We start from the raw sequence: 56,637 nt of genomic DNA, 5'->3' as shown, positions 1-56,637 counted from the left end.
GCGTCGCCTGCATTACATCGGTGCTTCTCTTTACACAGATGCCGCTTAGCATGATGGTGCAGTCGATGTTCACGGCGATGAACAGTTTCGTCATGGTGGCGGTGCCGCTCTTCATCCTCACAGGTACACTGATGGACGAGAGCGGTGTTGCGGATCGCATCTATAATTTCGCCAATGCCTGCGTCGGTTGGATCTTTGGCGGACTTGGTCATGTCGCCATTATGACCGGTCTGATCTTTGCGGGCATGTCCGGCTCGAGCGTTGCCGAGATCGCGAGCATCGGGCGGATGAGCATCAACTCCCTGTCAAAGAAGGGCTACCCGCGCGACTACGCCGTTGCGATCAACCTGACCTCATCCATGCTCGCGACGGTCATCCCCCCGAGTATCCTCATGATCATCGCAGCGTCCGTTGCGAATATCTCCATCGGGCAGGCGCTGATGGCGGGGCTTGTTCCCGGCATTTTCATGGGCGTGATCTTCATGCTCTACAACTACTATTTCTGCAAGAAGCACAACATCGGCGACCGTGCACCGTTCAGCCTGAAGGTGCTCGGGAGCACCTTCCTCTCCGCGCTGCCGGCGCTGCTGATCCCGATCATCCTCCTCGGCGGCATGATGACAGGGCTCTATACACCGACCGAGGCGGCAGGCATCGCCGCGACATATACGATCATCATCTCCATGTTCGTCTATCGGAGTTTGAAATGGTCGCAGCTCCCCGGCATCATCGCGCGGACGGCACGCTCGACTGGTACGATTCTGTTCGTTGCCATCACCGCAAAACCGGCGGCCATGCTCTTCGAGCTGGACGGTCTGCCTGCAAAGATTGCGGGAGGACTCGCGGCGCTCTCGAGCGATCCCGTTATCGTCATGCTGATCATCTTTGCTTTCCTCATCATGGTCGGCATGTTCATGGACGCGACGGCGGCGATCTATATCCTCGTTCCGATTCTCCTGCCGGCGGTCATCAGCGTCGGTGTCGACCCGTTGTTCTTTGTCGTCATCCTCGTTATTGCACTCGCATTCGGACTGATTACACCGCCCGTCGGCGTCTGTCTGTATGCGGCGGCGGAGGTGTCAGGACTGCCAATCGAAAAGATTGTTACGGCGTCCATACCGTGGCTTGTCATCAGCGTTGTCATGATCGTTGCCTTCATCGTATTTGAGGATGCGGTCATGCTACCGGTGCAGTGGATGTTCCACTAGGGACGGCTTTGATTTCCCAAATGACGTTTTGACATCTCCTTTGCCCCGTGATAGAATTTTCTCACAGGGACAAGGACGTACATTAAAAAGGAGGAAATACGATGAAGATTGTTGTACTCGATGGATATACGGAGAATCCGGGGGATATCAGCTGGGCGCCGCTGGAGGCGCTTGGCGCGGTGACGGTTTATGACCGCACGGCATACGAGGAGTCGCCGCTGATCGCGGAGCGCATCGGCGATGCGGAGGTCATCGTTATCAACAAGACCCCGATCTCGAAGGCGACAATGGACAAGTGTCCGAATCTGAAGGCAATTGCGGTCCTTGCGACGGGCTACAATGTTGTGGACTACGAATACGCGCGCACGAAGAATATCCCTGTCATGAATGTGCCTGTGTATGGCACGGACAATGTCAGTCAGTTCGCGATCGGGCTTCTGCTTGAGGCGTGCTCGCACATCGGTGATCATGACCGCTCTGTCCATGCGGGTGAATGGGCATCGAATCCCGACTGGTGCTATTGGCACCATCCGATGATCGAGGTCAGCGGAAAGACGGCGGGGATCATCGGACTTGGGCGTATTGGAGTCAATACAGCGAAGGTGCTGCGTGCACTCAATGTACGCGTGATCGCGAGTGATGCACACGAGTCGGACGCAGGGCGTGCAGTTGCCGAATACGTCAGTCTCGATGAACTCCTCGCACAGTCGGACTTTATCTTTCTCCACTGCCCACTCTTCCCTGCGACGGAGGGGATCATCAACGCGGCGAATATCGCGAAGATGAAGGATGGTGTCATTCTCATCAACAACAGCCGCGGTCCTCTCGTGGTGGAGGCGGATCTCGCCGCGGCGCTCGCGAGCGGCAAGGTTGCGTGTGCTGCGCTCGATGTGGTATCGACCGAGCCGATCAAGGCGGACAACCCGCTCCTCCATGCGCCGAACTGCATCATTACACCGCATATCTCATGGGCGACGAAGGAGGCGCGTGAGCGCATCATGAAGACGACGGCGGATAATGTGAGGTCGTTTATCGAGGGGAAGCCCGAGAACGTTGTGAACTGAGAGTGTTCTGATTATAAAAGCCTGTTTGGAGGAATGTGCTCCAAACAGGCTTTTCGATAATACGTTTGACTTTTCGTGTGGGCGTTCACTATATTGGATGTGGAACGTCCTTGGGCGGGAGAGATCTCGCGGCGGCTTCTTTCCCCCGAAAGGGGGTGCGTGAGTATGACCGAATTTGACGCGATTGTATTGCTTGTCGTGGCAACCGGGTATTTACTTGCAATAACCCAAAAGAAATAACCGCCCAGCTTTGACCGGTCGAGCGGTTATTCTCTATGAATATAACACTTGACTCTGGAAAGATGCCGCTAGGGACGTTCTTTCTATGTCTATTATAACAGGTGACATACAGATTGACAAGAGGAAAAGACGCCTCTTGAATCGTGTGGTATAATAGGAAGAAAGAAGAAAAGGAGCGATGATTATGAATCTGCGCAGCGATGCGGATGGCATCATACAGGAATCATTGGCGGCGATTTTGCCGGATGCGGCGGTGGAGAAGGCGCTGCGCGGGCATACATTCGGCACGGGGCGCATTGTGCTGGTCGCGGTCGGCAAGGCGGCGTGGCAGATGGCGCGTGCGGCATCGGATGAGCTCGGCAGCCGCATTGACCGCGGCATTGTCATTACAAAGTATGGACATATAAAGGGTGATATACCGAATATTTCCTGCCGTGAGGCGGGACATCCCGTGCCGGACGCGAATTCGTTTGCGGCGACGCAGGAGGCACTGGATCTGACGACAGATCTTGCGGCGGAGGATACGGTGCTCTTTCTCCTCTCGGGCGGCGGGAGTGCGCTCTTTGAAAAGCCGCTGATCCCGCCCGCGGAACTGACGGATCTGACGGAGCAGCTGCTCGCCTCGGGGGCGGACATCGTCGCGGTGAATACGCTGCGCAAGCGGATGAGTGCCGTGAAGGGCGGGCGGTTTGCAGAGCACTGTGCGCCCGCACAGGTCTTTACGATTGTGCTGAGCGATATTCTCGGCGATCCGCTCGATATGATCGCATCGGGACCCGCGTATCCCGATACATCGACAGCGAAGGATGCACACGCTGTCATGAAAAAGTATAGCATTCGCTTATCCCCTGCCGCGACAAAGCTGCTTGATGCAGCGCTGCCGGCGGAACTGCCGAATGTGACGACACACATCACGGGCAGCGTGCGTGAGCTGTGTGCGGCGGCGGCCGAGGCGGCACAGAGGCGCGGCTATACGCCCGTCCTCCTGACCGATCAGCTTGACTGTGAGGCACGCGAGGCGGGGCGCTTCCTCGCGGCGATTGCGCGCACGCACGCCCACGCGGGCTCGTTTGCCTATATCGCGGGCGGTGAGACGGTGGTGCAGCTGAAGGGCAGAGGGCGCGGCGGACGCAACCAGGAGATCGCACTCGCGGCGGCGGACGGCATTGCCGGCATCCCGAATGTTGCCGTGTTCAGTGTCGGCAGTGACGGGACGGACGGCCCGACGGATGCGGCGGGCGGCTACGTGGACGGCGGCACGGCGGCGGCACTCGCACAGGAGCGGCGGAGTGCGGCGGAGGCGCTCGCGGAGAACGATGCCTATCCCGCACTGAACGACGTGGGCGGGCTGATTGTGACGGGGCCGACAGGGACGAATGTGAACGATGTGTCGGTGCTGCTGATTCGCGGCTGAGAGCAGGAAAGAGGGCAGTATGACGGCGTTTGAGGAGATCCTTACGGCGCGCGCGGCAGAGGCGGGCATCCCGCTGACTGCGGAGCAGGTCGGGCAGTTTTCAGTCTACAATGAAATGCTCCTTGACTGGAACACGCGCATGAATCTCACGGCGCTCACCGCACCTGAGGATGTCGCGGTCAAGCATATCATCGACAGCCTGACGGCGTACGATGCCGCGCTGTTCGACGGGGCGCGGACGCTGATCGATGTGGGGACGGGCGCGGGGCTCCCCGGTATCCCGCTTGCGGTCTATGCGCCGCATCTCACGGTGACGCTCCTCGACTCACTCAACAAGCGCGTACGTTTCCTCATGGAGGTGACGGCGGCGATGGGACTCCCAAATGTGCGATGCATCCACGCACGTGCGGAGGAGGCGGCACGCACGGCGGAGCACCGTGCGGCGTACGATATCGCCGTGAGCCGCGCCGTGGCACGCCTGCCCGTTCTCCTTGAGTATGCACTGCCCTTCGTGCGCATCGGCGGAACCCTGCTCGCGCTCAAGGGACGCGCCTATGCCGCGGAGCAAAAGGAGGCGCGGCGCGCGGCGGAGGTGCTCGGCGGCGGCCGCATCACGGCGCGCCCCGTGCGTCTGCCGGGGCTCGACGATGTGCGTGCGATGCTCACGGTGACCAAGGAGCGGCAGACCCCTGCCGCCTATCCGCGCGGCGGGGGAGCGCCGACACGTCGGCCGATCGTTTAGCAAAGAGGGCCTCTGCTTTGGGCGGACGGAATCAAAAAAACCCATGTTTCAGTAAAGGATTTACACGGTCTGTGTCGAAATTAATTAGGACAGCATAATGTGTGTTTCTTATACCGTTTTTGCGTATGACACAGTGGGGGCGCGCAATACGGCATATATTTTGATAGAGACGGGAAGGGCGGAACGGTAGGATGACGAACTATTGGAAGGGAATTGCGATCGGGACGCTGATCATGTTCGCGGCCGGCGGCAGTGTGAGTACGGCAGCGGCGTCCGATACGGAAGCCGAGGCCGCATTGATGCAGGGGGCAGGCAGTACGGAACAGCCTGCGGATCAGGCGGCGCAGAGCACTGCGGCGGATGCGAAGGCAGAGGCAAAGGCTGCGCGCGATGCAGAGAAGGCGCAGGCACGGGCGGCAAAGAAAGCCGCCCGTGCGGCGAAAAAGGCAGAGCAGAAGCGTGAGAAGAAGGCACGCTACAAGACCCTCTTTGTGGACAACGGCTTTACCTATTATCTGGATTCGAAGAATTCGCGCTGGGTTCTGCGCCCGAACAGCGGAAGGGAGCGCATGATCGAGGCATGGGTGCGTCTTGTGGAGAACACGACGGGCAGCACGGTTTCCGAGGATGGCAAGGTACGCCCGAACAAGTACTTTTTGGAGCATTACTACATCAGCCCCGAGCGGCGCGAGATTATGTTCATCTCCGAACTTGAGGTGACGGGACGCCCGGAGAACGCTGTTAAGGAGCGCCCCTATGATGCCGCAAACTGGGAGCAGCTGGTTCCGGGATCAATCGAGGATGATCTCTTCGATGCAGTCGTTGCAAAGATGAAACAGGCGCCTGGCGAGCGCTCAGGCGTACTGAGCGGAACCAGCGGGATGAGCCTGCGCGACATGATTGAAGAGTTTGCACGCATCTCGCTCTAAGAGGAGCATGAAGAGAGTAGGGGAGATATTGCTGGGACACTACGGTGAACGGGATTGCTGTCAGGTGACCGGACTTCTCAATATGATGCAGTTCATGCGCCATGCATCGGTTCATCTTCAGGATCCGATGACGGAGCCGCTCACGTTTATTTATTTTGATGTTGAGAATTTTAAAAGCTTTAATCAACGCTATAGCTTTCAGCAGGGCAATCGATTCCTGCGCTACATGGCAGATCTCCTGCGTGAGTCATTCACAGGGGACCTCATCGCGCGGTTTAATGATGATCATTTCGTTGTCGCCACGGTGATCGAAAATCCTGGCGGACAGATCCAGTTCATCCATGACCGCATTCATGTCTATGATCCGCAGCTGCCGATGGAGGTAAAGGCGGGCATCTACAGTCCCAGCGAGGACGTAATGGATATTGCGCTCATTATCGATCGCGCGAAGATTGCCTGCAACAGCATCAAGAGCACCTATGATCTTGTGTGGGCGATATTCGATCCGGCGATGGAGGATGAGCTCAACTTCCGCAACCATATTATTCGATCGTTTCAGGAGGCTCGGGACGCGGGGTACATCGAGGTGTTCTATCAGCCCGAGATCCGCACGATGACGCGCGAGATCTGCGGGCTTGAGGCCCTTGCCCGATGGCGTGACCCCGTCTATGGAATGATCTCCCCCGGGGTGTTTGTCCCCGTGCTGGAGGATGCCCATCTCTCCCCCCAGCTTGATCTCTATATCATCGAGCTGGTCTGCCGCCATATCGTACAGATGCGCAGCGATATGCCGGACTGGAATCTTCTGCGCGTCTCAGTGAATCTTTCCCGGGCGGACTTTCGCCTGATGGACATGGTACAGGCGGTCGAGGATGTCCGCCTGCGCTATGACGTGCCCCGTCAGATGCTCAACATCGAGGTCACGGAGGGAGCACTGAATCATGATGAAGCATTCCTGCAGGGGGAGATTGCGCGGTTTCGTACAGCAGGCTACGAAGTCTGGATGGACGACTTCGGCAGCGGGTACTCCTCGCTGAACAACGTCAAGGATTATGTTTTTGATGTGCTGAAAATTGACATGAATTTCCTGCGTTCGTTCGATACCAATCCGAAGTCTGCCGTCGTCATCCGCTCCATCGTCAACATGGCAAAGGAGCTTGGGATGCACACACTCGCCGAGGGAGTCGAGACGGAGGAACAATTCGCCTTTCTCCAGGAGATCGGCTGCGAAAAGGTGCAGGGGTATCTGTTCAGTCCTCCGATTCCGCTCACAGACGCCATTGCTTACTGCTATGGCCCTGCGGCAAAGGCAAAGACGGAACCGTTTCGCCTCGGCAGCTACTATGCGAAGATCGGCGCGATCAATGTCCTTTCGAATACGCCGCTTGAGCGCCGCGGATCGCCTGAGATCGGTGATGCACTTGCCATTGCCATTCTCGAGGAGTGTGACGGCTCGTTCAAGTACCTTTATCAAAACCACATGTTTCGCCTTTTCCTCAAGAGCATTGAGCTCGACGAAGAAAGTGTACATACACCGCACTATGAGCGTCGGCTCCACCAACATCAGCGCATGATCGCATGCATGATGGAGGAGGCGGATCACACGGGGCGTGAGGTGTATACGGACTTCATCACGCGAGACTCGTTCAACAGTGTGCGTTTGCGCCTCATTGCACGCGACGAGGATGATATGCGTGCCGTCTTCCTCATGGCGACGGTGAACATCTCGCGCTTCAGCCCTGAGGCCGGATCGATGCAGGAGGCCATGAACCAGATTGTCGAGCTCTATGACCGCGTCGATCTCTATGATCTCCACAAACATCGCCTGACGCAGCTCTACTGCTCGGCCTCCGAGCCGAGCTTCCTCAACAGCTTCGAGCCGTATGAGACACTGGTGCAGAGATATGCCGCCGCGATGATCCTCCCGGAGGAACGAAAACTGTTTGAGCAGTTCTGCAGCGAGCCGCACTTTACTGCCATTCTTGGCGGGGCAGAGAGCAGTGCCGATCATACTATTCTTCTGCATAAGCGAATGCCCGATGGAACGCGCGTCCTGCGCCTGCATCATCTCATCCCGTTCCGCCTGGAGGAACATGCATATGTCATCTGTTGCATCCAGACAATTGATGAGAACGTCATCGGTGCAGCACTTTCTGCTCTCACAGAGACTGCAGCGGAGTAAAATATTTTCGTGAGAGCCGCACCGGCGGGAAAATAGAATAAAATATCCGACACCGCAGAGCAATCTGCGGCTTTTTTCTGCCATCGCATGGATGGTGCTTTTGCGCTGTGGGCAGCAAGCGGATATACTCCTTTTAACAAAACGTATGTTTGAAGGAGGAATATCACATGAAATCGAAAGAAAAAAGACGAGACGTTCCGCTGCTCACAAAGGCGGAGGAGGATGCTGTCATCGCACGAGCAGTACGCGGTGAGGCGGCGGCAATGGCGGAGATGACGGCTCGTTACCGCGGGCTGATCACGGCAGAGTCTCATGCGTCGTATCTGCGCGGCAGTGCTCTCGCGGCGGAGGCGGAGAATGTCGCCATCCTCGCCTTCATCGAGGCACTGCACGACTATGATGCAGCGTACGGTCCGCCGTTTGCGGGATTCGTCAAGGCACGCGTCCACCACGCACTCATCGCAGAGTTTCGGCGGGAGCTGCGGCGGCGGGCGCGCACCTGTGCGCCGCAGGAAGATGCTGCAGGGCATGAGGCGTGGGCGGCATGCGGCACCGTCTGTCCGACTGAGCGGGCAGATGAGCGGCTTCTTGCCGAGGACATCCTCACGCGCGCGATGCACCGCCTCACGGAGCGGGAGAAGGAGGTACTCGACCTCCACTACTTTCGCGACCTCACCCTGCGCCGCATTGCAGTGCTCCTCGGCACGAGCGCGGGGGCGCTCTCCAAGAGCAAGGCAAATCTCCTGCGAAAACTGCGCGCCTGTGCGGCACTTCCTCTTGCAACAGCACATAAAATATGATATTCTTAAAAAAGCATGTGAGTTTGTAAAGGGGATGTCATATATGGCACAGACCAGCATCAGTATCCGCATGGATGCTGAGCTCAAAAAGAGCTTTGAGCAGTTCTGCGGTGCGGTCGGGATGAATATGTCCACGGCGATCAATATGTTCGCCATCGCCTGCGTGCGAACGCAGAAAATACCGTTCGAAATCTCCGCACAGCGTGCCCTTCCGGGAGAGCCCCTTGAGCTTTTCACGGATACCTCATGGGGCGGCGACGAGGAGTAAGGACATCGTCATGTAAAAAGTGCCGGTCAAGAGTTTCTTGACCGGCACTTTTGTGCTGCCGCAGGTATTTACGGCAGAAAAACAATAAATAACAATAAATAAGGATAAAATATAAATAATTGGTAACAATTAAGAAAAATATTTCATACCATGAACTCCGTTTCGTTCATGGCGATTCATCAGCCATGCCTTCAACCGTGCAGGATTGTCGTTGAGCACCATCTCTGCGGGGAAACCAATCTCCCTGAGGATGCCGTGCGTATAGTCATGCTCCCCCACATCTGCATCGATGTGCGCGTCACTGCCGAGGAGAATGTGCGCGCCGTGGCGGCGGCAGGCGGCGAGCAAACCGCGCGCGAGGCGGCTGCTCCCGGGGCGGCTGCCATGTGGGTCGTGCGAGGAATTGTTCATCTCGATGAGAACATGCTCCTCCGCAGCGGCGCGTGCCACTGCATCAGCATCGATGGGATAGGCGGGGTTGTCGGGATGTCCGATGATCGTAACGTAGGGATTTTTCATTGCGCCTAAGAGTGCCGCTGTATTTTCCTCGACGCTGCCGGGAGCGATCACGAGATCGTGCAGACTTGCGATGGCGTAGTGGAGTTTTTTCAGCACATTTTCGGGCAGATCAACGCGTCCCGTCCCGTCCATGATGTTCAGCTCAGCACCCATGAGAATTTCGACGCCGTAGGAGGCGTGACCGATCACCTTGAAGTTGTGGAAGTAGATTTCGTGGAATGTCCCCGGCATGGCGGGTGCGTGGTCAGAGATGCCGAGGAGGGCGAGCCCCTTTTCCTTTGCCGCCGCTGCCATCTCGCGGATGGTGCTGTATGCATGCATACTCGCGACGGTGTGGGTATGCAGGTCGATGATGTCTGTCATGGGCGTCCTTTCTGAGGTGAGATGCTGCTTGTTTATGGTGTTTGTCATTATAGCGTTATTGCCTGATGAAAACAAGTAAAACGCCCCGGCAAATGTCTGCAGGGGCGTCCTTGCGTTGGCTTCAGAAGGTAAATTTCTGCGTCGTATTCTGCAGGTCGGTGGCGAGGACGGCGAGTGCCTGTGAGGCAGCGGCAATCTCCTCGCTCGATGCGGACTGGCTCTCTGAGGCGGAGGCGATGGTCTGCATGTGCGTCGCCGTGGTCTGGGAGATGTCGTCGGCGGCATCAGTGGCGCTGACCACATTCTCCGCACCGCCTGTGACGTCCTGCATCGCCGCATTGATCTCTGCCATCTCCGTATTGATCGCATCGACCTTGTGCATGATGCTGTCGAACTGCTCGCCGACGGCATGAATCGCGCCCGCACCGACCTGAACCTCTTCTGTACCGGTCTGCATGGCAGTGACAGCATGCGTCGTGTCGCTCTGGACGGAGGTGATGCGCTCCTTGATCTGGTCGGCGGCGTCGCGTGACTGCTCGGCGAGCTTTCTGACCTCCTCGGCGACGACAGCGAAGCCGCGTCCCGTCTCGCCCGCGCGTGCCGCCTCGATGGCAGCGTTGAGCGCGAGGAGATTCGTCTGCTCGGCAATGGCGGAGATGGTCTCGACGATCTCGCCGATCTGCTGGGAGCTCTCGCCGAGTTTCTCCACGACCTCCGCCGAACGCTGGACGCTCTGCTCGATGGCGGTCATTTTGTCCATGGCATCGTTCATCAAAGATGTACCCTTCTGGGCGGCTTCGGCGGTCGCAGCGGACTCATCTGCGACGGAAGCAGACTTCGCAGACATTGCTCCGATATCGTCCGATACCTTGTGGATGCTGCTGCGCGCTGCAGAGAGTGTGGTGAGCTGTTTCTCTGTGCCGTTCGCGACGGAGGAGACCGTGCCCGCGATTTCCGTGGCGGACTCTGCCATCTGATGTGCACCTGCCGTCAGCTCCTCGGAGGAAGCGGCGAGCTGCTCGGCGGTCGATGCGACCTGTTTGATGAGATCACGGATGTTCTTCGTCATGGTGTTGAAGTTCGCGGCGAGCCGTCCGAGCTCGTCGTCCGAGTTCACAGGGAGATCGGGGAGGTTCAGCTGTCCGTGGGCAAGCGCATCCACATGACCCGTGAGTTCCTCCGTTGCCGTTGTGATCGTCGCGGCAAAGCGCAGCAGGGCGATGATGATGCCGATGACGAGCAGGATGCCGACAATGGTCAGCCCCGCATAGGAGATGCGCAGATCCGCGAGCTGAGCAAATGCCACGCGCTCGGGAACAGCAATGGCGATGATCCATCCCGTTTCGGGGACGGTTGTATAGGCGATGATCTGCTCCTCATCATCCATGGGGGCGACGAAGTGTCCCTGTTTTTTCTCCTGCATTTCCGCGAGATGATCCTTGAGGACGGGATCATCCGACGCTTTGCGCAGGGTATTGCCGTCGGCATCCGTGATAATGATACCTGTGCGGTCGATGATGACGCCTTTCCCTTCGCCGTGGTATTTCAGTTCCTGTACGCGTGCGGAGAGCGTGTCCAGTGTGACGTCGGCGCAGACGGCACCTGCGAAGGTTCCGTCTGGTGTTCGGTAGGGAGCAGTAGCCGAGATGATCAGCTTTTTGTTCAGCGGATCCTGGTACACTGAGGTGAAGCCGGGGGCATCCGCTGCCTTTGCATCTTTGTACCAGTCGCGCGTGCGCGGATCCATCTCGGCGGTGATATCTCCATCCACCCAGCTGATGAAAGTACCGTTTTCGGCACCGTGACTGAGGTCAAGGATCGCCTTGTCGCCGGTGGCAAGACTCATGAGACTGCGGTCATGTTCCATGGGACTGCCCGCCATGGCGGTGAGCAGATTTGCCGCGCTCTGAGCGAGCTGCTTTCTTTCCAGCAGCCAGCCGTTCAGCGATGCAGCTTCGACGTTCAGCGCAGCGTCAATCTCGTTGGAGGTGCTCTCAACGAGGGCACTTTGTGCCCTGTGATAGCCAACCGCGCAGATCACGCCGACAAGGATCGCCATGACGGCGCCCATAAGCAGCAGCTTTTGTTTGATGGACATGGTATTCTTCCTCCCCGATCGCCTGCATATCCTGCCATATAAAAAGAGTGTAGCGCGTTTTTCTCAAAGAATCAAGGAAAATTCACATTTATTCTAATCTGCATAAAATAAATTATTGCCGCGGTACTTTAGGAGCTGCTGGTACAATGAAGTCTGTCAGATGGGCGTAGATTTTCCGCCGAAATGCGGGCAAGAAAGATGCGTCAAGAGGCGTGCGCTGAATTTATCCGTGCTTCCTGTATTTGCGATGCGATGTGAGATGTGTTAAGATGAATCTCGTGCCGCAGGCAGGATATGTCCGCCTGACGGCGCGCCTGCGGCATCTCGTGGGAGCGTGTTTGCGCCGCTCCATACGATGCGCAGAAGGGCTTTAAGGAATCGCTGATAAAATAGAGCCTCAGATTGGCGTAGATTTTTGTTCGGACGAGAGACCCCAATCGGACGCATCGCTAAAGCGATGTGGAGGATTTGCAGGGATTGAGCGGGCAAGAAAGATGCGTCAAGAGACGCGCGCTGAATTTATCCGTGCTTCCTTAGTATCAAGGAGGTTCATCATGCAGGATGAAAAATGGGCAGACGCCATCAGCCGTGAGGCGAGGCGTACTGCGGCGGTGGGCGTGCTCTTTGCGCTCATCTGGATCATGCTCGGATTCGGGCTGTCTGCCGTCTCCGTGACGGTACTGGGACTGCCGCTCTGGGCGGTTGCGTCGTCGGTCGGCGTGCTCGTCACGGGCGCGGTGCTCGCCGTCTGTCTCGCACATACGGCGGAGGATATTCCCCTCGACGATGAGGCGGGAGAGGGGGGGGCGCGATGAGCGGGAATCTCATGGTACTCCTGCCGCTCCTCGGCTTTATGGCGGGGATGCTCGCGCTCGGTTTCTATGTGCGGCGGCAGAGTGCGGCGGGCGGCTTCCTCTCAACCTACTTCGTCGGCGGGCAGTCGCTCGGCGGCTTCGTGCTCGCGATGACGATGGTCGCGACCTACAGCTCGGTCAGTTCCTTCGTCGGCGGTCCCGGCATGGCGTATGAGATCGGTTTCGGCTGGATCTACATGGCGGTCATCCAGACCATGACCATCTTCCTTGTGCTCGGGATCTTCGGGACGCGTGTTGCACGGCTCGCACGGCGGATTCACGCCGTCACCATCGTGGACATCATCCGTCACCGCTATCGGTCGGATGCGCTCGCGGCAGTCGCGGCGTTCGTGATCGTGCTCTTTTTCGCTGCCTCGATGGTCGCGCAGTTCGTGGGCGGGGCGCAGCTCTTCGCCGCAGTGACGGGCTACTCCTATGAGCTGGGGCTCGTGCTCTTCGGCATCGTGGTTGTCATCTACACCTCGATCGGCGGGTTCCGTGCGGTTGCGCTCACCGACACCTGCTGTGCGATCGTGATGATGCTCGGCATCGTCCTGCTGTTCTACTACGTCCTCGCGGCGGGCGGCGGATTCGCAGCGATTCTGGAACAGCTGCGCACGGCGCATCCCGCGATGCTGACCCCAACGGCGGAGGGACGCATGCCCATCTCGCTCTATGTCTCGCAGTGGCTGCTCGTGGGGGCACTCACCATCGCCCTGCCGCAGTCCGTCGTGCGCGGCATCAGCTATCGCAGCAGCCGTGATATGCACCGCGCCATGATCATCGGGACGGTGGTCATCGCCTTTATGAACATCGCCGTCAATCTCGTCGGCGTGCTCGGGCGCGGCGTGCTCGGCGTGGAGGCAAAGGCACTTGGTGGCGTCGACAGCGTGATCCCGCAGCTCATGGCGCACGTCATGCCGCCGGAGCTGCTCGGCTTTGCGATCATCGGGCCGCTCGCCGCCTCCATCTCAACCATCTCGGGCGTACTCATCGTTGCGTCCTCCGCCGTGGTGAAGGACGTCTACCTCCACCACGCACAGAAGCACGGCAGGGACGTTCCCGAGGAGCGTCTGCGCCGTCTCTCCATGGGGGTCACTGCCGTGCTCGGCGTGATCGTCTTTCTCCTGGCGGTGTCGCCGCCGTCGCTCATCTGGCTCATCAATATGTTCGCGTTCGGTGGCCTAGAGACGGCGTTCTTCTGGGTGCTCGTCTTCGGCCTCTTTACGCGCTGGGCCAACCGCACGGGCGCACTCGCCGCGATGGCGGGCGGCACGGTCATCTACTGCGCGGCAATGGCACTCGGGATCAAACCGCTCGGCCTGCATCCGATCTCTGTCGGCATCACCGCCTCCCTTGTCCTCTTCCTCGCGGGGAGCTATGTGGGGCGGCACAGCGAGCGCACTTGACAGGACTTTGTGGGTAGAATATAATAGGGATAGAAAAAGAGTGACTGACGCGTGGGAACGTCGGTCTCTCCCTAAAGTCTTTGTACTTGAAGAAAGAACCGCTGCGAACCACAGGCGGTTCTTTTTTGATCGAAAAGGGGAATAGGCGAGTTGCCTATTCCCCTTTTGCTATGCGATGACCAATGGTACGAAGAATGCCTCTGTCCCCGCGATCTCCTCGGGGGAGAACCGTGCGCCCACGGCGGACGGGGCGCCGAAGAGCATGAAGCACGAGAGCGTCAGACAGCCCGTGAGGCTGCCAGAGTCGACCGTATGCGTAAAGCACGGCTGACGGACGAAGTCCTGATACATTGCCTTCTTGCTCGCGCGGCAGATGATCTCCTCGGGGCTGTCGGGCTGCCGCTCGTAGACCATCTCTTCGCGCCCGCCGCGCTTCTCGACGAGGCGGACGTTCTTCCCCTCGCGTCCCCAAATCTCCTTGCGGATGTAGGTGCCGTCCCGCAGCGCATCGAAATCGTCCTCGAAATAGGACGGCGTGAGGTAACGCTCCACCAGCGCACATTCCTCGGGCGTCAAGAGCTGCCCCGTGCATGCGAGCGCGTAGACCAGTGCCATAAAGGACTTGTTTTGCAGGAGAATCGCCTCGGGCGGATTCATCATGGCAAAACTGCCTGCGCGGTAGAGATCGAGGAACATCGTCCCGAGCGGTGCATCATCCTCCGTGCGTTCGTCCACGAGAATCTCCATTGGATGCAGGCGGTAGAGTGCTGATGCATAGGCGTTGTCGTCCAGCGGAATGCCGTGCGCGTCGATCGCGAGATCATAGAACGAGAGAAAGCGGATGTCGCCGTGGGGGACGCCCTCCTGCATGAGCCGCATGAGGTAGAGCGTCGTCCCGAGATCCTCGGGATAGTCGTCGAACGCAGAGAAGACGAACGGCCGCCGCGTGAGCGCGCGCCGCCCGAGATCGGCGAGGGGGGAGGAGAGACGGTTGTGTACCTCCGTGAGGAAGCCGCGCAGCTGCGCCTCCGCCCCCGCGTTCGGATCGCGGCGTCCGTTGTATGCGGCGGCGACGCCGTTCGCGTAGAAGGACTCGATGACGAAGCACGGCGTATCGGCGTTGATCTCCACCATGTGCAGCTGCTGCGCCTCGTCGAGTACGAAGTCGAACCGCGAGAGCCACGTCGGCAGATGAAAGGCGTTCACCGTGTGCAGATAGGGCAGGATCTCGCGCGGCATATCCATCGCGCGTGCGAAGTCGTTCGGTGCACGCTGGAGCACCTCGGCGGCCTTGCAGAAGACGCGGAACAGCCCGGCCGATGCCGTGCGCATCTCCTCATAGAATGATGCCGGGAACGCCTGCACTGTATGCGTAGGATAGCGATCTGGATAGTCGGCGTATTGAATAAAAGGGAAAATCGAAGGATCGAGCTGATCAATATAGGTGGCTGGATGCATCATGATGCTCCCGAGGAGGAGCGGATGCCTGCCCGTCCAAAGCCGGACTGCTTGCTGATGTCCTTGATGCGGCGGCTCTTGTTCCGCTCATAGTTGTCGTTGTCGCTGTTTCCTCCGCGACCGCCGCCGCTATTGATGACCGTCGTGTGATGATGCCGGCCCGACCGTACGGGGATGGCCTCGGGCAACGGTGTGAGCGCCCCGTCGATGCGGTAGGTCATCTGTGCGAGCTCCATGTGACCGCCGGGGTAGGAGAACCCGTGAAAGGCGAAATAGTTTGCCGCCAGAGGAGCGATCATGCTCGCCGTGCCGTACAGCCAGACGAGATCACCGCCCTCGTCGCGCCGGAAGGTCACCGCCGTATCGTTGTCGTAGAGCACGGTCTCCGTGCCGTCGCCGTTGTTGAGGAGGCTGCAGCGGCGGTCGAGATCATCCGTGAGCCGTGCCTCGCCCTCATTCCATTCGGGATGTACGATGTCACATATTTTATATATAATGTCGTTACGATAGTAATAGCCTGCCCCAAGAGCACCGACGGCCGCGACGGCAGCGGCGAGGATGGCAGCCTTGCGTCCCATATTTTCCATGCGTCCGCTCCTTAGTGCACTGCTCCGCTGATGACGAGGGAGAGCCCGACGAATACGCCAAAGAGGAAGATGCCCGCTGCCATGTTGCCGCGCATGATCTGCTCGGCGAGTGCGTACTTTCGATGCCACATCTTGATGATGAAGAAGCCGAGAACGAAGAACACGATGCCGACCGCCGCGTAGACGATGCTGAGCAAGACGCCCTGCAGGAAGTCGGGCGGGACAGCATCGTAGGCGGGGGAGAGGATCACGGCGCGCAGGATCTGCCCGATGCCGATGAAGGAGCCGGCGGAGAGCCATGCGACGGCACAGTTGCCGCGCTTGATCTCAGCGGCGAAATCGCCGGGGACGAAGAAATCCATGATCGTATTGGAGACGATCATCAGCAGGATGCCAAAGAGCGCATAGAACGCGGTGAGCAAGAGGGTGGACAGATCAATCATAGCGTTTCTCCTATCGTCAGTGGACTGCATATTATCAGCGATTCCCTAATGTGCGAGATGCAGGGATGGCTTTACCGCTCTCCCATCGGACGCCGCCTGCATTTTCTCAACCCATTCGGCTCGTGTCATGATAGATGACTTGTCCTGTGCCGCTGCCGCATCAGAGGGCGCAGCTGTGGACGCAGGGGCGGCGGGGGCGGCAGGCGGCGTTTTCGGCGGCGGTGCATAGATGGATCGTGGGAGCGGCAGGGGGGCCTCATTCGGGCCGGGCTCGACAACACCGCGGCGGCCGGTCTCACTCCACCCGCGCACCGTCTCGGCATAGTGGCCGAGCGTGCGGGCGGTCACCGACGCCACGCGATCTGCGGGAAGCGGCGCGTGTGAGACGACAATGCGCGCCTTCCCCTCGCCATCATCGGAGATCTGCAGGTTCTCTTTCTCCGCGCGGAGGAAAATCAGCTGCTGCGGCGCATCCGTGTCACTCTCGGCGATCTCATCCACGTACCCGCCCAGCCCCTCGATGAGATCGAGGGCAGCGGCGTTCTTGTCGATACTGGCACGGTAGACCTGAGCATCCCCCTCCGCCGGCTCCTCCGTGTAGTATGGCGCATCCGAGAGGCGCTCATGAAGTGCATACGGGAAACCGAACGTGCGGCGTATGTCGTGGATGGAGTTGATGTCCAGGTCAACATCCAGCATGATGACGACGAGAAATATGGTCACCCCCCATACGGCACTGCTGGAGAACAGCTTGCTTAGGATGGCCTTCTGTTTCTTGGTCAGGAACCCATGGCGCTTTTGGGGGCCGGGGTCAAAGGATTGAATCAGATGTGCATCGATTCTCACCCCGCGCGACCCGTATTTTGACCCGTCCCAGTCCTCAAGGAAGAAGTATTGATTGTCGTCAATCTCGTACTGCTCGTAGGCCGCACAATCGCCGTACGAGGCCTCTGTGTCGCCGAGTGCGCTCGTGACGACCTCGATCCCCGCATCGATCAGACGGTAGGACTTCGCCGGCACGACACGCGCGACGGGGGTGGAGAGCGTGCACTCCGCGCCGTCCGCGCTGATGCTCAGCCACATGCGCGCCTCGCTGTCCTTGTCCTCCTCCAGGGTGAGCCCGTACTCCGTCCATGTGTCGCTCCCATTCTGCTCGCGGTAGCAGATCTTTTCCACGATGATGTAGCGTACCCCGCCGATGATGATGCCGGACCAGCAGTCAAACTCGATGGACATCCCTCGCCTCCTTTCTCCTGATACAGCTTCTCGTTCATCAGTTTATCAGCGATTTCTTAAAATAAATGAAATTTTATAAAATCTCTTTTATTGAAGGGCTCCAATGTCTCTAAGATGGCCGTGTCGAATGTATCAGGGCTTCCCTAAAATCCGATCACAAGCCCCTCGACCACAAAGACCATGATGCTCGCCCCCGCCGCACAGCGAAAGAGACTCGCGCCGTTCCACGCGAGAAAGAGGGCAAAGACGAACGCCGCACCGCCCGCCAGAGGGGTGCGCGTCGCGAGCACGATGGCGGGGAAGGTCATGACGGCGAGCGTCACGTAGGGGACGTAGAACAGGAACGAGCGGACGAAACGGCTCTTGATCTCACTGCGCAGGACGAGCGGCGGGATGAGGCGGATGGCGAGGGTCACGATGCTCATGACCGCGATGTAGATCCATACGTCACGCATCGGCATCCTCCTTCTGCTCCGTGATGGGGAACAGCCACGCGCCGACGCCCGCGATGAGCAGCGTCAGGATGATCGTGCGCGTGCCGCCCGAGAGCTCACACGTGATGGGGGCATACGTCGCCGCAAGCGAGAGCGCGAAGCTCACACCGACCATCCCCGCGATGGGACGGCTCCTCTTTGCGGGCGGGAGGATCACCCAGACGAACATCCCATAGAGCGCGACCGAGAGCGCGGAGAGTGCCGCCGCCGGCAGAATACCGCCTGCGAGGATGCCCGCCGACGTGCCGATCGCCCAGGCGGGGACGGCAATCGCCATTGCGCCATAGTTATAGTAGGGATTGACCATGCCGCCGCGCGCCACCGTGATGCCGAAGATCTCGTCGGACACGCCGAAACTCACAGCGAGGCGGTGGAGGAGGGGCGTCTCGGGTGCAAACCGCTGCGTGAGCGCCGCCGACATGAGGAAGTAGCGCGCATTCGCGACGAGGGTCAGCACCGCGATCTCAAGATAGGGCGCCTGCGCCGCAATCACCGTAAAGCCTGCGTACTCGCCCGCCGACGCGAGATTGACAAAACTCGTGAGAAAGCCCTGCCACGGCGTCAGCCCCGCCGTCTTGGCGAGAATCCCGAGCGTAAACGCCACGACGAAATAGCCGAGTGCAATCGGCACACCGTCATGCACCCCCGCGAGAAAAACCGCGCGCCGTGACGCGCCGATGCCCTGCTCCATCATATCACCTTGCTCATGACTGTCATTTGATTCTCTTATTGTAAGATAAATCACGCCATTTGTAAATCGTCAGAAAGAATGACTCATCGGTAAAAAACATGAAGGAGATTCTGGCTATTCTGTCGAATTCTAATCCTAAACATATAGATACTTATGCAACTCTATGATTGGAGGGGTTCAGATGTGGAAGAAGACACTGCTGCTGACCTGCTTGTTCCTTGTTGCTGCCGCCGTTCCATGTGGTGCGCGCAATCTCATTTGGTGCTACTCGGATGACATACGAACAGTCTATTTCGACAAAGACGAAACATGGCGTATACGCGGAGAACTCGTCCACACCCTCTACGTGATTCGGCGTACGGATGGGTCGCGATTGGAGTGTGTCAGCAATTTTGATGCCTATCGCAATGAGTATGAGCTCTTTCAGTATGATATGGACGCCGACGGAAATGAACGTTTTATCGATCGGCGCGGCAATGTCTTTCGCGTCGAGAAGTCGAACGCCCCAATCTATGAACTCTATCGAAAACTGCTCAGTTATTACCCCATCTAGGGCTTCAGCAGCGCTTTTTCACGGGAGGATCGTATGAATCTGAACAACATCATGGCAGTGCTTGTGTTCACCGTGCTGCTCTTGCTTGGACGAGAGGCAAAATTATGCGCACAGGAACCGCCGCCGATGGTGGACCAGCCCGTTGTGTACTCGGAGGAGCGGGCAGAACTCACACGGGAATACGCCGCACTTCACTATGGCATGCCGATGGATACGATTATACCGCAGGCGGTCGTCGTTCATTGGACGGCGGGCGACACGTGGGAGTCCGCATATTGGCATTTCTACGCTGCGGCGGCACAGGACGGGACGATGAACTATGCGGCACACTTTCTCGTTGACCGTGACGGGACGATTTTCCGACTCCTGCCGGAGACGGCAATGGCACGGCATATCATCGGCTACAACTGGTGCAGCATCGGCATTGAGAACGTCGGCGGGGTAGGCGGAGTGGAGGATCTGACGGAGGAGCAGCTCGCAGCGAATGCCGCGCTGATCCGCTATCTCCATGCAAAATATCCGACGATTGCCTATGTATTTGGCCACTACCAGCAGGATACAGCGCGGGACAGCGGGCTCTACATCGAACATGTGGCGGGATATCGATCGATCAAGTCAGATCCGGGCCCACAGTTCATGGGAGCATTGCGCCGTTGTCTGGAGGGCGATGGTCTGATCTTTTATCCGGAGTAATCGGCGTGTGTGCGCATATTGCTGCTCTGCGGAGGAATGAAGTTTATGAAACGATTGGTGATCGTCAGCGCCGTACTCCTGCTGATTGCAGGGGGGGCATGGGGCTGTTATTCTGCTCCGCTGGAGGATGGGGGCGGAGATGCTTCAGTACGGGCGGAGGGGCAGCCCGTCAATGAGCCTCCTCCCGGAGAGATCATGCAGTCCTCGGCAGAACAGCGTTCCAACGAGGCCCTTGGAGAGGCCATCGAAGCTCTGTCACGTGCCGACAGCACGCGGTACTCCGTCTATGCAGATTACCCACAGGAAAATCGGCAGCCATACATTTATCAATCCGAATCGATGCGCTCTGCCAGCATGATTAAAGTCTTTATCCTTGGCACAGCCATGGAGCAGGTTCGGGATGGACGGCTTTCTCTCGCGCAGACACTGACTCTGCGCGCAGCAGACAAGGTCGGCGGGGCGGGAGTCCTGTCAGGATATGCGGATGGTTCGGAGCTGTCCTTGGACACCGTGCTCCGCCTGATGATTACGGAGAGCGACAATACAGCGACCAACATGATGATCGATCTGCTTGGGATGGAGGAGATCAACGCCTACATCACCCGAAACGGGTATACGGACACGATCCTTCAGCGGAAAATGATGGACACACAGGCTGCTGCTGAGGGATGGGAGAACTATACCTCTGTTTCTGATCTGGGACGCTTTTTCCGCAGACTGTACGACCATGCGTGTGTCAGTACCGAGCTGGATGAACGGATGCTGGACTATCTCAAGGGACAGACCGATACAGAATGCTTCCCTGCGGCATTGCCTTATGCAGTGATCGCCCACAAGACGGGTGAACTCGTCGGGCTTTATGACGACGGGGGAATTATCTATGCTGATGGACACGACGTTATTTTGGTGGTCATGACGGAGAACTACTCCGGCAGAGAGCGGGCAATCCGCACCATCCGCAGAATGGCGCAGTGTGCCGTAGAGAATTAAGGAATCGCGGCGTAATGCAGTACAGTCATCGGATGGACTGCATTTGATCGAGGATTCCTTAGAAAGATGGAGGAAATGTTATGTACAAGAGAATGTGTAAGCTCCTATTCATTCTGGCGGCCGTGCTGTGTCTCGCACTGCTGACTGCCTGCAGCGGCCCTGCGGCGGGGAAAAGTGATGCTGTGGGATTCGATGTCATTCGGGAGCCGGGGTATTACCAGGAGGTCATCATGCAGCCGAATGGAGAGTTCCTCGCGCGCTACAAGGTGGATGATGCACAGGCCGCATCATCCGGTCAGGTCTACAAGGTCGACTTCAATGCAGACAAGAAGCTGGAGAAGATCACGGCCATGTTCGGCGGCGATGCGATCAATACGCAGTGGAGAGATACGCTGGACCGCGGTTTTTCCTTTGCTGCAGTGACGATGGAGTATCAGGACGGCTATATAAAGTATAACTTCAAAAATGCGCGCATGGCAGCAACGATGGGCTACTATGGTGCGTACGCGATTCGCTACAAAATCGATGAGGAGAAGAAGACCCATAAAGTCGCATATTTCTACAATAAAAAAGGCGAGCAGGCAAATACGTCCATTGGCTGTGCTCAGCTGCTGCTCTCGTATGACGACAAGGGGAATCTCGTCAAGGTCGGCTATGCCAACACGAATGGTGAGCGTGTCACGACCGTGAATAAAGACTATGAGACGCGGTTCAAGTACGACAAGAGCAAGAAGCCGATCGAGGTCGCGAACTATGGGAAAGACGACTCTCTGATGGTGGACATCACCGGTATTGCAAAGACCACCTACAAGACAGACGACAAGGGAAGAGTCGTCGAGGCACGCCATTTTGGTGCAGATGAGGCACTGAAGGAAAAGAACACGCCCAAACTGCATACCAATCGAGCACTCAATGCAGTGAGTGCCGGAGCCATAACGAAATATAGTTATGACGGCGACAACATGATGCCGAGCAAGATTGCGTTCTATGGCAAAGATGAACAGCCGTTGGGCATCAAGGCGTGGGGAAATATTGCTTCCTATAAGTTCAAATACAACAAAAACCGCCAGGTCTCCGAGATCAGTGCCTATGGGGCGGATGACAGCCCCATGCCGCTCGATCGGGATACGTTCGGCGATAACGTGGTCAAAGTCGTGCTGAGTTATGATGACCATGGAAACTTTGTCAAGATGGACTTCTACGGCAAGGAAGACAACATGGTCGTCGCATCAAAGCTCAACGCAGCAGAGTGCCGCCTGAAATATGATGATAAGCGCCGCGAAACGGAGGAAGCATACTTCGGAACCGGTGAAGATCCGATCAACGTCAACGAAGGCGGGCGCGTGTATCATCGTGTTGTCCATGAGTACAATGATGATGATGAGCGTACGCTGAATATTTACTACGACAAGGACGGCAATGAGGTCGCGCGTGAGACGCCGGCGGAGACCTCGGCGAAGGCGGTCGCTAACAGCTCTGCTCCGACCGGCAATGATGTGTCTTCCTATATTGCCGCGAAGAACCAGTACGATCAGGAAATTGCAGGACTGGCGAAAGACATCAATGCCTATCTTTCGGCCAATCGGAATTTCGCCAAGGCGGACGGACTCATTCGCCGCGCGGAGGTTATCTCACAGAAAGTCCAGCAGGCAAGAAATAGTGTGAATGCGGCACAGATCTCCAATGGCGCACTTAAAACACGCCTTCTGGAGGTGTTTGATGCGGAACTTGGGCGCATCAATGGACTGCGGGATGGGATGAAGGCCTCCCGTGCCGGCGGTGATTATCAGCCGGGCTTCAAGCGCGGGACGGATGCAGCCTATCGATTTGATGATGTGAACGCCTCGCTGGAAAAAATGCTCTGAGGATGACGTCCGTCACGGAAGCTTGGCGAGCGCTGTCTTGGCAGTGCGTATCATAGAAAAACGGTCATGCGGAGATGTTCCCGCATGACCGTTTATTTTCTTGTGTATGTCCTCTGCGATCAGCCCAGTTCGTAGCCCGCGTCGTCGAGGACAGCAGCGTACTCGCTGTCGGGGATGTCACGGCTCGTCTTAAAGCTCGCCGTGCCCGCCTCAAGGCTGACGGCGACGTCCGTGACGCCGTCCATGCCGCTGAGTGCTTTCGTGACGTGCTTGACGCAGTGCGGGCAGGTCATGCCCTTGACGTGAATGGTCTTTTCCATGATGGTTGTTTCCTTTCTGTCGGCGGCAGGTTCTGCCGCGCGGTTGGTGATGGATGCGGACGGTGCGTCCGGCGTGCCGTCGCTGTCGATGGGGGTAATACTCGGTGCACTGGGGGCGCTCTCCGCGCGCTCTGCCGTCTCCTTCGTGATGGAGAAAAAGCGCAGGCGCAGGGCATTCAGCACGACGCAGATGCTCGACAGGCTCATCGCCGCCGCCCCGATCATGGGCGAGAGCTTGATGCCGAATGCGGGGTAGAGCACGCCCGCCGCGAGCGGGATGCCGATGACGTTGTAGAAGAACGCCCAGAAGAGGTTCTCCTTGATATTGCGCATGACACTGCGCGACAGGCGGATCGCACTGACCGCATCGAGGAGGTCGCTCCGTACGAGGACGGCGTCCGCGCTCTCGATGGCGACATCCGTACCCGCGCCGATGGCGATGCCAAGATCCGCCTGCACGAGGGCGGGCGCATCATTCACACCGTCGCCGATCATGGCGACGCGGTGTCCCTCAGACTGCAGTCTCTTGACGTGCTCCTGCTTATCCTTTGGCAGGACACCGGCGATCACCTCTGTGATGCCGAGCTGATTGGCAATCGTGCGCGCCGTGCGTGCGTCGTCGCCCGTGAGCATGACGGGGGTGAGCCCCATCGCCTTCATCTGGGCGATCGCCGCCGCGCTCGTCGGCTTTTCTGCGTCGCGGACGCCGAGGAGCCCAACGATCTGTCCCGCACGGACAACGATGAGTGCCGTCTCGCCGCGCCACGCCATCTCGGCACGCACCGTCTCGATGGCGGGCGGCAGGGCGATGCCGAGCTCCGCGAGGAGCGCCGCATTGCCCGCCGCGCAGTCCGCACCGTCCACGCGGGCGCGCACGCCCTTGCCGAATACGGCGTGAAAATCCGCTGCGGCAGGGATGCTCTGCCCCTGCGCCGCCGCGTACGCCGTGATCGCCGCCGCGATGGGGTGCTCGCTGCCAGCCTCAAGGGCGGCGGCGAGTGCCGTCAGCTCGTCCGCTGTGATGCCGATGGGGCGGATACTCGTGAGCTGCGGACGCCCCTCGGTGAGCGTTCCTGTCTTGTCCATGAGGACAGTGTCGATGCCGCCCGCCGTTTCAAGTGCCGTGCCCGACTTGATGAGGATGCCGTGCGCCGCCCCGCGCCCCGTGCCGACCATGATCGCGACGGGAGTCGCGAGTCCGAGCGCACATGGGCAGGAGATGACGAGAATGGAGATCGTGATGGAGAACGCGAACTCAAGGCTCGCGCCCATCATTAGCCAGATGCCGCCCGCGAGGAGGGCGATGGCGATAACCACGGGGACGAATACCCCCGCGACACGATCCGCCAGACGTGCGATCGGCGCCTTTGACCCGCCCGCCTCGTCCACGAGACGGATGAGCTGGCGGATGGTCGTATCCTCGCCGACGCGCGTCGCGGTGAATCGGATCGTCCCCTCGATGTTCTGCGTGCCCGAGGTGACCGTATCCCCTGCCGCCTTGCTGACGGGCATCGACTCCCCTGTGACGGCGGACTCATCGACGCTCGTCGTGCCCTCCGTGACCGTGCCGTCGACGGGAATGCGTGCGCCGGGACGCACGACGAGCGTATCGCCCGCAGCGAGCGAGCTGACGGGAACGGTCAGCTCCACCCCGTCGAGGAGAACGGTCGCCTCCTGCGGTGCGAGCTTCATCAGCGCGCGCAGGGCGTCCGTCGTCTGCCCCTTGGCGCGCGCCTCCAGATATTTCCCGACCGTGATGAGAGTGACGATCATGCCCGCCGATTCAAAGTAGAGATTCGTACCGTACTCCGCGGTGAGGGCGAGGTCGCCGTGCCCCAGACCGTAGCTCATGCGCAGCATCGCAAATGCGCCGAAGAGGGCAGACGCCATCGATCCGATGCCGACGAGGCTGTCCATGTTCGGCGCACCGTGAAGGAGATTGCGAAAACCGTTGACATAGTATGTACGATTGACATACATGATCGGCAGAATGAGCAGAAATTGTACGAGCGCAAAGGTCAGCGCATTCTCCGCACCCCAGAAGATATCAATAAAGGCGGGCGCGTAGGGGATGCCCCATGCCGCGAACGTGTGGCTCATCGAGACGGCGACGGTCGGCACGAGAAAGAGGATAGAGATGAGGAGACGCGTGCGCATCGCGCGGATGGCTCTGCCCGCCGCGTCGTCCTCCGTGTTTCCTTCCTGCGGTGCAGCGGCCTGCGCCGCCTGTGCCGTCTGCGCAGCGGATGCACCCTTGACACTCGCGCCGTAGCCCGCCTCCTCCACCGCCGCGATGATGGCGGCGGGGCTCGTGACGTTCTCGTCATAGGTGAGACTCATACGATTTGTGAGGAGATTGACGGAGACATCCGCCGTTCCTGTCATTTTCGCCACCGTACGCTCGACCCGCGCCGAGCACGCCGAACAGGTCATGCCTGTGATATTGAATCGTTCCTTTCGCATTCGATCCCCTTCCTGTGATAAGTATTTTCTCCATTATATAATTACTGTCAAGTGATAACTGTCCCAGTATTTTGGAGAGATGTTTGCGTACGGATGCGGATAGTGTCCGGCAATTCAGCGGGGGCGAGCCAGCGCATCGGCAGGATCCTCGTCGTGGTCAATGCAGTATGACACAAAATCCTCTGTTTTCGGTATGTTTTGGAACGTATCTGTTTGGCGGAAATCCGCTAAAATCTCCTCGCACAGTCGGCGCATATCGGCGCATTGCTTCTCCATGTTGTCCTGATAGAGCGCGATGAGTTCATCTTCGTCGAACAGTTCTGCCTCTGCGATATCCGTATACATCCAGTCGCCGGGGTTGTAGCGCAGGTTCGCGACGGCAGACGCATCCGTGCGATCGCTCTCGCCACCCTCTTGGTATTCCAGCAGCGTCTTTTGGAACGCCTCCTCGGTGTTCATCCCGACAAGAAACTCTGCATACTCTGTATTGCAGTCAAACGCCAGCGCGTAAAATCTCTCCCGGGGATGTACGTGGAGAAACTCCTCCATCGCGGCAGAAATCTGCGCGACAAGATCCTTTTTATTCATGCGGCACATCACTTTCTGGGGAATTACTGATAAAATGAAATTCGTCAAATTGGCGTAGATTTTTCGCCGAAGTGCGGACAAAAAAGATGTGTCAAGATGGCGCAGCTGAATTTATCAGTGCTTCTCTAGGACGTCTCGATAGGCGTCCTTTCTCTGCAGCATCATCTTCGCAGCGTAGGAGCAGACGGGGACGATCTTCCTGCCTTCGCGGCGTGCCGCCGCGATGATCTCCTCGATCAGACGGCGGGCGATGCCCTGTCCCCCGTAGGCGGGATCGACCTCCGTATGCGGGATGACCCAGCGGCCGCCCCTCTCCTCGATGACGGCATAGCCGATGCAGGAGGCTCCGTCGTACGCCGCACAGCGGCTGCGCTCTTTTTCAAATACAATGTTCATGGGGAATTCCTTCCTTCATATACTGCGCAACAAAGGCGGCAATATCTTCCCGCGCATGCAGCGCTGTTTTGCACCGTCTGTCATGACAATGCCATACTCCTCCCTGCGGTTCGGAGCAGAGAGCATCTCCTGCGGCAGGAGGGCGGCGGTGAGCAGAGCTGCGGCGAAGAAGTGCATCATGGGGACGGGATCGTGTATCTATCTCCTTTCTATCGTTATAGCGCAGAATTGGGTACGGGTCAAGAGGCGTGCGAAAAGCCTCCCCCGTCATCACGGAAGAGGCTTTTTGACATCGAAGAAGTCTGGTTAGAACAAGAATTCAACACGGCCGAAAAATTTATTTTGCTTGAGGTCGCTCTGCGGCCCCGGGTGATTGGAGAAGATCGTCTTGCCGCGGAAATAGACGAGCGATGCGATGACGTTTCGTGCAGGCGTATACTGCCCGCCGAATTCCCAGCCTTTCTTGTTCCACGGCACACCGTCGAAGGTCGGCGTGAGTACGCCTGCCCCACCGAGATAGCGGTAGGCGGCGTAGATACCGAATGAGCCGGGATCATCCGCATTTGCTCCCTTGTAGCCGAGTTCGACGTTGTAGGCCTTCAGATGTTCCTTCTTGATGTCTGTGGATTCGTGGCTGTGCGTCTTCCAATAACCGCCCGAGAGATAAAGCGTCTGTATCGGACGGTAGGTCATACCGATGCCGTAGAGACTCAGCGGATCGTTCAGATGGATCGTGTCGCGGATGAATGCCGTGTTGGTGAGGCGCATATAGTCGGCGCCCACGTGGAACTTCTCCGAAGGATCCCAGTTGAGGTTGAGCAGCTGCATGCTGACTGCGGTGCCGCCGGTGTAGCCGTTGGCAACGGCTTCTTTGACCTCATCTCCCCACGCGCTGTGTTCGAGGTTGTAGCGTCCTGCGAAAAGTGTTGCCGAAACTGCTTTTCCCGTACCGAGTGTCACCGATGCACCCGAAGCATCATCATCGAAGAGAACGCCCTGCTCGGTGAAGAGCGGCTGCTTGCCGAGGCGGACCACGGTTGGGCCGTATGTACCCTCGGCATAGGCGCGTTTGAGGGTGATCTTATCGTCGTGGTCGTCATCGTGGTTGTCGGTCTTGAAATTCGTCGCGGCATCGAGACGAGCCTTGACCGTCCAATGACGATTTACCTCTGCGCTCGGGTCGAGACGAAAGAGCAGTTCGTTGTTTGTCTTGCGAGGTTCGTAGATGTTCTTGCTTACGCGTTCGTACGTGTAGCGCAGTTCCCCGTTCCACTTCACCATATCGGCATTGCGTTCAAGTTCGCTGACGCGTACACCGAGACTGTTGAGTTCATCCGCAAACTCAACCGACAATCGGTCCACAAGCGCGCGGTCCGAGGCGGACAGGTCGCCCTTTGCCATCGCCTTGGCGACCATCTGCGCCATCTCGTAGCGCGTGATATTGCGGTCGCCGCGGAACGTGCCGTCGCCGTAGCCCTCAACCACCCCGTCATTGGCGAGCTGCGTTACGGCATCGTATGCCCAGTGGTCACGCGGCACATCGCTGAACGGATTCGCTGCCGCGAACGTTGTTCCTGCCGCCCCGACGACGAGAGCCGACGCGAGTGCGGACACCAGAGTTTTCGTCATTGAAAATTCCTCCTTCGTGATCGTCGCGAACATGCGCCGTCCGTCTGCGTTTCCCATCGGTGAAATGGTATCTGTGACCGTTGACACATGATTTCGCACAGTAATGGAATCGATTCTTATTATACATAAAAAAAAAGGGGGGGGGTCAAGCGAATATTCGAAATATAGAGAATAAAAAATATAAGCCTGATTTTTATTATCACACCGAATAAAGTATGTTATAATGATAAAAAATACAGAGCTATGCGAATTGACGGAGGGGAATCGTATGAACGAGTCAATCAAGGCGGCACATCTCACGCATGATGCAGCGCCGCAGGCAGATCTCACGCCCTACAGTGCAGAGGCAGCGGCGCGTGTGGAGGCGTTTCATCGGACACTGCCGACGTACGAGCCAACGCCGCTCGCCGACCTCAGGCATCTCGCAAAGTCGCTCGGGCTGGCGCGGGTCGCCGTGAAGGATGAGAGCAAGCGGTTCGGGCTGAATGCGTTCAAGGGGCTCGGCGCGAGCTATGCCGTCGCGCGCAGTCTCGCGCAGTATCTTGGCATCCCCGCGGAGGAGATGACCTATGAGCGCCTGCGCGCACCGGAGTACCGTGAGCGGCTGCGCGGCGTCACCCTCGTCACGGCAACGGACGGCAACCACGGACGCGGTGTGGCGTGGGCGGCAAAGCTCTTTGGGCTGTTTGCCCGTGTCTTTATGCCGATGGGCGGCTCCCCTGAGCGTCTGGCGAACATTCGCGGACTCGGTGCAGAGGCATCGTTTACCACCTACAACTATGATGATACCGTGCGCTATGCATCGCAGATGGCGCAGGAAAAGGGCTGGCTGCTCGTGCAGGACACGGCGTTCGACGGCTACACGGAGCGGCCGCAGTGGATCATGCAGGGCTACTCGACGCTTGCCCATGAGGCGATGGAGCAGTACGGAGAGATGCCGACGCATATCTTCCTGCAGGCGGGCGTCGGGTCGCTGCCGGGCGCGGTTACGGGATACTTTGCCGCGCACTATGGGGCGGAGCGTCCCGTCATCACCATCGTTGAGCCGAACCGTGCCGACTGCATCTATCGGACAGCAGCGGCAAACGACGGGAAATCGCACATCGTGACGGGGGAGATCAACTCCATCATGGCGGGGCTCTCGTGCGGCGAGCCGAATCCCCTCGCATGGGAAATCCTGCGGGACTATGCCGACCACTTCGTCTCCGTCCCCGAGTGGGTCGCGGCGAAGGGCATGCGCATCCTCGGCAACCCGCTGGATGACGACCTGCGCGTCGTCTCGGGCGAGAGCGGCGCCGTCACCACGGGACTCGTCGCCGAGCTCATGCAGAACGCAAGCCTCGACTACCTGCGCGACGCTATCGGCCTCACGAAGGACTCCCGCATCCTCTGCATCTCCACCGAGGGCGACACCGACCGCACGAATTACCGCCGCGTCGTCTGGGACGGGCTGTATCCGAGTTTTTGAGACGATATGCACGGCTTCGCCGCTGCGGCGGTGCATGAGGAACCGACTTGTGGTGGAATGGGCGCAGTGATCGGAGGTATCTGAATGACGGAAAATGAACACTATATTGCGGCACTGACCGTGAATGATGTGCCGTGGCACCGACTGACGACGACCTATGGGCGCGCAGCGGAGTTTCCTCGGTACTTTGCCGTGCTGGAGGCGATGGACGACCTTGCAGCGGTGGAGGATGCCCTCTGCGAACTGACCATCAACACGGAGCATCAGAGCACGCTCTGGCACGCAACGCCGTTTGCCATGATCTTTCTTGTGCGGATCTTTCGACGTGCCCGTGCCGCGCAGCCCGAGAACGAAATCGCTCGAATAATTGCAGAGCGGCTGCTCGAACACTTCCAGCTGATCGCAGAATGTGTCCGCATGGGGGAGGAGATGGAGCACGCCGAACCTCTGCCGCGCTTCTCCGATCTGCTTCGGGAGGAATATCTCTGGTCGGAGGTCTATGACGAGGAGGCGGACGAGCTGCGCTGGGAGGAGGATGATGTTTTCCCCGCAGAGCTCTTCTATAGCTTTTACTACTACTCTGCTCAGGTGCTTGCTTCGTGCGAGGGCGAACTCAAACAATAGCCCTCGGGCAGCGAGACGATGAATCGTATATAAAACGCGAAACCACCTCTGTACGACCAACGTGCAGAGGTGTTTATCATGGGACTGTGCGAGAGTAAAATGCAGATTTTATCATAGGATAAAGGATTCGTTTCGCATCATATTAAATAGTGATGTGTATGGTACTTGGAAATGGTGTGCGACATCGGGAAGTTTCGGATTGTTCGAGCGCGTTGTTATGCGACCTGCTGACTGCTCGAAGCTCAGGAGCGTATAGCCATATACTTTGGCGGCAGCAATCAGCCACGGGTCAGCAACATTTTCTCGTGACCAGAGACGAAGCGCGGTTTCGCTGTATTGATTGCTTTGCTGAATGAAGCTCAGAACAGCTCTATACATCTGAATGATTTGTATCTCCTGCGTCGACAGGATACATTCGTTCGGAAGATCACTTATCCATGCAGAGAGTTCGTCCGTTCCCTTTAGAATTTCATCTCGCACCTTGTCCAGAACGGCTATTTTATCCAGTGAAATTTTAGGACGCAGTTGCTGCCAAAAAGATGGGGCGAAATCAAATGGATAGTACGCACGGGCAGGGCGTATCAGGCTATTGGCATCGATGAGGTATTTTTTGCTCAACTCAAATGCCTCCCATCCGCTCAAGTACACCTTTGTAGGTTCTGCGATTGGTTGCTGTCAGTCGGTAGGCATCCGTATCCTGCGTGTTGCCCTGAATCACACTCCGTTCAAGGGCGGCGAGGAAACGATGATCGAGGTTCGAGAGCAGCGTGTTGTAGAAATCTCCGCCACTACTTTTCTTTTTTTGTGCCTTTGCATGCTCGAAGCGCTCCTTTTGCAGAGCAAGCATACGCGTATATACATCCTGTGGTATTCTTTTCATCTCATAGGCGCGCCGCAGAATTACGGCTTCACTGCATCGGAAATGACGTGCGGCCCGTTCTATCATATCTTCAACAGGAATGGACGACGCCCATACTTCAGAAAAATCTACTACAGGGACGAGCAGTTCTGCTGCAACGGCGTTGCACTTCTGTTCGAGCAAACTTACGTGTTCATCCGACCATTCTGGGTTGTTGAAGAGGCTGTTTTTGCCGAGCCATACATGAACCGTTTCGTGTAGGAGAGAGAAGAGACGTCCGTTTGCTGTGTCTGTTGTGTTTATAAAGATGAGTGGCGCATGGGTATCAATCAGGGTAAACGCACGAAACTCCTTCACATCGAGTGGACGATGTGTATTTGCTCCGATCTTTCCACCCGTAAAGATGAGAAGTCCATGCTGTGCGAGTGTACTGCGGAGGCGATTGAAATTATCTTCCGCATTTTTTCCCCCTCTGTACCAGTTCGTTTTGAGTGCAAGATCATCTCGTATCCGTTGTGCAATCTCACTCGTGGAATCGCGGAGGCTGCAACTCCCGATAAAAGTAGCGGCGTCCGATTGTTCCCGTTTGAGGTCATCCCTCATCCAATCCTGAATTGCCGTCATCTGATCCAAAATGTCGATGAGCTCACGGCTCGGCTTTTGATGTTTTTTACTCCCAACCGTGCGATATTCGGCAAGCGCAATATCCTCGTCAGGCGGTGTCTGTAAAAGGAAATAGCCGAATGGAATACGTGTCTTCCTGCTCATCGCTTCCAGCTGTTTCAGCGTAGGCTGCTTCTCGCCGGTCTTCCATGCGTTCAGCTGGTCGAGCGCATCAGGGGTGACCTGATCTTCATGGATGTTCTGCATAATCCAGTCGATCACAGGTGCATGAACCGGTACGGTAACTCCCGCCATACGGCTCACCTCCTTTTGTTCATTTCTTTTATGATAACATATCGAGAGAGCGAGTTCCACACAAAATGACCTACTGGATGCCGAAATACAGAGCTCCACCGGAGCGGTGTTTCCGTTTCTGTTGAAAAACGGAAATATGTGGGGGTTGTCTGGTATAGAAAAATCCGTTTTAATATGAAGGGAAAAAGACGGCATAAATAGAATACTAAATCAATGAAAATATAAATAAGGACGAGGTGAGTTTGTGTCATTGCGGATCAAAGACGTTCTCGTTAAGGAGACGGGAGCAAAGCGGATGTTCCCGGGACAGCGGCACAGCCTTGATACGACGGAACGTCCGACCATCGACTACGGGCGGGACGGCGCGACATGGGAGCAGTCCGGCGAGACAGAGCGTACACTGAAAGGCTATCGTGATCTTTCGGAGCGATGTGATCAGCTCAACCGGTATGAAGTGCCGGACAGCCTTGTTTACTTTCTGGACGGCTCGCGTCATGTCTATAAGGTCGATGATATTGCCTTTTCGAGAAATAAACGCATCTCGGTATATCCCGTCCTCGCAGGACAGATCGGCGTCGGCTGTTGTGTACGCCATAACCGCACGATGAAGAAACATCGTTTTTTCTACGAGTGTGTTCTTGCCTTGCCCGATCTTGCCGATGCCGATGGACGAGTCGGATTTTCAAGTGCGCTCGTGCAAAAGCTCAATGAACTTGAGGTGGTTCGGCGGCGTGGCATCCATTTCGGGCACGTCTTTTTTTATGATACGTCCAAGCCAAGTGAGGAATGGAAGCAGATCGGGCGGAACTTCTATGAGAGTCGAGGCACAGCAAAGATTCAGGAGCATATGATCGGACTCGAGCAGGAGATGGTGCGAAGCCTCGTGAAGGAGCACCTGCTCGATCAGGATCGCTATCTCATCAAGGACGGCTCGCTCGAATATCGCGGATTAAAACGCGGAGATGCGGCAGGTGTGACGGCAGAGATGCTCCATCAGGAGCAGTATGAATGGGTGCTCGGCGTGTCGAAGAATTTCAATCCCGAGGTGTGCAAGGATCAAGACGGCAAGCCAAATCCGGGCTTTATAGCAGAACTTCCCTTTTGTCATCGCACTCCTGCTGCCATGTATGAGTGGGGCGGAGTTCGCTATGCCGTATGGTATCTCCGCCTGCGTGAGGCGGAGCGGACACGCTCCATCTTTGACGGTGTGGTCAAGGTGGAGAAGGTACTGGTCGGTGATGAAATTGAAAATGGGATGGAGACGGAGCATATCGACGATCTAAGTGCTCGGATTCTGAACGAGCGAAATCCGGTCTGCTATGGCTCGGATCTGCGCTGGGCAAATCATCTCTATCCGATTTACCTGACGGAGCAATTCGTCAAGGCACGCTATATTCCAAACGAGAGCTTTTTACAGATGTTTTGAGGTGACATGATGGCAGACAACTTGATCGGGCGCGTGATTGCAACGGAGAAACGCCCTACGACGATGGACACATTTACCTTTTGGACGAGTGAGAACGAGAAACTTCACGCGTTCGATATCGTAAAAGTGGAGCATATCGAAGGCTCGTTTTCCTATGGGGTCATTCAGAACATCTCGCATATCACAGATGCACAGAGCTTTCTCACGAGTTTTATCTCGAGCGACTTTGGTGATGTCAATGTGGAGGGAAGTACGGCGCGGCTCGGCATGAACTACGTTGAGGCCGCAGTATCTTACAACAGCAAGGGGATCTATACGCCTGTGCACAGTGGGGCAAAGGTATGTCGTGCGAGTGTAGAGGAGATTACGGCGGCGCTCGGGTTGGGTGAGGTGAAGAATCCGCTCGTCTGTGGCGCAGTCAAGATGTATGCGGACACAGCATCGGAAATTTCGCTGAATGTCCCACTGAACGCCAAATTCCTGCTCGGGCCGGAGGGAGCGCATCTCAATATCTCAGGCATCTCGGGGCTAGCGGCAAAGACCTCTTATGCGATGTTTTTGATGAAAGCGGCGCAGGAGCGATATATGAAAGAAGAGGAGGAGTCGGTCGCCTACGTTATTTTTAACGTGAAGGGAAAGGATCTGCTTGCCATTCATGAGGAAAATGATTTCAGTGAGGAGAATGACCCTGTGGCAGAGCGTACCCGTGTGATGGCGGAGTATCATGCGATGGGGCTTTCAGGCAAGCCGTTTGAGCAGGTCAAATACTATATTCCCTATGCGCAGCAGGGTAAGTCGCGGCAGAGCACCTATCTCGGGAAAACGGAGCAGATCGAGTACGAGCGTGAGGGCATTCTCAAGAAGTTCAAATATACGTATGAGGATGATAAGGAGAGCATCGAAATGCTCTTTTCCGATATTGATGACCCACAGCAGACAATGGATGCCATCATCAACAAGATCATCGATGCGACGGATGCGGATTTTTCGGGACTGTCTACATGGGATACCTTTCGGGAAAAGGTCGATGAGCTGTCGCAAAAGAACACGAAGGACGATAAAAAGAAGTCCAATGAAATCTCTGTCCTCAGCTGGCGTAAATTCAAACGTATTATCAATAAGGCAATCCGCAATGATGATATGTTTGCTCGCCGTGTTGTCGATACGCAGGGAGAGTGCCGTCTGACGGATGAGATTCGCCATATACAGAAAAACGATGTCTACGTCATAGATATCGCCAAACTTTCGGAGGACAAGCAGGCGTTTGTTTTCGGTGATGCGATACGTGCCATCTACAATTTGAAACTCGGCGAATACGACGATGAGCTTGACGGGCATAAGCCGCCCACGCGCATTGTGGTCTTTATCGATGAGCTGAACAAATACGCATCGAAGGATACGCCAAAATCCTCGGCAATCCTGCGTGAAATCCTCGATGTTACGGAGCGCGGGCGTTCGCTCGGCGTCGTCCTCTTTGGTGCGGAGCAGTTCCGTTCGAATATTCATCCGCGCGTGGCGGGCAACTGCTCGACGCACGCATACGGGCGGACGAATACGATCGAGACGGAGACGAAGGATTACAAGAGCCTCCCACCCGTCTACAAGAATATGCTCACACGACTTGCGCAAGGGGATTACCTCATCCAGAACCCGATGTTCCGCTCTCTGCTGAAGATTCAATTCCCAAAGCCGGTTTACAAGCAATTTAAGGGGTGAGGACGATGGCACAGCTGGGAGCTGTCTTTGGCGCGAGTATACTCGAAACGCTGACGACGGGGATGTATAAAGATCCCATCATTATCTATCGCGAATACATTCAGAATGCGTGTGATGCCATCGATCAGGCAGTGCGTGAAGGTCTGTATGAGGAGCAGAGGCAGGGCAGTGTGCATTTGTTTGTTGACTGCGACAGGCGTTATGTAGCCATTGAGGACAACGGTGCAGGCGTCCCTGCGGCGAAGTTTCGCCGTACAGTTGGAGATATTGCCAACTCGTCTAAGGAAGCGGACAAGGACAAGGGCTTTCGAGGCATTGGCCGCCTCGCGGGGCTTGCCTACTGCAAGCGGCTTGTCTTTACGACACGGGCGGCGGGGGAATCGGTTGTCTCCCGTCTGGAATGTGATGCCGTCCGCTTCTGTGCGATGGTGAATGAAAAGGGACACACCGCCGCCGAAGTGCTTGACGCGGCGTTTTCCTTCTCTGCGGAGGAGGCGAAAAAGAAGGATGCTGCGCATTTCTTTCGCGTGGAACTCTACGGTGTGGAGCGCGAGGCGGATGCCCTGCTGGATAAGGACAAGATCAGATCATATCTCTCTTTTGTCGCGCCGGCAGCATATCAATCATCGTTTTATCAACGAAATTTGATTACAGGTTATGCGGCACAGCACAAAGTTCCACTCGACGAGTACCGTATTATTGTGAATCAAGAACCTCTTTTCAAGGCATATCGGACGAACTATTCCTACAGAGATGGAAAGCGGGACAGCATACAAGATCTTGCGTTTAAGGAACTGAAGGATGTAGACGGCACTGTTCTCGCATGGCTCTGGTATGCACGTACGGGTTTTTTTGCCGCGATGAAGGGAAGAGATAGTGCGCTCGGCGGAATCCGTGTGCGCGTTGGAAATATTCAAATTGGCGATGAGGAAACGCTAAAACGTTTTTATGTAGAGGAACGATTCTCCCGTTATGTAATGGGAGAACTTCATGTTTTGCCGTCGGCGGGGCTGCGCCCCAATGCACGCCGCGACTACTTTAATGCCAGCCCACAACTCACGCAGCTCGAGGATGCCTTTTGTGAGGTTGCAAAAGAGATTGGCAAGCTTTGTCGCTCGGGTTCTGAAATGAACACCTATTTGAGTGATATTCGCAAGCATGAGAAGGAAAAGGATGCGTTCGAGAAAAAGTCCAATAAAAACCTTTTTTTGGATGTGGCGGCGCGGCAAAAAGCAGCGGACAGTCTCAAGGAAGCTGCACAAGCGGCGAAGAGTGCGGAACAAAAGCTGCAGTCTGTTGCGGAGAGGGGGAAACAGGAAGGCACTTCGGATTTTGACGCAGGGCTTGCACGTATCGCAACCGCGCGGCTGAACGCATACAAAGAGGAGCGAAAACAGCAACCGAACTCGTCTGCACCGAAGGAGAAGGCTCAGCGTCCAAAGAAGTCACAAAACGACAATGTGAGGCGTACGGACAATCTCTCGAAACTAAGCAAAAAGGAAAAGAAAATGGTCGATAAAATATATCGTATTGTTACAAAAACGCTCGTGGACGACCCAGCTGCCGCCGAGCGCGTGATTGCGGCAATCGAGGACGCCCTGGGGTGAGCCGCAAGGTACTCCTTCTCGAGCCCGATTATAAGAACAAATACCCGCCGATGCCCCTCATGAAGCTCGCGACCTATTTCCGCAGACGCGGTGATGATGTGCGTTTCTTCAAGGGAGATCTGCGGGATTTTGCTGCGCAGTTGCTCGCTGAAGAACTCTATCACGAACTGAATAATCCCAATCTCGCCCGACACTTTGATGCCCTCAAACGCTATGTGCGGCGTGGAACAATATCAATTTTGGAGGATGTGCGGGAGCTGTCGGACGATCTCGCGGCACAGGAACTGGCACATGCCTACTACCTGCGGCATAAGCGGCGGGACTATCCTCAGTTTGACCTTGTGGCAGTGACGACGCTCTTTACGTTCTACTGGGCAAAGACCGTTGATACGATCAACGATGCCAAGAGCTTCCTAACGGACGATGGACGACTGCTTGTCGGAGGAATTGCAGCGACCATTCTGCCGGAGCACATTGAAGCGGAGACAGGGATCAAACCGATCATAGGACTTCTGGATCGTCCCTATATGATTGATGCGGACGATGCCGCCATCATCGATGCAATGCCGCTCGATTACTCTATCTTAGAGGAGATTGACTACACTTACCCCGCACATGATGCCTACTTTGGATACATGACGCGCGGCTGTATTCGTAACTGTCCATTTTGCGCGGTTAAGACACTTGAGCCGCACTATAAGGAATATCTCAGTATAGACGGGCAGCTTCGAGCAATCGAAGAGCAGTTCGGCGCGCAGCGGGATCTCTTGCTCATGGACAACAATGTCTTTGCATCCTCGCGCTTCTTTGACATCATCGAGGAGATTAAGGTGCAGGGGTTCCAAAAAGGGGCGACTTATGTGCCGTCCAGTCCGTACGAGGTTGCGATTTCCAACCTGCAGCGTAGGCACAATGTACGCGGGTATCTCAAAAAGCTGCTTGCACTCTATGAGGTGATAGCCGGGCGCCTAAAAGACGAAGAAGCAGGCGCTTTTTACCTCGCACGTGAGCGTGCGGGGCTGCTCTATCTCCCTTCGGCAGAGCGGGAGAGTGCGCTCACATTTGATGCCGTTGCGCGTCCGCTCTATGAAAAGTATTTCAAACAGGGAAAGCGCAAACGCGCGCTGGATTTTAACCAAGGGCTTGATGCGCGGCTCGTGACACCTGAAAAAATGGAAAAACTCGCGGAGACAGCGATCAATCCTCTTCGCATTGCCTTCGACCATTACGATGCAAAGGAGGTCTATGTCCGTGCGATTCGGATGGCGGCGGCTGCGGGAATCGACCATCTGTCGAACTATTTGCTCTATAACTACGAGGATCATCCTGAGGAGCTGTATCTGCGGATGAAGATCAACGTGGATCTGTGTGATGAGCTGGGCGTAGCAATCTATTCGTTTCCGATGAAATATCATCCGATTCGCGACCCAAAGTATTTCCGAAACCGGGACTTTATCGGGGTGCATTGGAATCGCAAGTTTGTTCGTGCAGTACAGGCCGTTCTGAACGCAACGAAGGGAAAGATTGGACGTGGCAAGTCATTCTTTGCGGAGGCGTTCGGGCAGGATGTTGACGGATTCTTTGATATACTCTGGATGCCGGAGAAGTTCATCATCGAGCGGATGAAGTACAAAGAGAATTTGACGAAGGAGTGGCGTGCGGCATTTCTTGCGCTGGACGGGGTACTGCGGGAAGAAGCCCGTGCGCTCATTGCAGCAAACAATTTTTCGGAGGACATCGTCTCTCGGGTGCACAGCGCAGAGGTGCGTGAGGTGTTGCGCTATTATCAGATACGGAAATAGATCGTATTGGCGACCTTGTCAAACGAGAGAAGGTGCGGTCATTGCACAGAATTGTATCTGAGTGTATCGCATATACCCCACTAATTCGAACGTGTGCGGAGGAGATCCAGCATATGGCGACCATTCATGAAATGGATAGCCTTCACCTTGCAAGTGCAGAGTTCGGACGTGTTGATGTGTTCCTGACAACAGATACAAAGCTGATTCGTGCTTGCCGGAATACAGTAACTCGTATGCGTGTGATGAATCCTGTATCCTACTTGGCTGAGGTGATTGAAGATGATGGATATTAACGTGAACAGCCCCGGCGAGGTGAGGGCAGCAGGGATGCAGGTGCTGGCTGCTGCACTGGAGCCAGTTGGGTTCACGAGATTTCTCCAGCAGTTCGAGAACGGTCGGGGGAACTATACACTGGAAAAGTATGAGCAGCCTGCGCTGGCATTTGATATGATGGATGAGATGCTTCGCGCCTACTCGTAGACAATCAAGGATGATAAGTAGGTCCGTGGGGGCTAGTTCGTCAGTGCTTCCTTAAGGCTTTGCTCCATATTTTTTAGAGGCTGGCATCAGTAGAGGAGATGAGTTCATCTCAGTTATCGTTATTCATCCATGGGGGGATATCCAGCGACTGCAGATCCTCTTGTGTGATGGGGGATTGCACCGTTCCGCTTGGCATATAGAATATCTGGTCTTTTTCTTTGATTTGGACGACATCGTCAACAATAAATTTGATCAAAGGGAATATTTCTGACATATTGGGAGGGATAATAGGGCTCACCTCGTATTCTCTGGGCACACGACCATCAATTTTTAGATAGTATCTATGCCCATCCAGCCCAATAATACGATCAACGAAAGATGATCCCCAATCTGCGTTTATGACGGCGTCAATAAGTGACATATCGTGTTCTTTCAGTACCTTCTCGTTTACTGGAGTAAACTGCTTCACGTAGCGAATAAAACCGTTATCATGTTCTGCCATTGTGACAGCTTTGTTTATGTTCATTTTGGATAGAGCATCTCCCATTCTTGGGGAGTAGTAATCCACTATTTTGTGAAAGTAGTCGATAGAGGTCAGTCCTACGTTCCAGTATATCCTGTAGTCATTATTGCCCATCTGATATACTTGGACGCAAATTGCAGGGGGTCGCTGAGAACAGACGATTTTCAATTCAAGGAGCCGCTGCCCATTTTCCACACAGAAGGAAAAACAATCTTCATAATTACTCATTATAGATATCTCCATGTCAATTGTATCCGTCTATGCTGGGAGAGGAATGTTGTTGCTCGGATGTGCGAATTATGTTATTCTGAGCATGTCAAAGAATGGATGAGCAAGGGTCAGCTCCACTTTCCCTACTCGTTTTTGCAGTAATGCATAATGGCTGTGACCGCACTACAATAGTGGAGCCTCTCACGAGTTGGCGCGGGCGGCTGTTTTCTTTGATGCGCTCGTGCGCGTGATGGGAGGCATTGTATGTCTGCGTATGCGTGCTCTTGTCCCCGTCCTGAAATGAGGGGACAGGGCGGCCCATCACAAAACTGAATATCGGCACCTGCTGTTATGGTAGGTGCTTTTTTTCTGGTTCGTATCTTGTGTTTACCTTATGATGATCGTTTCTCCTGGACCTTTGCGTGCGACGCGTTGCTTTCATCCGGCGGAATAAGTGCGCTGTCATGTCCGTCTGGGCGGGCGCGGTCCTTTGGCAGCCAGAAGCCCCACACGTTGTTGGAGAATTCGCCGGCAGCGAAGCGGTGAACGCTGCCGTCCACGGTGATTTCGTATATGTTCATGGTGTAGGGCTGCCCGTAGAGCGGATCATGGACACGGATGCATTTGCGCGTGTCCGTCCATTCGTGGGCAAATACGTCCACGCCGAAGAGGAAGCATTCCTCGCCGATGGCGGTGGTTGCGTACGCAAAGTCCGATGATTTCTCCACGCGGTACTTCTTGCCGATAGCGGTTGTTATGTACTCTTGGTCTGCTGTTTTTGTCATGGTGTCACGCCTCGTTCCTGCTGAAAATCCCCCGCAGAGCATCTGCGGGGGATCCGTGTTTCGGAAGTATTTCCCTTATTTCTTCTTTCCGTCGAGTTCGTTGATGTCGACGTTGCTGCTGGTGGAGGAGAGGCTGTTAAACTCCTCGATGACGTTGTTGAATTTCTTCGGGTCGGGGCTTCCGGAGGTGTACTCACGCACCTGACCGATGAAGCTGTTGACCTTGCTCTTGTAGGAGGAGAGGAAGCCTGTGCCGGATGGGAGCTTTTCGAGGAGAGCACTGATCTCGCCGATCTTCGCCTCGGCGGCGTTCTTGTCGACCTGCTCGCCGTCGAGCATCTCGACGAGCTCTCGTGTCTTGCCGTTCAGCTCGAGGAAGGAGGCGGCGTTCTCCTTGCCCTCGCTGCGCAGCGCATCGATCTGGGCGAGGCGGAGTTCCTTGTAGCGGTCGGTGACGATGGCGTCGAATTTGTCGTAGGCGGCATCGAATTTATCGTAGAGCGGGAAGAACTGCGCGACCATCTCGTCCGACTGCGCATAGTTGTCGGTCATATAGGTCTTGGCGGAGTAGTAGCTCTCCATCTTCGCGGTGAGCGGGGCGAGATCCTTCAGGACAGCGAGCAGGTCATCCGCTGCCGCATCGATGTCGGGGTAGACACCTGCGGCCTTCGGGTCGGAACGTGCCGCCTCGAGGGCGGTTTTCAGATTTTCAAAATGCGGCAGAGAGATGTGCTCCTTGTGCTCTCCTTTGCGGAGACTGTCGAGGGACGGGGCGATGGAAAAGTTAAAGGTGACGATGTTGTGATTGTAGTCGTTCGTTGCCTCGAGGTAGGGGGTGAGTGCCGTCTCGCGCGACTGTGCGTTGCTTGCTGTGGTCTGCTGTGATGCGGCGCTGTCGCTGCTGCTGCCGCAGCCCGTGAACAGTACGGCAGGGGCGGCGAGCAGGCTGCACGCGGTGAGGATGGAGAGGGTACGTCGGATCGTGGAACAGATCATGAGGAGCCTCCTTCTTGAAAATATCTGAATATAAGATAAATAATCACAACAAGTATAACCCAGGTGATAATTTCTGTCAAACATTACATGTCTTTCATCCGTGGATCTTCGTTGTGTGTCATGGGGGAATCGTGTACGGGATTATGTTGATCGGCACCCAAAAATCTCCTGCCGTGAAGTGGGAGGGGTAGATTTATGTTGTGCGCTATTTCTTTTTCGCGTCGAGCGCATTCACATCGACGTTGTTGCCCGTGGCGGCGAGACGGTTGAACTCTTCGACAACGTTGCTGAGTTTGTTCGGGTCGGGAGGACCCGCATTATACGCGCGGACTGCCGCGACGAGGCTGTTGATGCCGTTCTTGTAGGTCACGAGATACCCGGTGCCGGCGGGGAGTTTCTCGATGAGGGTGTTGATCTCGCGGATCTTCGCCTCGGTGGCTTCCGGATCGTGTCCACCGCTGCGCAGCATGCGGACGAGCTCGCGTGCCTTCGTGCGCAGCTCGAGGAAGGTGGCGGCGTTCTCTCTGCCGTCGCTGTGCATCGCGTCGATCTGGGTGAGCCGCATCTCCTTGTAGTGGTCGGTGACGATGGCATCCAGTCGGTCGTAGGCTGAGACGAACCGGTCATAGAGCGGGAGAAACTGTGCCGTCATTTCGTCCGCCTGCGCGCAGCCGTCCGTTGTGTACGCCTTGGCGGCGTAGTAGTTCTCCATTTGGTCGGCGAGCGGGGCGAGCTCCTCCAGGATGGTATGCAGATCATCAGCTGCTGCATCGACGTCAGGGTAGACGCCTTTGACCTCTGGGACGTCGTGTGCTGCATTGAGTGCACGGCTTAGTTTTGAAAGCGGCGGGAGGATGATACTCGTCGGGTGCTTTCCCTGCCGAAGCTCGTTGATAGTGGTCGAGACGGCAAGGCTCAGGGGAAGCATGCTGCTGTTGTAGGCGGTCGTCGCCTCCATGTATGGGGTGAGTGCCGCCCTGCGTTCGTCTATGCTGTGCGCAGGTGTCTGCTGTGCAGCTGCGGGGGATTCCGCCTTGTGTTCGCCGCAGCCCATGAGAAGTACGGCAGGCGCCGTGAGCAGGGTGCCTGCCGTGAGGATGAAGAGCGTGCGCCGGATGTGTGTGTGCAGCATGAGAATCCTCCTTTACATGAAACTAACATTATAAAAAAGTATATTATGAATGAAAGTCTATGTCAAGAAGGCTGCGGCTCTCTGCGCACCGTTATTCTGCGTCGCGTCCCTGCTGCATGGAGCCTCGTATGATCTCGGTGATGACACGCGTCCAGTCAATGCCGCCGCCTCTGCGTGCACCGCCGTCGCCGCGCTCGGCATGGCGTGCCTCCTGCTCTGCCTTGCGCTCGGCACGGCGCAGTTTCATCCAGAGCTCGTCGTCGGTCTTGTCAGAGGCATTCCACGCCGTGCGCAGTTCGTCTGCCGCATCGTCGTAGCGGCCCATGTCAAAGTAGATCTGCCCGCGGTACTGGTGGAGACGCCAGATGGGATAGGGCGTGTTCGTGTGCGGCGTGCGGTCTGCTGCGTCGAAGTCACTGAGTGCGAGACGGTCGCTGCGGAGCTCGTAGTAGGCGCGCCCGCGCAGGTAGAACGCATAGGCACGCGCATTTCCCGTGACGGCGGGATCCTCGATGAGGAGAGAGAGGTCCGCGATGGCGTGCTGCTCGTCGCCGCGCTGGATCATGGATGCCGCGTCGTCAAAGATGCGGCCGAGCTTGTAGCTCTCCTCAAGCTGTGCGCCGATCTCTGCTTTCTCCGAGCCCCGCGCCGTCTCGTAGCGTGCGAGGAGTTCGTCGTTCTGCCGCTTCAGCTCATCGCGCTCCTTCTGAAGACGCGCCAGTTCATCCTTGTTTTGTGCGAGGGCGGCGAGATCGACCTTTGACGTGTCCACCTCGCAGACGAGATGCACGCGGTAGCGCCATACATCGCCGATCAGTTCGGGGGTCACGTCCTCGTGGAGGACGCGCAGCACCGTACCCGCGACCATGCGTACTTCGTCCTTCGTGAGGGTGAGGTTCTGCGTTTCCGTGTAACTCTCGACGTAGACTCCCGCCTGCTCCGTCGCAGAGCGCATCGCCTCCTGCCGTGCGGCGTCGCGGGCGATCTTCGGTGAGTCGTTGTCACCGACGGTGTAGACGCCCTCCGCCTCGATGGTCTGCGGGGCGGCGAGTGCCGTACTTGTCAAGGTGAGGAGAAACAGCGCGCAGCAGAGGGCGCGCAGGATATTTTGCAGCATATTGTCTTCACTCCTTGTGTGTATTGTTCCAAAAGGGAATTAGAGTGCGGTGAAAGAGAGATGAGAGAAAAATTGAATTTGACTCCAAGTTGAATGTGAAAAAATTTTATATTTTGCAGGTGAATATTGATGAAAAGGAGAATTTATGAAGTGGTTCATTTTGTTGATGGGAGGAGGATATGTATGACAGTATCGATGGAACGAATTGAAATGAAGATTGCATCTTGGCAGCCATCTGATAAAGCAGATGAGACACTTGTCGTAAAAGTAAATCCCTTTCGAAATTTGCTTGAGATGATTACGTTCTACCATGGAGTTGCGGAACGAAATAATCCAGACGAACTGGATGCCTTTCTTGACAATGAGTTTTCAAAAAACAGGGATAAGTATCCAAAACTTGTCAATGTGGAGGACATGAACGGCTTTATCATACATTCTGTTCTTGATAGTTTATCTGAGGACAACAGTCAGACGAAAAATGAAGCATGGATGGATTTTGATGTGGACGCACTTGAGAAAGTCCTGCGCAATCCATTTTTTGAAGAATATAACAAGAAAATTATACATAGAGGAAATCGCCTTAAGGAGGAGAAGGTCCTTTGCGTAAAAGATACCGTTAAGGTATGTGCCTGTGCAGAAGATTTTACGCCCGACTTACACGGGATTACCGTATGTGCCAGGGACTACGGCCTATTGGAACTCTATACCTATACGAGACTGCAGGCGCAGGCGGCATGCGCTCTTTCGGATGATCGAACAAATATGATGTGGCATCTGTGGTGCTATCAGGATCTCATAGAGCAGATCTATGAAAATCGATTTTATGACTGTATTGCAATGGTATACAAAAAATATGGAAAAGAATGGTTTGCACATTCAAGATATGGCAATCAGGGGTTGGATCCGATTCTATACAAATGGGCATCTTACGGTGTCTTTGCCACACGCGAAATGGAGCAGGGCGAGGCGCGGCAACTGAAACATGATCTTGTTGACTTGTTGAGTGAATTTATTCTCTCATTAGCTTTGGCTGATAGAATTGAGTCTAATACAGAGCTTGTTGACTATATTAAGGAAAGTATTGCAAATTTTGATACGTTGGATCAGTCACTCCTGCAGAAGAAAATAGAACATTTAGAGCACGAAAATATTCAAATCAAAAAAGACTATGAAACGCTGCGGGAAAATTACGAAATCCTGCGTACACAGATTGAGCAGCTCCAGGCAGATGCGACGCGCACGGACGAGGAGAAGATCGAGGCGATTCTCAAACGTATCTATGCCTTTATGCCGGAGGACATCAGCTTCGACCAAAATACATATAAGTTTTCAGACATATGGGAGCGTTTTGCACCAGTGACACAAAAGGATATAAAAACATCTCTGGCCATATACGACCAGCTAAAAACGCCTGATTTGGCAGCATTTCTCTTCGTCAGTAGTCTGGATCGTGAGATGAATCGGAATTTTTTTGAGCCGTTTAAGAAAAGTGCGGCGTTCGGCAGGATCAAGAACAGGTTCTGCTCCAATAGTAAATTGTTGGACGTACACAAAGCACTTGCCGATTCTGCCCGCGGTGTGACGCTCGGCAATATTCCTTTTATCAAGAAGGCAATTCTCTCGCAGCAGTCCTTGCGCGACAGTGAGATCGTTGCGGCATTTGCCAAATTTCTCGGGAAAGAGAGGGCATCCTTTTGCGGTATATGTGACGCCATTGAGAAATATCGATTAGGCGCGAAAAAATACACTGTTGTCAAGCTTCGCAATGGGCTCGCACACGGAGATGAGGAGGTAAAGACGGGCTGTGACGAGAATTGCTATAGCGACCTGACAAAGATGCTCTACGAGCCACCGATACAGATCATGTTTTCCATTATAGCACATTCGAAACGGATATAATATCTGGGGAAGCCCTGATAAATTCAGGATCGGCATCTTGACACATTTTTTGTTCCAGCTGAATCGGTCAATCTTCCACATAGTGCTTACCATAATACTATGCACGCATTTCATGATCTGTGTCGGCCGCTCATATATGAGCGAAAAAATTTATTTCCAGGGTTGACAGGAGGTCACTGCTCGGGTATAATTCCACTATCGCCTGAAGGGCGGCATGCTGATTTAGCTCAGTTGGTAGAGCAGCTCATTCGTAATGAGCAGGTCGTAGGTTCAAGTCCTATAATCAGCTCCATTTGAAACGCAGAGGCTTCCGAGAGATCGGAAGCCTTTTTTCTTGCCTGTGAGCAGTTCACATATTTTGTCATAATAGAAGAAGGGATGAAAGGGGCAGAGGGAGAAGTAGGAAAGCACAGATTGCGTACATAAAGGAGCAGTGATGATGCAGGGCCGTGTCTATTTCTATGCCGTCAGCGCAGTCCTCATGTGGTCGACGACGGCGGCACTGGTGAAGAGCCTCCTCACGGCGATCCCGACGTATGAGGCACTCTTTGTGAGCAGTCTCGCGGGCGCGCTCTTTCTCATTGTCATGCAGCTCGTGCGCGGCGGCGGGCGCGTGTTTCGTGCCTATGATGTGCGCGGCTATGCGGCGATGGCGGGGCTGGGCTTTCTCGGGATCTTCCTCTACTCGGGGCTCTACTACTACGGGCTTTCGCAGCTCACCTCGCAGGAGGCGTGCATCCTCAACTTCCTCTGGCCGATGATGATCGTCCTCTTTGCGGCGTTTCTCCTCGGGGAGCGGATCACCGTTCGCACTGCTGCCGCCCTCCTTCTCTCGTTCTCGGGGGTCGTGGCGCTCACGCTCGGCGGCGAGGGGCACGCGAAGGGCAACGCTGTCATGGGGATGATCGCCTGTATCCTCGCGGCGGTCTGCTACGGCCTTTTCTGCGTGCTGAACAAGCGGCGAAACCTCGATCAGACCGTGATGATGGTCGTGGCGTGGGGCGTGACGGCACTGTGCTCGCTGCCCGTGACGCTCATCATGGAGGAGTGGGTCACGCTCTCGTGGACGCAGTGGGGCGGTCTCCTCTGGCTCGGGATCTTCATTGATGCCGTGGGCTATCTCTGGTGGGCGATGGCGCTCCAGCAGGCAACGAACTCTGCCGCCGTCGCGAATCTCGCCTACGCCGTGCCGCTGCTCTCACTCGTCGTCTCCGCCCTTACCCTCGGCGAGCGCATGACGGGGGCGGCGCTCCTCGCCCTCGTGCTCATCATGGGCGGGATCCTGCTCCAGAATGTGCGGCGGGGGCGTGGATAGACGAGGCTTACTTTGTATCGATCATGCGCCAACGAACGGATGAGAACATGGTGTCGAGCATATCATCAGTGGTCTCGCGGTCATCGGCTCTGTATTCAAACATGACAATCCAATCCTCTGTGTCGGTACAAACGAAGAGATATTCCATCTTAAAAATATGCCACTCCCCGCTTTGAAACCGATAGGGATACATGACGGAAACACGTTTGACAGGAGTGCTGCCCAGTCGTAATGATTCACTGCGCAAAACGGTCCAATTTGCTGTATCATTGTCGGTGAGGCGATCCAGTGCTTTTTCGATGACCTCCTCTCGGGATGGGCGGGAGAGGGGGGCGTCATTTGACGAAGGAGGCTCGTAGAGTCGGTGGAAGAGGGCAAAAGCGATGTGTTCATTCTTGCTGGTGAGAAAATATTCATCGGAATCTCTATACCTGCGAAAAGGTCTTCTTACATCAAACGGCAGACTGATGTACAGTGCATGCCCCCGATCCTTGAGCACATTGTCGTGCAGTCCCCATGACGGGGGAACGTCTTCTGTGCCCTCGCCCGTAAAAAAGAGCACCTCATCGCCAGCGCCTTCCGTCTGTGCCGAGACGGTCGGCATGAGCAGGAGTACAGTGCAGATGGTCAGCGCATAGATTGTTTTGATGGACATAATAGGCTTCCTTTCGTGTGCCCCGGGAACCACGGCTGAAATGAAGTTGGTTGATCGGCGCAGACGTTTTCGTCCGAATGAGGTAAAAAAAGGGACGCACAGCAAGGGCTGCGTGCAGAATTTTCCGTGGAAGCATGGAAAAATGTGTCAAGAGAGGCTGTCTGAATGTATCCGCCGTTACCCTCAGCGAGCGCGTGACGGGGCGGCACTCCTCGCCCTCGTGCTCATCATGGGCGGGATATTGCTCCAGAATGTGCGCCGGAGGCAGGGGGCTCTTTTATGTCGGTGCTGATTTTTGCAGAGTCTAGGAGGTCATCTGCGTGATCGGCAATCGTATTGTCGTGCGCGTCATAGACCAACTGGACGAGCCAAATATTGTCTTTATCAGAGAGAAAAAGTCCGTCTGCGATTACGTCCCGTCCGTTTTTCCGCATATAAATGCTGAACCGATGTGCCGGATTGCCGCTTTGTATCAGTGATTCGTCACGGCGCACCTCCCAGACACGCGCCTTTTCCGGAGCTGTCACACTGTCCCTAAAGCCTGCAATTGTCGCGTTGAATCGCTGTTCGATGGTAGATTCCTGTTCTGCAGAAGACGGCAGAAAATGGGAGACCGTTACAACGAGCGGCAGGAGAGCACCGTCGTTTTGAAAGGAAGGGTTGATAAAAGTAGTGGGGCCTGTGTAGCTGGGATGGTAGGAGAATGGCTGCGTGTATTGCGGAAGATTCATCGTCAGGACGGCGTCGTTGTGGTGAAATTTTGTTTCTTTTACACCGAGCAGAGAACGTAACGCAGCACCATCTTCTGCTGATGTTGCTAATAATATGGAGTCCGTATCCTGCTCTATCCGTAATCCTGCTGTATCCATATCAGGCTTCATTTCTGCCGAGACGGTCGGCATGAGCAGGAAAATGGCGCAGATCAGCGGCGCAAGGTTCTTTTTGAGGGACATGTCGGTATTCCTTTCGTGTGCCCCGGGCACTACGGCTGAAATAAAGTCGGTTGGTTGGCGCAGATTTTTTGTCTGAACGAGATGGGCAACTGGATACGTGCTTCCCTTTCGGTGATCCATGTATCTGTCTTGCCGCGGATGAGCAGGATCTCAGTGATGATGTTTTGGCCATGATGGAGAGCCCGCACGGTCAGCCGCCGTGCGGGACAGCCGTTCTGATGTTGGCATTCGTCGCGGAGAATTTCTCGCTTCCCTGCGGGGCGGTCAGAATGCCATGGATCGCCCGGCGGCATGAGCCCTGAGACTGCGGCGGTGGAAGCTCCTGTTTACTTCGATGTGCGCGGTGCGCTGAAGATAGAGACCCTCCCGGGCGAAGCGGATGTGAGGATGGTGTCGATGCTCTCACCGAGTTCTTTCTCGCTCGGCGCGGATGTGTAGACGGCCTCGATGTTCCACTCACCGCGGTCCGTGAGGACGATCAGCGTGTCGTAGATCGTCTGCGCTGCATCGCCTTCGGTGCGGACTTGCGTCAGGCGTCTTGCCAGGCGGCCGTCGATGGTGAGTGTCTCGTCGCGTGTGGTCTGCGTGCCTGTGGGACGCGCATGCTCCTTGGTGTAGCGGGCAACGCTCTTTTTCAGCTGTTTGGGGCTCGTCGGATCATACTGAGCGGTGCCGGTCGGGTTGGCGAAGGGAACGTGCGTGACACGCAGCGTCAGGGTGCGGTCTTTGTATGCACCTTGGAAGCTCTCGCAGGAAAAGACCTGCTGACCGGTCTCCTTCCGCTCCGATTTGAACTCGCCGGGCGGGAGCACGAGCTCCAGTGCATCACCGCGGTCCGTGAACGTTGACGCGCGCAGCTCGAGCAGCAGCGGATTGAGCGCGACCTCTGCGTGTGCCGTTCCGGCAAGCAGAAAGAGCATGAGGATCAGAATGTGTACAAGAAATTTTCGGCTGAACATGGGAACGACCTCCTTTGCATATGCGTACTGCCTCCGATAGAAACAGCGCGCGGATGTGGATATTATTTTTCTTCGCTTTTGCTGATCGTTACGGTAGATAGAAGGCTGGCTGCGTGGTAGGGAATAACCGGATCACTGGTGTCGTACATCAGCTGGATGCTCCATATGTCGTCTTTGAAGGAAAGAAACAGGGCATCTGTGATGATTTCCCGTCCGTTTACCAATGATCGTATCGTTAGTCGTCGTGCCGGAGAACCATTTTGCAGCAGGGATTCATTGCGCTGTAGTTCCTTCTCATGCAGCTTTGCAGATGTCATAATGCTGTCGGAAAATCCAGCAACTATTTCGTCCAAGCGTTGATCTGCCGTTTTTGAGGCGGTGTCTGGCGTAGGAAAGAAGTGAGAGAGTACCATGGCCAACGCCAGAGGCGTTTTGTAGTAGTTCGCGAATTGATTGTTGATAAAGACGGTGTCGCCGTTGCGAAGATGCTGTCGGACGAACGGTGTATCCGTCGAGGGGATGTCCATCGTTAGGACAGAGCCGCGGCCGTGGAATTCGCCAATTTTGACGGACATAATGGGGGTGGTCGGTTCAGGGAAATGACGCACTTCCTCCGATGTTGACTCTGTATTGGCGTATGACTGGATTTCTGCATGCACTGGTGCGCAGGCAAAAAGACATAGGGACGTAAGACATAGCAGCACTATTTGTCGGAACATTTACGAATTCCTTTCTCTAACGAAACGCGGCTGGAATGGAGTCGGCTGGTCGGCGCGGACGTTTTCGTCCGAATAAGGTGGAAAAAGGGACGCACAGCAAGGGCTGTGTGGAGAATTTTCCGTCGAATCACGGAAAAACGTGTCAAGGGAGGCTGTCTGAATGTATTTGTGATTTTCTTGGCAGGTTCCTATGCGCCGATTTTTATGGAGGATAAGAGAACGGGGACAAGCTCCGCCAGGACCGTGTCCTCTGCATAAAAGGTCAGCTCTGCGATCCATGTATCTGTCTTGCCGCGGATGAGCAGGATCTCGGTGATGATGTTTTGACCTTGATAGTGCGCCTGCACAGTCAGCTGCCGTGCAGGGCAGCCGTTTTGGGATTGGACGTCGTCGCGGAGGATCTTTTTCTCGCTTCCCTGCGGGGAGGTCAGGATGCCTTGGGTCAGTAGCGCCGTTTGTTCGTTCAGGCGCTCCTCCATGGAGCCGCTCGTTTGCCCTGCGTCCGTATCGGGCGTATGGATCAGCACGGCGGACAGGGCAAGAGGTGTGTCATCGTGTGAGAAGCGGTTGCTGGTGAAGAATGTGCCCTCCGTGCGCGAGGTGTCGACGGAAAACGGCACCCCAGAGGTTGGCAGCTGCATTGTGAGAGCGCTGCCGCGGTCGCGGAGTGTTGTCGTGCTGAGCGCGGGGGAAGATGCATCGCCGTTCTCAGCGGCTCTTTTTGTGAACTCGACGGGCTGTATGCCGTCCGTGTGAACACGAGGCTCTGTCGCCTCGGCAGAGCTGAGTTTGACAGAGGTCAGTATCGTGTCGATACGCCTTTCCTGCTGTGCGCCCGGGGCGTGGCACAATATACTGATGCGCCAGATCCTCCCCTCGTCAGCAATGAAGAGAAAGTCACGCCGCGCAGCACCCCCGTTATAGGAGAGGCTGATCATCCATGCAGGATGTTTGTCCTGTGGGAGCAAATATTCACGGATGATGCGGGGGGCGGAATTGGACGCGGGGATGGTGGAAATAAAATTGTGCGCATAGTCGGAGAGCTGATTTATCGTATTGCCGTCCTTGGAAAAGGCGGCATTTTCTTCGCAGGAGATTCCGATGTAGAGAGCATCACGGGCATCCCCTGACGAGAATGTGTTTCCGACAAATCCAAAATCGTTTCCCTCCGATTTCGTCGAAAAACGTCCCAGCTGGCAGTATTCGAGCGGCGGCAGCTCGATTGTGAGGCGTGCGCCGAATCCCTCCAGTGTCGTTGCCTGCAGAGATGCTGCCCCCGGGGTGGTCTCTGCCTTTTCCTGTGCCGAGACCGTTGCCGCAGCGAGGAGAAGAGCGCAGACGGTCACTGCGAGAATCTTTCTGATGGACATGGAAATCACCCTGTTTTGTGTCTGTATTGCTGTGTGCAGGGGCGGATCAGCGCGGTTCGGGCAGTGCCGCATGGAGCGTCGCGCCGATCGGTGCGCGGATGACGAGCTCGGCACGGCGGTCGGCACGCGTCTCGCTCTTGTTGATGAGGACGATATGTTCGCCGCGGAAGTAGTCGATCAGTCCCGCTGCGGGATAGACAATGAGCGACGTGCCGCCGATGATGAGCGTGTCCGCCGCGCGGATCGCCGCGACAGCCCCTTCGATCGTTGTGGTATCGAGACTTTCCTCATAGAGCACGACGTCGGGGCGGACAGTGCCGCCGCAGGAGCAGCAGGGGATGGGCGTGTGCTCCATGATGTAGTCGAGCTCGTAGTGCGCGCCGCAGTCCATGCAGTGTGCGCGTCGGATCGAGCCGTGCAGCTCGTAGACAGTCTTGGAGCCTGCCGCCTGATGGAGCCCGTCGATGTTCTGTGTTACAATCGCCGCGAGATGTCCGCGCCGCTCGAGCTCTGCGAGCGCGGTGTGACCCGCGTTCGGCGCAGCATCGAGATAGACGAAGCGCCGCCGATAGAAGTCAAAGAACTCAGCAGGATGTGCCATGAGGAAGCTGTGCGATGCCATCTGCTCGGGACTGAACTCCTGATGCAGCGTCTCACTGTATATCCCGCCCGCACTGCGAAAGTCGGGGATCCCCGACTCCGTGGACATGCCCGCCCCGCCGAAGAAGACCGCACGGCGGCTGCTCTCCAGGATTTCTTTGAGTCTTGCGATCTTGTCCATGGGAGGCCTCCTTTTATTTTGCAGGATTATGGTTCAAAATCCTTGATGGGATGAAATCTCTCAAAGTGCATGGCGGCTTTTTCATCCGATGCGCGCGGGGGGGCGAATTATTCCTCGAAAGATTTTGTCGGCTGGAATCCGTCGAAGTGGATCACGGGCTCTGTTGCATTTGAACGATCAATTTTTATGGAGGAGAATATCGTATCAATGCGTGTACTCTGTTGGGGTTCAAGGATATAATAGAGGATGTCAATGCGCCATTCCCTGTTGTCGGCAGCAACAAAGAGAAGGTCGCGTCGAATGGCTTCGTTTTCATGTGCGATTCGAATCAGTCGTGCAGGGTGTCCGTCCTGTGACAGGGATATATCTTGGGAGATATGAGAGGATTTTGATTTGAGCATAGGCATATTGGCAATAAAGCGGTCCACATTTTCATTGAGACGGTCGGCGGCAGTTTTATGCGCAGACGATGCTGGGAAATTCTCGCTTGTGATGCCGAGGTAGATTTCTCTTGTGCTGTCTGAGGCGGGGAATGTGTTCCCAATAAATCCAAACCCGTCACCGGGGGACGGCGAAAATACGCCAATGCGATAGGCTTCGATTGGCGGCAGTAATATTGCGAATCGTGTGCCGAATCCTTCAAGTATTGCCGCCTCCAGCGGTGCTGTCCAGGGCTCTGTGTTCTCTTTGTTTTCTGCCGATGCTGTCGATACCAGAATGGAAACCGTGCATATGGCTGACATGAGAATCTTTTTGATGGACATAAAATCCTCCTCTGATACACTTCCATGTGTGTGTTATTTTCCTGCACCCTTGCCCTCATTCTACCGAAAGCAGGGGCGAAATGCAATGCGTTCTGCGGTAAAAAAATGCCTGCGCCCGTGGGGCACAGGCGGAAAAGGGAGGGCGGAACGATGTTATGCGTCGAGGTCGATGTCAAGGATGCCCGCTGCGTAGGATGCCGCCTCATAGCGCTGAATGAGTACATGGTTGTGTCCGCTGGCATCCATATCGATGTCCTTGGGCGCGGTCTCGAGCTTTTTGAAGTCCTTGGCCGCGCCGTTTTTCGGCTCAGCGAGGCAGTTGTTCTTACCGTTAATTGCTGACGAGTGATAGTGTAGCAAAAGTAATGGGAGACAGCGTAAGGAGGGGATTATATATTGGTAAAAATCTGAAGACGCCTAATTCCTTGATTTTTGGAAGAGGCGTGTCTATAATGAAAAACAGCTGACATGAGCCGCGCGGGGGTCTATCGAAAGCGCGGATGATGAACCTTCTGGACGATTTTCTGCGGGGCGGCGCGGTTCCTGTGCCGTCTGCAGAGGGAGGACGATGAAATGAAGACAGTCGAGATGCTCATTGACGGTGTACGTGTCGCAGGCGAGGGGACGCTCCCCGTCTATCACAAGGCGACCGGCGAGGTGATTGCGGAGATTTGCACGGCAGGGGAAAAGGAGGTGCGCGCGGCGGTGGATGCGGCGGAGCGCGCCTTCCACACGGTGGAGCTCAGCCCGTACGAACGTTACGAGATCATCATGCGCGCGGCAAATCTCATGCGCGAACGGCGTGAGGAGTTCGCAGAGGCACTCTCGGCCGAGGCGGGCAAGCCCATCCGCGACGCACGCGGTGAGATCGACCGCTCCTATCAGACCCTTATCCTCTCTGCCGAGGAGGCAAAGCGTCTGCGCGGGCAGACGGTGCCGCTCGCGGGGGCGCCCGGCTGCGGCAATCGGATGGCGTTCACCATTCGCCGTCCGCTCGGCGTGGTCTGTGCCATCACGCCGTTCAACTTCCCTGTCAATCTCGCCGCGCACAAGATCGGTCCGGCACTCGCGGCGGGCAATACGGTTGTCTACAAGCCTGCCTCGGCAACGCCCCTCACGGCGTCGCTCCTCTGTGACGTATTTGTCGAGGCGGGGCTGCCTGCGGGCTGCCTCAACCTCGTCTACGGCGCGGGCAGTGCGGTCGGACGGCTGCTCACGGCGGACGAGCGTATCCGCATGTTTTCCTTTACCGGGAGCGTCCCCGTCGGCAAGGCGCTCCACGAGGCGGTCGGGTTTCGCCGCATCTCGCTCGAACTCGGCTCGAACTCGGCGAACATCGTCCACGAGGATGTTGACGATGTGGCATGGGTCGCGGAGCACTGCGCGCGGCATGCGTTCGTCAACGCGGGGCAGGTCTGCATCTCCTGCCAGCGCGTCTATGCCGCACGCAGCATCTATGAGGCGTTCTGCCGCGCGGCGGTCACGGCGGCGGAGGATTTCCGCAGCGGCGACCTCATGGACGTGCACACGCAGATCGGCCCGATGATCTCTGTGCGCGAGGCAAAGCGTATCGAGGCGTGGGTGCATGAGGCAGAGGCGGCAGGTGCGCGCGTCCTCACGGGCGGCACACGGCGCGGTGCGTTCTATGCGCCAACCGTGCTCACGGATGTCACCCCAGAGATGAAGGTCGTCTCCGAGGAGACATTTGCCCCCGTGTTCAGCATCATTCCCTACGACACGATCGAGGAGGCCGTACGCATGGCGAACGACACGCGCTACGGCCTGCAGGCGGGCGTCTTTACGCGCTCGCTCGCTGTCGCGAACTACTGCGCCGAGAACCTCGAGGTCGGCGGCGTCATCATCGGTGACGGCGCGACCTTCCGCATGGACAATATGCCCTACGGCGGCGTCAAGGACAGCGGCGTCGGCCGCGAGGGTCCCGCCTATGCCATCCGCGAGCTGACGGAGGAAAAGCTCATCGTGCTGAACGTCGAGGGATAAAGTTTTCATAGAAAAAGAGCAGCCGTCGTGCGGCTGCTCTTTTTGCTGTCCGTTATTCTTTTCCGACGAGCTCCTTGCCCTGTTTGCCCGTGATATGGACGATGGTCATTTCGAGCATGTGGAATCGTTTCCATGCGCCGTCGATTTCGCGCGTATGCTGCTCCTCCGTGTTGTGCGGAGCATATTTGAGGGCGAGCTTGCGCGCAGTCGCCCGTTTTTCCGCATCATCCTCGACGATGCGGATGCGTCCGAACACGACAACACTGCGGTATGCCGTGGTGTATTTTTCGGGGATGATTTCATCGCGGTCGATGACGGCGAAGGAGACATTTGGGTTCTGCTGGAGGGCATCGACCTTGTGTCCCGTTACCGCCGTGTGAAAGTAGATGTGCGTGCCGTCGTAGACGTAGCTGATGGGGACGGCGTACGGGAACTCCTCATCACCCGCGAGGGCGAGAACGCCCGCTGTATTGCGGTGCAGGATTTCCTCGGTCATTTCCTTTGTGAGCTCTTGGCGTTTGCGGCGCATCGGTCGGAACATATTTTTACTCCTTATGCAAAAAGGAGGTATCCATGTGGATACCTCTTTGTCATCGAGATGGTGGAGACGAAGAGGATTGAACTCTCGACCCCCAGATTGCGAACCTGGTGCTCTCCCAGCTGAGCTACGTCCCCATGACTGACAGGGGCTATTATAACCCGTGCGGGAGGAAAATGCAAGCGAATTTTTTACACGAGGAGAGGATAGACACTATGTTCGCTGTCGTGCTATACTGAATGTGTTGCCGCCTCCAATACCGGCACCGAAAGGAGGTGTGCCGATGGAGCTTTTCACATCGTTTCTACTTTCTGTTATGGCAGGCATAGTCACCCACTATGTCTGCAAATGGCTGGACGGAGAGTAACGGCAATCAGCCTGAGGTTTCTTGAACTCTTTCCTCGTGTCGAATAAGAGAGCCCCCGCAACGGCAATTGCGGGGGCTTTTTCTGTGCAGATGGTTTCACATCGTTTCTGCGTACCCTTATTATACCACAAACAGCGGCAGAATCAAGGCCTAAGGG

General features: G+C 56.1%; 54 protein-coding genes and 2 tRNA genes (1 of these 56 cut by a window edge). 26 read left to right on the top strand and 30 right to left on the bottom strand.

What is annotated here, in order from left to right; translation table 11 throughout:
- The 8 genes from HMPREF0908_RS06430 to HMPREF0908_RS06395 form a co-directional block, all read left to right on the top strand.
- Nucleotides 1-1,208, top strand: partial view of a TRAP transporter large permease gene (locus tag HMPREF0908_RS06430; RefSeq protein ID WP_006690649.1) — the 3' portion only. 70 nt of this gene lie to the left of the window's left edge; 1,208 of the gene's 1,278 nt are visible here — the last part of the coding sequence; its start codon lies beyond the left edge, outside the window; it ends in the stop codon at nucleotides 1,206-1,208.
- A gap of 101 nt (nucleotides 1,209-1,309) precedes the next feature.
- The gene (locus HMPREF0908_RS06425; protein WP_006690648.1) at nucleotides 1,310-2,272 is read left to right on the top strand and encodes a D-2-hydroxyacid dehydrogenase; all 963 of its coding nucleotides are present in this window, start codon (nucleotides 1,310-1,312) and stop codon (nucleotides 2,270-2,272) included.
- A gap of 418 nt (nucleotides 2,273-2,690) precedes the next feature.
- Nucleotides 2,691-3,926 (top strand): glycerate kinase type-2 family protein, encoded by a 1,236-nt coding sequence (locus HMPREF0908_RS06420; RefSeq protein ID WP_006690647.1) that lies wholly within the window; start codon nucleotides 2,691-2,693, stop codon nucleotides 3,924-3,926.
- Nucleotides 3,927-3,945: 19 nt separating this feature from the next.
- Entirely contained in the window at nucleotides 3,946-4,668 is a 723-nt protein-coding gene (rsmG, locus tag HMPREF0908_RS06415; protein ID WP_006690646.1) for a 16S rRNA (guanine(527)-N(7))-methyltransferase RsmG, read from the top strand.
- A 191-nt stretch (nucleotides 4,669-4,859) separates the two neighbouring features.
- On the top strand, nucleotides 4,860-5,597 hold the full coding sequence (locus HMPREF0908_RS06410; protein WP_006690645.1) for a hypothetical protein: 738 nt from the start codon (nucleotides 4,860-4,862) through the stop codon (nucleotides 5,595-5,597).
- Nucleotides 5,598-5,604: 7 nt separating this feature from the next.
- Complete coding sequence (locus HMPREF0908_RS06405) at nucleotides 5,605-7,779, top strand: GGDEF domain-containing phosphodiesterase (RefSeq protein ID WP_006690644.1); 2,175 nt, start codon at nucleotides 5,605-5,607, stop codon at nucleotides 7,777-7,779.
- 167 nt (nucleotides 7,780-7,946) lie between these two features.
- Nucleotides 7,947-8,579 (top strand): sigma-70 family RNA polymerase sigma factor, encoded by a 633-nt coding sequence (locus tag HMPREF0908_RS06400; RefSeq protein WP_006690643.1) that lies wholly within the window; start codon nucleotides 7,947-7,949, stop codon nucleotides 8,577-8,579.
- A gap of 43 nt (nucleotides 8,580-8,622) precedes the next feature.
- Nucleotides 8,623-8,847, top strand: coding sequence for a type II toxin-antitoxin system RelB/DinJ family antitoxin (locus HMPREF0908_RS06395; protein WP_006690642.1), 225 nt, complete (start codon nucleotides 8,623-8,625; stop codon nucleotides 8,845-8,847).
- A gap of 129 nt (nucleotides 8,848-8,976) precedes the next feature.
- On the opposite strand, the gene HMPREF0908_RS06390 is transcribed toward HMPREF0908_RS06395, so the two are convergent.
- Nucleotides 8,977-9,729 (bottom strand): phosphatase, encoded by a 753-nt coding sequence (locus HMPREF0908_RS06390; protein ID WP_040572556.1) that lies wholly within the window; start codon nucleotides 9,727-9,729, stop codon nucleotides 8,977-8,979.
- Nucleotides 9,730-9,850: 121 nt separating this feature from the next.
- Nucleotides 9,851-11,827, bottom strand: coding sequence for a methyl-accepting chemotaxis protein (locus tag HMPREF0908_RS06385; RefSeq protein ID WP_006690640.1), 1,977 nt, complete (start codon nucleotides 11,825-11,827; stop codon nucleotides 9,851-9,853).
- Nucleotides 11,828-12,381: 554 nt separating this feature from the next.
- On the opposite strand from HMPREF0908_RS06385, the gene HMPREF0908_RS06380 reads away from it, so the two are divergent.
- Nucleotides 12,382-12,642, top strand: a complete 261-nt coding sequence (locus tag HMPREF0908_RS06380) for a DUF997 family protein (protein WP_040572555.1) — start codon at nucleotides 12,382-12,384, stop codon at nucleotides 12,640-12,642.
- Nucleotides 12,639-14,090 carry a sodium/pantothenate symporter gene (gene panF / locus HMPREF0908_RS06375; RefSeq protein ID WP_006690638.1) on the top strand — a complete coding sequence of 484 codons (1,452 nt, stop codon included), beginning with the start codon at nucleotides 12,639-12,641 and terminating at the stop codon, nucleotides 14,088-14,090. The genes HMPREF0908_RS06380 and panF overlap by 4 nt, the downstream gene beginning before the upstream one ends.
- Before the next feature lie 168 nt (nucleotides 14,091-14,258).
- Here the strand turns inward: panF and HMPREF0908_RS06370 are convergent, their stop codons facing one another.
- From HMPREF0908_RS06370 to HMPREF0908_RS06345, 6 genes are all read right to left on the bottom strand, one after another.
- Nucleotides 14,259-15,551, bottom strand: a complete 1,293-nt coding sequence (locus HMPREF0908_RS06370) for a glutathionylspermidine synthase family protein (protein WP_006690637.1) — start codon at nucleotides 15,549-15,551, stop codon at nucleotides 14,259-14,261.
- Nucleotides 15,548-16,135 carry a hypothetical protein gene (locus HMPREF0908_RS06365; RefSeq protein ID WP_006690636.1) on the bottom strand — a complete coding sequence of 196 codons (588 nt, stop codon included), beginning with the start codon at nucleotides 16,133-16,135 and terminating at the stop codon, nucleotides 15,548-15,550. The genes HMPREF0908_RS06370 and HMPREF0908_RS06365 overlap by 4 nt, the downstream gene beginning before the upstream one ends.
- A gap of 11 nt (nucleotides 16,136-16,146) precedes the next feature.
- A complete protein-coding gene (locus HMPREF0908_RS06360) occupies nucleotides 16,147-16,578 on the bottom strand; it encodes a DUF350 domain-containing protein (RefSeq protein ID WP_040572554.1) in 432 nt (143 codons plus the stop codon).
- Between the two features lie 45 nt (nucleotides 16,579-16,623).
- Nucleotides 16,624-17,814, bottom strand: a complete 1,191-nt coding sequence (locus HMPREF0908_RS06355; RefSeq protein ID WP_006690634.1) for a DUF4178 domain-containing protein — start codon at nucleotides 17,812-17,814, stop codon at nucleotides 16,624-16,626.
- Nucleotides 17,815-17,957: 143 nt separating this feature from the next.
- Nucleotides 17,958-18,269, bottom strand: a complete 312-nt coding sequence (locus HMPREF0908_RS06350) for an AzlD domain-containing protein (RefSeq protein ID WP_040572553.1) — start codon at nucleotides 18,267-18,269, stop codon at nucleotides 17,958-17,960.
- The gene (locus HMPREF0908_RS06345) at nucleotides 18,262-19,002 is read right to left on the bottom strand and encodes an AzlC family ABC transporter permease (RefSeq protein WP_006690632.1); all 741 of its coding nucleotides are present in this window, start codon (nucleotides 19,000-19,002) and stop codon (nucleotides 18,262-18,264) included. The genes HMPREF0908_RS06350 and HMPREF0908_RS06345 overlap by 8 nt, the downstream gene beginning before the upstream one ends.
- A gap of 178 nt (nucleotides 19,003-19,180) precedes the next feature.
- Here HMPREF0908_RS06345 and HMPREF0908_RS06340 point away from each other — a divergent pair, with 178 nt between their 5' ends.
- From HMPREF0908_RS06340 to HMPREF0908_RS06325, 4 genes are all read left to right on the top strand, one after another.
- Entirely contained in the window at nucleotides 19,181-19,552 is a 372-nt protein-coding gene (locus tag HMPREF0908_RS06340; RefSeq protein ID WP_040572552.1) for a hypothetical protein, read from the top strand.
- A 33-nt stretch (nucleotides 19,553-19,585) separates the two neighbouring features.
- Nucleotides 19,586-20,245 carry an N-acetylmuramoyl-L-alanine amidase gene (locus HMPREF0908_RS06335; protein ID WP_006690630.1) on the top strand — a complete coding sequence of 220 codons (660 nt, stop codon included), beginning with the start codon at nucleotides 19,586-19,588 and terminating at the stop codon, nucleotides 20,243-20,245.
- A 45-nt stretch (nucleotides 20,246-20,290) separates the two neighbouring features.
- Nucleotides 20,291-21,235: a serine hydrolase gene (locus HMPREF0908_RS06330; RefSeq protein WP_245522924.1), complete on the top strand. Its 945-nt coding sequence runs from the start codon at nucleotides 20,291-20,293 to the stop codon at nucleotides 21,233-21,235.
- Between the two features lie 80 nt (nucleotides 21,236-21,315).
- Nucleotides 21,316-23,100, top strand: coding sequence for a hypothetical protein (locus HMPREF0908_RS06325; protein WP_006690628.1), 1,785 nt, complete (start codon nucleotides 21,316-21,318; stop codon nucleotides 23,098-23,100).
- Nucleotides 23,101-23,219: 119 nt separating this feature from the next.
- Here the strand turns inward: HMPREF0908_RS06325 and HMPREF0908_RS06320 are convergent, their stop codons facing one another.
- The 5 genes from HMPREF0908_RS06320 to HMPREF0908_RS06305 all read right to left on the bottom strand — a co-directional run bounded on the left by HMPREF0908_RS06320 (nucleotide 23,220) and on the right by HMPREF0908_RS06305 (nucleotide 28,496).
- Nucleotides 23,220-25,883: a heavy metal translocating P-type ATPase gene (locus HMPREF0908_RS06320; protein WP_006690627.1), complete on the bottom strand. Its 2,664-nt coding sequence runs from the start codon at nucleotides 25,881-25,883 to the stop codon at nucleotides 23,220-23,222.
- A gap of 114 nt (nucleotides 25,884-25,997) precedes the next feature.
- On the bottom strand, nucleotides 25,998-26,471 hold the full coding sequence (locus tag HMPREF0908_RS06315) for a DUF4303 domain-containing protein (protein ID WP_006690626.1): 474 nt from the start codon (nucleotides 26,469-26,471) through the stop codon (nucleotides 25,998-26,000).
- A 114-nt stretch (nucleotides 26,472-26,585) separates the two neighbouring features.
- Nucleotides 26,586-26,867 carry a GNAT family N-acetyltransferase gene (locus HMPREF0908_RS06310; RefSeq protein WP_006690625.1) on the bottom strand — a complete coding sequence of 94 codons (282 nt, stop codon included), beginning with the start codon at nucleotides 26,865-26,867 and terminating at the stop codon, nucleotides 26,586-26,588.
- 15 nt (nucleotides 26,868-26,882) lie between these two features.
- Nucleotides 26,883-27,047, bottom strand: coding sequence for a hypothetical protein (locus HMPREF0908_RS11030; protein ID WP_006690624.1), 165 nt, complete (start codon nucleotides 27,045-27,047; stop codon nucleotides 26,883-26,885).
- A 126-nt stretch (nucleotides 27,048-27,173) separates the two neighbouring features.
- Nucleotides 27,174-28,496 (bottom strand): S-layer homology domain-containing protein, encoded by a 1,323-nt coding sequence (locus HMPREF0908_RS06305; RefSeq protein ID WP_040572550.1) that lies wholly within the window; start codon nucleotides 28,494-28,496, stop codon nucleotides 27,174-27,176.
- Nucleotides 28,497-28,764: 268 nt separating this feature from the next.
- Here HMPREF0908_RS06305 and dpaL point away from each other — a divergent pair, with 268 nt between their 5' ends.
- Both dpaL and HMPREF0908_RS06295 read left to right on the top strand, forming a co-directional pair.
- Nucleotides 28,765-29,964 (top strand): diaminopropionate ammonia-lyase, encoded by a 1,200-nt coding sequence (gene dpaL, locus HMPREF0908_RS06300; protein WP_040572549.1) that lies wholly within the window; start codon nucleotides 28,765-28,767, stop codon nucleotides 29,962-29,964.
- Nucleotides 29,965-30,048: 84 nt separating this feature from the next.
- Nucleotides 30,049-30,588, top strand: a complete 540-nt coding sequence (locus HMPREF0908_RS06295; RefSeq protein WP_006690621.1) for a hypothetical protein — start codon at nucleotides 30,049-30,051, stop codon at nucleotides 30,586-30,588.
- A 111-nt stretch (nucleotides 30,589-30,699) separates the two neighbouring features.
- On the opposite strand, the gene HMPREF0908_RS06290 is transcribed toward HMPREF0908_RS06295, so the two are convergent.
- On the bottom strand, nucleotides 30,700-31,206 hold the full coding sequence (locus HMPREF0908_RS06290) for a DUF4411 family protein (RefSeq protein ID WP_245522923.1): 507 nt from the start codon (nucleotides 31,204-31,206) through the stop codon (nucleotides 30,700-30,702).
- A 1-nt stretch (nucleotide 31,207) separates the two neighbouring features.
- On the bottom strand, nucleotides 31,208-32,365 hold the full coding sequence (locus tag HMPREF0908_RS06285; protein ID WP_006690619.1) for an ImmA/IrrE family metallo-endopeptidase: 1,158 nt from the start codon (nucleotides 32,363-32,365) through the stop codon (nucleotides 31,208-31,210).
- A 250-nt stretch (nucleotides 32,366-32,615) separates the two neighbouring features.
- Between HMPREF0908_RS06285 and HMPREF0908_RS06280 the strand changes: the two genes are divergently transcribed.
- From HMPREF0908_RS06280 to HMPREF0908_RS06255, 6 genes are all read left to right on the top strand, one after another.
- On the top strand, nucleotides 32,616-33,791 hold the full coding sequence (locus HMPREF0908_RS06280) for a hypothetical protein (protein ID WP_006690618.1): 1,176 nt from the start codon (nucleotides 32,616-32,618) through the stop codon (nucleotides 33,789-33,791).
- A 9-nt stretch (nucleotides 33,792-33,800) separates the two neighbouring features.
- Entirely contained in the window at nucleotides 33,801-35,507 is a 1,707-nt protein-coding gene (locus HMPREF0908_RS06275; RefSeq protein ID WP_050755862.1) for an ATP-binding protein, read from the top strand.
- Between the two features lie 5 nt (nucleotides 35,508-35,512).
- Nucleotides 35,513-37,114, top strand: coding sequence for an ATP-binding protein (locus tag HMPREF0908_RS06270; protein WP_006690616.1), 1,602 nt, complete (start codon nucleotides 35,513-35,515; stop codon nucleotides 37,112-37,114).
- Nucleotides 37,111-38,916, top strand: coding sequence for a radical SAM protein (locus tag HMPREF0908_RS06265; RefSeq protein ID WP_006690615.1), 1,806 nt, complete (start codon nucleotides 37,111-37,113; stop codon nucleotides 38,914-38,916). The genes HMPREF0908_RS06270 and HMPREF0908_RS06265 overlap by 4 nt, the downstream gene beginning before the upstream one ends.
- A gap of 113 nt (nucleotides 38,917-39,029) precedes the next feature.
- Nucleotides 39,030-39,209: a PIN domain-containing protein gene (locus HMPREF0908_RS10415; protein WP_006690614.1), complete on the top strand. Its 180-nt coding sequence runs from the start codon at nucleotides 39,030-39,032 to the stop codon at nucleotides 39,207-39,209.
- A complete protein-coding gene (locus HMPREF0908_RS06255; protein ID WP_006690613.1) occupies nucleotides 39,196-39,396 on the top strand; it encodes a hypothetical protein in 201 nt (66 codons plus the stop codon). Before HMPREF0908_RS10415 ends, HMPREF0908_RS06255 begins: the two co-directional genes overlap by 14 nt.
- 109 nt (nucleotides 39,397-39,505) lie before the next feature.
- Here HMPREF0908_RS06255 and HMPREF0908_RS06250 read toward each other — a convergent pair whose 3' ends face one another.
- The 5 genes from HMPREF0908_RS06250 to HMPREF0908_RS06230 form a co-directional block, all read right to left on the bottom strand.
- The gene (locus HMPREF0908_RS06250) at nucleotides 39,506-40,147 is read right to left on the bottom strand and encodes a hypothetical protein (RefSeq protein ID WP_245522922.1); all 642 of its coding nucleotides are present in this window, start codon (nucleotides 40,145-40,147) and stop codon (nucleotides 39,506-39,508) included.
- Nucleotides 40,148-40,521: 374 nt separating this feature from the next.
- Nucleotides 40,522-40,914 carry a hypothetical protein gene (locus HMPREF0908_RS10410; RefSeq protein WP_006690611.1) on the bottom strand — a complete coding sequence of 131 codons (393 nt, stop codon included), beginning with the start codon at nucleotides 40,912-40,914 and terminating at the stop codon, nucleotides 40,522-40,524.
- Nucleotides 40,915-40,989: 75 nt separating this feature from the next.
- Nucleotides 40,990-41,910 carry a DUF3829 domain-containing protein gene (locus HMPREF0908_RS06240; RefSeq protein ID WP_006690610.1) on the bottom strand — a complete coding sequence of 307 codons (921 nt, stop codon included), beginning with the start codon at nucleotides 41,908-41,910 and terminating at the stop codon, nucleotides 40,990-40,992.
- A gap of 205 nt (nucleotides 41,911-42,115) precedes the next feature.
- Nucleotides 42,116-43,042: a DUF3829 domain-containing protein gene (locus HMPREF0908_RS06235; RefSeq protein WP_006690609.1), complete on the bottom strand. Its 927-nt coding sequence runs from the start codon at nucleotides 43,040-43,042 to the stop codon at nucleotides 42,116-42,118.
- A 91-nt stretch (nucleotides 43,043-43,133) separates the two neighbouring features.
- Complete coding sequence (locus HMPREF0908_RS06230) at nucleotides 43,134-44,159, bottom strand: tetratricopeptide repeat protein (protein WP_006690608.1); 1,026 nt, start codon at nucleotides 44,157-44,159, stop codon at nucleotides 43,134-43,136.
- A 183-nt stretch (nucleotides 44,160-44,342) separates the two neighbouring features.
- On the opposite strand from HMPREF0908_RS06230, the gene HMPREF0908_RS06225 reads away from it, so the two are divergent.
- From HMPREF0908_RS06225 to HMPREF0908_RS06215, 3 genes are all read left to right on the top strand, one after another.
- Nucleotides 44,343-46,058: a protein bicaudal D homolog gene (locus HMPREF0908_RS06225; protein ID WP_245522921.1), complete on the top strand. Its 1,716-nt coding sequence runs from the start codon at nucleotides 44,343-44,345 to the stop codon at nucleotides 46,056-46,058.
- 216 nt (nucleotides 46,059-46,274) lie between these two features.
- Nucleotides 46,275-46,350 (top strand) — tRNA-Thr (locus HMPREF0908_RS06220).
- 144 nt (nucleotides 46,351-46,494) lie between these two features.
- Nucleotides 46,495-47,373, top strand: coding sequence for a DMT family transporter (locus tag HMPREF0908_RS06215; protein ID WP_006690605.1), 879 nt, complete (start codon nucleotides 46,495-46,497; stop codon nucleotides 47,371-47,373).
- A 7-nt stretch (nucleotides 47,374-47,380) separates the two neighbouring features.
- Here the strand turns inward: HMPREF0908_RS06215 and HMPREF0908_RS06210 are convergent, their stop codons facing one another.
- From HMPREF0908_RS06210 to HMPREF0908_RS10660, 8 genes are all read right to left on the bottom strand, one after another.
- Nucleotides 47,381-48,028 carry a hypothetical protein gene (locus HMPREF0908_RS06210; RefSeq protein ID WP_006690604.1) on the bottom strand — a complete coding sequence of 216 codons (648 nt, stop codon included), beginning with the start codon at nucleotides 48,026-48,028 and terminating at the stop codon, nucleotides 47,381-47,383.
- 227 nt (nucleotides 48,029-48,255) lie between these two features.
- On the bottom strand, nucleotides 48,256-48,981 hold the full coding sequence (locus tag HMPREF0908_RS06205) for a hypothetical protein (RefSeq protein WP_245522920.1): 726 nt from the start codon (nucleotides 48,979-48,981) through the stop codon (nucleotides 48,256-48,258).
- A gap of 326 nt (nucleotides 48,982-49,307) precedes the next feature.
- Entirely contained in the window at nucleotides 49,308-49,940 is a 633-nt protein-coding gene (locus HMPREF0908_RS06200; protein ID WP_006690601.1) for a hypothetical protein, read from the bottom strand.
- A 62-nt stretch (nucleotides 49,941-50,002) separates the two neighbouring features.
- On the bottom strand, nucleotides 50,003-50,515 hold the full coding sequence (locus HMPREF0908_RS06195; protein ID WP_006690600.1) for a hypothetical protein: 513 nt from the start codon (nucleotides 50,513-50,515) through the stop codon (nucleotides 50,003-50,005).
- Nucleotides 50,516-50,847: 332 nt separating this feature from the next.
- On the bottom strand, nucleotides 50,848-52,029 hold the full coding sequence (locus tag HMPREF0908_RS06190) for a hypothetical protein (protein ID WP_006690599.1): 1,182 nt from the start codon (nucleotides 52,027-52,029) through the stop codon (nucleotides 50,848-50,850).
- A 46-nt stretch (nucleotides 52,030-52,075) separates the two neighbouring features.
- Nucleotides 52,076-52,810: an NAD-dependent protein deacylase gene (locus tag HMPREF0908_RS06185; protein ID WP_006690598.1), complete on the bottom strand. Its 735-nt coding sequence runs from the start codon at nucleotides 52,808-52,810 to the stop codon at nucleotides 52,076-52,078.
- Between the two features lie 107 nt (nucleotides 52,811-52,917).
- Nucleotides 52,918-53,574, bottom strand: coding sequence for a hypothetical protein (locus HMPREF0908_RS06180; protein ID WP_006690597.1), 657 nt, complete (start codon nucleotides 53,572-53,574; stop codon nucleotides 52,918-52,920).
- A 153-nt stretch (nucleotides 53,575-53,727) separates the two neighbouring features.
- Nucleotides 53,728-53,934, bottom strand: a complete 207-nt coding sequence (locus HMPREF0908_RS10660; protein WP_006690596.1) for a hypothetical protein — start codon at nucleotides 53,932-53,934, stop codon at nucleotides 53,728-53,730.
- A 213-nt stretch (nucleotides 53,935-54,147) separates the two neighbouring features.
- Between HMPREF0908_RS10660 and HMPREF0908_RS06175 the strand changes: the two genes are divergently transcribed.
- Complete coding sequence (locus tag HMPREF0908_RS06175; protein WP_006690595.1) at nucleotides 54,148-55,575, top strand: aldehyde dehydrogenase family protein; 1,428 nt, start codon at nucleotides 54,148-54,150, stop codon at nucleotides 55,573-55,575.
- A gap of 52 nt (nucleotides 55,576-55,627) precedes the next feature.
- Here HMPREF0908_RS06175 and HMPREF0908_RS06170 read toward each other — a convergent pair whose 3' ends face one another.
- A complete protein-coding gene (locus HMPREF0908_RS06170; RefSeq protein ID WP_040572548.1) occupies nucleotides 55,628-56,116 on the bottom strand; it encodes a pyridoxamine 5'-phosphate oxidase family protein in 489 nt (162 codons plus the stop codon).
- Between the two features lie 58 nt (nucleotides 56,117-56,174).
- Nucleotides 56,175-56,250: transfer RNA gene (locus HMPREF0908_RS06165), tRNA-Ala, on the bottom strand.
- Nucleotides 56,251-56,637 lie beyond the last annotated feature (387 nt).

This window comes from Centipeda flueggei ATCC 43531 (genome assembly GCF_000160695.1).
GTDB classification, from domain to species: domain Bacteria; phylum Bacillota; class Negativicutes; order Selenomonadales; family Selenomonadaceae; genus Centipeda; species Centipeda flueggei.
Note: the sequence above shows the minus strand (reverse complement) of the source record. Positions and strands in the feature narration are given on the sequence as shown.

Coding starts and splice junctions, on each gene's coding strand:
- HMPREF0908_RS06405 (WP_006690644.1), top strand. CDS start 5,605: ATGAAGAGAGTAGGGGAGATATTGCTGGGACACTACGGTGAACGGGAT.
- HMPREF0908_RS06320 (WP_006690627.1), bottom strand. CDS start 25,883: ATGCGAAAGGAACGATTCAATATCACAGGCATGACCTGTTCGGCGTGC.
- HMPREF0908_RS06340 (WP_040572552.1), top strand. CDS start 19,181: ATGTGGAAGAAGACACTGCTGCTGACCTGCTTGTTCCTTGTTGCTGCC.
- HMPREF0908_RS06200 (WP_006690601.1), bottom strand. CDS start 49,940: ATGTTCAGCCGAAAATTTCTTGTACACATTCTGATCCTCATGCTCTTT.
- HMPREF0908_RS10415 (WP_006690614.1), top strand. CDS start 39,030: ATGGCGACCATTCATGAAATGGATAGCCTTCACCTTGCAAGTGCAGAG.
- HMPREF0908_RS06350 (WP_040572553.1), bottom strand. CDS start 18,269: ATGCGTGACGTATGGATCTACATCGCGGTCATGAGCATCGTGACCCTC.
- HMPREF0908_RS06425 (WP_006690648.1), top strand. CDS start 1,310: ATGAAGATTGTTGTACTCGATGGATATACGGAGAATCCGGGGGATATC.
- dpaL (WP_040572549.1), top strand. CDS start 28,765: ATGAACGAGTCAATCAAGGCGGCACATCTCACGCATGATGCAGCGCCG.
- HMPREF0908_RS06395 (WP_006690642.1), top strand. CDS start 8,623: ATGGCACAGACCAGCATCAGTATCCGCATGGATGCTGAGCTCAAAAAG.
- HMPREF0908_RS06240 (WP_006690610.1), bottom strand. CDS start 41,910: ATGATCTGTTCCACGATCCGACGTACCCTCTCCATCCTCACCGCGTGC.
- HMPREF0908_RS06365 (WP_006690636.1), bottom strand. CDS start 16,135: ATGGAAAATATGGGACGCAAGGCTGCCATCCTCGCCGCTGCCGTCGCG.
- HMPREF0908_RS06380 (WP_040572555.1), top strand. CDS start 12,382: ATGCAGGATGAAAAATGGGCAGACGCCATCAGCCGTGAGGCGAGGCGT.
- HMPREF0908_RS06345 (WP_006690632.1), bottom strand. CDS start 19,002: ATGATGGAGCAGGGCATCGGCGCGTCACGGCGCGCGGTTTTTCTCGCG.
- rsmG (WP_006690646.1), top strand. CDS start 3,946: ATGACGGCGTTTGAGGAGATCCTTACGGCGCGCGCGGCAGAGGCGGGC.
- HMPREF0908_RS06210 (WP_006690604.1), bottom strand. CDS start 48,028: ATGTCCATCAAAACAATCTATGCGCTGACCATCTGCACTGTACTCCTG.
- HMPREF0908_RS06315 (WP_006690626.1), bottom strand. CDS start 26,471: ATGAATAAAAAGGATCTTGTCGCGCAGATTTCTGCCGCGATGGAGGAG.
- HMPREF0908_RS06270 (WP_006690616.1), top strand. CDS start 35,513: ATGGCACAGCTGGGAGCTGTCTTTGGCGCGAGTATACTCGAAACGCTG.
- HMPREF0908_RS06305 (WP_040572550.1), bottom strand. CDS start 28,496: ATGACGAAAACTCTGGTGTCCGCACTCGCGTCGGCTCTCGTCGTCGGG.
- HMPREF0908_RS06410 (WP_006690645.1), top strand. CDS start 4,860: ATGACGAACTATTGGAAGGGAATTGCGATCGGGACGCTGATCATGTTC.
- HMPREF0908_RS06335 (WP_006690630.1), top strand. CDS start 19,586: ATGAATCTGAACAACATCATGGCAGTGCTTGTGTTCACCGTGCTGCTC.
- HMPREF0908_RS06255 (WP_006690613.1), top strand. CDS start 39,196: ATGATGGATATTAACGTGAACAGCCCCGGCGAGGTGAGGGCAGCAGGG.
- HMPREF0908_RS06185 (WP_006690598.1), bottom strand. CDS start 52,810: ATGGACAAGATCGCAAGACTCAAAGAAATCCTGGAGAGCAGCCGCCGT.
- HMPREF0908_RS06195 (WP_006690600.1), bottom strand. CDS start 50,515: ATGTCCGTCAAAATTGGCGAATTCCACGGCCGCGGCTCTGTCCTAACG.
- HMPREF0908_RS06360 (WP_040572554.1), bottom strand. CDS start 16,578: ATGATTGATCTGTCCACCCTCTTGCTCACCGCGTTCTATGCGCTCTTT.
- HMPREF0908_RS06355 (WP_006690634.1), bottom strand. CDS start 17,814: ATGTCCATCGAGTTTGACTGCTGGTCCGGCATCATCATCGGCGGGGTA.
- HMPREF0908_RS06370 (WP_006690637.1), bottom strand. CDS start 15,551: ATGATGCATCCAGCCACCTATATTGATCAGCTCGATCCTTCGATTTTC.
- HMPREF0908_RS06420 (WP_006690647.1), top strand. CDS start 2,691: ATGATTATGAATCTGCGCAGCGATGCGGATGGCATCATACAGGAATCA.
- HMPREF0908_RS06230 (WP_006690608.1), bottom strand. CDS start 44,159: ATGCTGCAAAATATCCTGCGCGCCCTCTGCTGCGCGCTGTTTCTCCTC.
- HMPREF0908_RS06295 (WP_006690621.1), top strand. CDS start 30,049: ATGACGGAAAATGAACACTATATTGCGGCACTGACCGTGAATGATGTG.
- HMPREF0908_RS06385 (WP_006690640.1), bottom strand. CDS start 11,827: ATGTCCATCAAACAAAAGCTGCTGCTTATGGGCGCCGTCATGGCGATC.
- HMPREF0908_RS11030 (WP_006690624.1), bottom strand. CDS start 27,047: ATGATGCACTTCTTCGCCGCAGCTCTGCTCACCGCCGCCCTCCTGCCG.
- HMPREF0908_RS06215 (WP_006690605.1), top strand. CDS start 46,495: ATGATGCAGGGCCGTGTCTATTTCTATGCCGTCAGCGCAGTCCTCATG.
- HMPREF0908_RS06325 (WP_006690628.1), top strand. CDS start 21,316: ATGTACAAGAGAATGTGTAAGCTCCTATTCATTCTGGCGGCCGTGCTG.
- HMPREF0908_RS06400 (WP_006690643.1), top strand. CDS start 7,947: ATGAAATCGAAAGAAAAAAGACGAGACGTTCCGCTGCTCACAAAGGCG.
- HMPREF0908_RS06180 (WP_006690597.1), bottom strand. CDS start 53,574: ATGTCCATCAAAAAGATTCTCATGTCAGCCATATGCACGGTTTCCATT.
- HMPREF0908_RS06175 (WP_006690595.1), top strand. CDS start 54,148: ATGAAGACAGTCGAGATGCTCATTGACGGTGTACGTGTCGCAGGCGAG.
- HMPREF0908_RS10410 (WP_006690611.1), bottom strand. CDS start 40,914: ATGACAAAAACAGCAGACCAAGAGTACATAACAACCGCTATCGGCAAG.
- HMPREF0908_RS06330 (WP_245522924.1), top strand. CDS start 20,291: ATGAAACGATTGGTGATCGTCAGCGCCGTACTCCTGCTGATTGCAGGG.
- HMPREF0908_RS06235 (WP_006690609.1), bottom strand. CDS start 43,042: ATGCTGCACACACACATCCGGCGCACGCTCTTCATCCTCACGGCAGGC.
- HMPREF0908_RS06170 (WP_040572548.1), bottom strand. CDS start 56,116: ATGTTCCGACCGATGCGCCGCAAACGCCAAGAGCTCACAAAGGAAATG.
- HMPREF0908_RS06310 (WP_006690625.1), bottom strand. CDS start 26,867: ATGAACATTGTATTTGAAAAAGAGCGCAGCCGCTGTGCGGCGTACGAC.
- HMPREF0908_RS06285 (WP_006690619.1), bottom strand. CDS start 32,365: ATGGCGGGAGTTACCGTACCGGTTCATGCACCTGTGATCGACTGGATT.
- HMPREF0908_RS06390 (WP_040572556.1), bottom strand. CDS start 9,729: ATGACAGACATCATCGACCTGCATACCCACACCGTCGCGAGTATGCAT.
- HMPREF0908_RS06205 (WP_245522920.1), bottom strand. CDS start 48,981: ATGTCCCTCAAAAAGAACCTTGCGCCGCTGATCTGCGCCATTTTCCTG.
- HMPREF0908_RS06225 (WP_245522921.1), top strand. CDS start 44,343: ATGACAGTATCGATGGAACGAATTGAAATGAAGATTGCATCTTGGCAG.
- HMPREF0908_RS06275 (WP_050755862.1), top strand. CDS start 33,801: ATGGCAGACAACTTGATCGGGCGCGTGATTGCAACGGAGAAACGCCCT.
- HMPREF0908_RS06190 (WP_006690599.1), bottom strand. CDS start 52,029: ATGTCCATCAGAAAGATTCTCGCAGTGACCGTCTGCGCTCTTCTCCTC.
- panF (WP_006690638.1), top strand. CDS start 12,639: ATGAGCGGGAATCTCATGGTACTCCTGCCGCTCCTCGGCTTTATGGCG.
- HMPREF0908_RS06250 (WP_245522922.1), bottom strand. CDS start 40,147: ATGAGTAATTATGAAGATTGTTTTTCCTTCTGTGTGGAAAATGGGCAG.